Genomic DNA, 57,193 nt, shown 5'->3' with positions numbered 1-57,193 from the left:
GTGGGCGCATTCAGGTTTCACCAACCCCGCAAGTGTTGTGGACGCGTTGGATACTTACCCAAGGCTTTGGGCAGACCTCGCTTATCGATCAGATATGACGACATCGCGGAACGGGGTCGACCCAGCGTGGCTAATGGCTTTTGAAGCACATCCGGATCGCTTCATGGTGGGCTCCGATACATTCGCGCCGGAACGCTGGTATTACATTGGTCCACATGCAGAGTATTCGCGGAACTGGCTAGATCAGCTGCCAGATGGCATTGCGGACAATATTGCTTTCACGAATGCTGAACGGATGCTGACGACCAAATGATGAAGTGGGTAATTCTATTGGGGTCATTTTGGGCCAGTAACGCTTTGGCTTGCGGTGACACAGGATTGCCCATGATGTCTTCGGACAACGACGCACCCCGCGTTGAGTTAATCATTGAAGACATGCCGCTGTCGCAGCCCTTCTCGATGGAGATCAAGTTTTGCGACGATGCTGATATCCAATCAGTCAGTGTCGACGCAATAATGCCTGCGCACCAACATGGGATGAATTATACCCCTGTAATCGTTGATCTAGGAGACGGCTCCTTTCGCGTGGATGGCATGCTTTTCCACATGCTAGGTGTGTGGGAAATCCAAGTCGGACTGGTCCAAGATAAGGGTGTGACACGCTACACCCAAACCACCACATTGAAATGATACGCTGGTTTATTTGCGTAACGTTTCTTTCGACTGGCGCGGCAAATGCAGATTTGATTTTAACACCCGACGAAATCGCCCAGACCTTGTCATTCGGGCCGTGGCCGCCTGAAACAAGGCCGGACATAAGTAACAAGGCGTCGGGTCATGAGGCTGCGATTGCCTTGGGTGCTGCTTTGTTCACAGACACTATTCTTTCGGCAGACGGTCGCTTTACTTGCGCCAGCTGTCACGATCCTGCGCAAGGTTTTACAGTTCGGCTCAGCCGCGCCGCAGGTCGTAAAGTTTTAGACCGCAACAGCCCAAGCCTGTGGAACCTAAGCGGCCTGCGCTGGTTTGGTTGGGGCGGCAAAAGCGACAACCTGTGGGCAGCAAGTTTGCATCCCATTATTGCAGAACTAGAAATGGCCCACACCGCAGACAGCTGGGCGTCGGCACTGTCAACGAGCAGATACACGCCAGAATTCGAGACCATCTTTGGTCCGATCGCTGAACAGCCACCGCAGACAGTTTTGGTCAACACTGCGAAAACCCTTGCCGCCTATCAAGAAACGTTGGTGACAAACGCGACCCCGTTCGACGTCTTCCGAGACGCGTTAGAACGCGACGACCTTGTCGCAGCGGCGAGGTATTCCGAAGGGGCGCAACGCGGATTGCAGTTTTTTCTCGGTCGGGGAAATTGCAACATTTGCCACAGCGGCCCTCGATTTTCCAACAACGAATTTCATGACGCAGGCGTGCCCTATTTTTTGGATACGACGACAGTTGACCCAGGCCGATTTCAAGGACTGAAACTCCTGCAATCCAGTCCGTACACGTTGGCGGGCGAGTGGAATGATGATGATGACAACAGCGGTGCTTGGGCTGTACAGAGCGTACGTCAGACGCATGCGGATTTTGGCACATTCAGAACACCAAGCCTACGCGGCGTCGCCGAAACCGCACCCTACATGCACAACGGAAGCCTGACGGATTTGGCTGCTGTAGTTCGCCACTACAACGAAATCGATCTGGAGAGAATGCATGCGGAAGGTGAAGCCATTCTTTTGCCGTTAAACATGACGGAAATCGAAATGTCAGACCTGGTTGAATTTATCGAATCCCTCAGCGAGCTGCCTAAATGAAGGTCTGACTACAGATTTGGCCTACAGCATCGGTTAAAGGGCTCGCTTATCTAAGAAGGTTCATGAACGAGCTGATATGTTGTGCCAATGTCCGCTTCCAGGACGCTGCAGTGCAAAATCATGACCCTCGGCCAACGGCAACTAAGAGCCGTTACCTGAAAGATATGGAGTTCAGAAATATCGACAATGACATCCACTGTTTAGAAAAATATGGCGTCGGTCAAAAAATAATCTAAGATTATAAAATATATAGACTATTTTAACAATTAAGCCGACATCAACCTCTCTTTGATAAACATTATCTTGGGTGAAAAAACGAGGTGGTGGCATGAGTGCTAAAGGCAACGCACCGATAATTATCAAAAGAAAGAAAGTCGTCGGTGGTGGCGGTCATCACGGCGGTGCGTGGAAAGTGGCCTACGCCGATTTTGTGACCGCAATGATGGCTTTCTTTCTTTTGATGTGGCTTCTAAACGCAACCACAGAGGTGCAGCGCAAAGGTATCGCGGATTATTTCAATCCAACCATTCCCGTGAACCGAATCTCGGGTGGTGGCGATGGAGCCTTTGGTGGCGACTCAGTGTTTACCGAAGAAACCTTGGCCCACAACGGTACAGGGGCTTCGACCTCGCAATCGGTGACATCCGATACCCCTCCAGGCACGAACGCATCTAAAGAGGAAGACGCCGCCAAAGCGGCTCAGGCCAAAGGATTCGCTGAAGTTCAAGAATTGCTCACGGCTTTTAGCGGTGAAAGCATGGCCGCAGACGAAGCCATGCGTCATATCGTGACGCGCGTGACAGACGAAGGGTTGATCATTGAAATTTTCGATCTTCCCTCTGAGCCACTCTTTGCGCCGCGCAAAACGGAGCCTGAGCTCGTGACAACCATGCTACTTAGCATGATGGGCCGCGTCCTATCCGTAGTGAAAAACGATGTGGCCGTAACAGGGTACGTTCGCTCTGAACCTCTTGTAGTTGTTGATAATCCTGTTTGGAATCTTTCGACTCAGCGTGCGGATAAAATACGTAAAATGTTGGAAGAAAGCGGCGTGCCCTCTAATAGCATCCAACGAATTACCGGATATGCAGATCGGAAACCTGCCGTTAGCAATCCAATGGCGGTTCGAAATAACCGCGTAGAAATCGTTTTACTTAGGGATGATTTTTTTAAGAATTAGATCGATTTGTAGATGTTAGTCACCTGTTAAGGGGAAGCATGCATTCTGGACTGGTATTTCGGAACCCAGCACCAGAAAGGCGCTACATATGTCTCTATCCTCCTCTCTTAGTGCAGGCGTGGCCGGCCTGAGCGCCAACGCCACTCGCCTCGCAACCATTTCAGACAACATCGCAAACTCTGGAACCTATGGCTACAAACAAGCCGAAACAGAGTTTTCTGCCCTCGTTTTGACTGGAAATCAGGGCTCAGGCGTCTATTCTGCAGGTGGCGTTTTGGCCTCAACCACACGGTTGATCCAAGAAAGCGGTGCACTTGTATCAACATCCAATGCAACCGATCTCGCCATATCCGGACGAGGCATGCTGCCAGTTACCACCGTAGATTCCATCGATAATAGCGGTGACGAACCTATGATGATGACGACAACGGGGTCTTTCCATACAGATGAAGACGGCGTTCTTAAGACCGATTCGGGCCTTGTTCTTCTCGGCTGGCCTGCTGACGCAGATGGCTCAATCGCAACTTATGCAAGGGATACTGTTTCCGATCTGGAACCGGTGGTCATCAATGCCAACCAAACTGCTGGTGATCCAACCACCGAAATGAATTTGGGTGTAAACTTGCCTGCGGAGGATGCGGACGGCGATTACCCATTGTCCGTAGAGTACTTTGGTAACCTCGGTACATCCGAATCTTTGGATATTGTATTTTCTCCTTCTACGACCACTGACAATACTTGGACAATGACTATGTCCGACTCAGCCTCAAACGATGCCACAATCGGTGAATATACGCTTGTATTTGACGACACGCGCGAGCAGGGCGGAACGTTGTTTTCCGTTACCGCAACCACCAACAACCCTGCGACCTCTTCTTATACGTCATCCTCAGGCGTGCTTTCCCTTGAGGTCGATGGCGGTTCGCTAGACGTCACCATCGGTCAATTGGGCGACACCAATGGCCTTACCCAACTGTCCGACAGCTTTTCGCCAACCTCAATCATTAAGGATGGCTCCCCTGTGGGCAACCTTACATCTGTTGAGGTCGATGAAAACGGCTACATGACCGCGACATATGATACGGGTTTCACGAGAACCATTTATCAAATTCCGATTGTGGATGTGCCAAATTATAACGGCCTGACCTCTCTCAGTGATCAAGCTTACCAAGTCTCGCCAAGTTCAGGATCGTTTTTCCTTTGGGATGCTGGTGATGGCCCAACTGGCGCTGTCATTGGATATTCTCGCGAGAGCTCAACAACTGATGTCGCATCAGAATTGACAGATTTGATCCAAACACAGCGCGCTTATTCATCCAACGCCAAAGTCATTCAGACAGTTGATGAAATGCTGCAAGAAACCACAAATATTAAACGATAACGTCCCGTTTGGCCCGTGAGGGAAGGAGCCCAAGATCATGAGTATCGGAAATGCTTTTTCAAACGCCCTCTCGGGCCTGAACGCCGTATCGCGCGCAGCCGATGTGGTGTCATCAAACGTAGCCAATGCAATGACAGAAGGGTACAGTCGTCGCGAACTTGAGTTGACGTCTCAAACTATCGGTCAGTCAGGTGGAGGCGTCAGTGTCACCGGTGTCACACGCTATACCGATACAGTCATTACGGGCGAGCGCCGGCTGGCGGATGGAGAAGTAGCATTAGCCGAGACGCGCACCGATTTTCTCAATACTTTCTCACGCGCAATAGGCCAAGCTGATGAAGCAAGCTCCATAAGTGGCCTCATAGTCTCGCTTGAAGAAAGCCTTATCGAGGCCGCCAGCCGCCCTGAATCAGAAACGCGCTTGCAGGCAGTCCTGTACTCAGCACAAAATCTCACAGAAAAGATAAACTCTGCCGCGGACACTTTGATGGCGTCAAGAATGGCTGCTGACAAAGAAATCGGCAATTCTGTTGATTTTCTTCAAACGGCTCTACAACAAGTCGTAGACCTAAATGTCGCCATTACACAAAGCGCCTCCTCTGGATATGATACAAACTCGCTAATGGATCAGCGGCAACAGGTGGTTGACCAAATATCTGCGATCATTCCGGTAAAAGAAATCGCTCGTGAAAACAATTCCATTGCACTCTATACAGCTGGCGGTGCCATTCTTGTGGATTCGAAAGCTGCATCAATAGAGTTCACAACGGTTCCAACAATTACGCCCGATATGAGTATTGAAAGTGGCGTGTTGTCAGGCCTCACAATCAACGGCCAATCCGTTTCAACCGATGCAGACAAGGGCGCGATTTCTGGCGGAAGTCTAGCAGGACTGTTTGAGGTAAGGGACGAACTCATTCCCGAAGCCCAAGTGAAACTTGATGCTGTTGCGCGAGACCTCATCGAACGGTTTCAAACGACAGATGTGGATCCAACGTTGGCTGTCGCAGCAGCTGGGTTATTTACCGATGGCGGAGCCGCGCTAGATGTATTGAACGAAGAAGCACTTTCAAACAGGCTCACTGTGAATGCTCTGATCGACCCTGCTCAATCGGGTGACCTCTGGAAGATTCGCGACGGGCTTGGCGCTATTGCAGAGGGAGACCAAGGTGATTCAAGCATTCTCGTAGCAATGACCGACGCCCTTCAAAATTCTCGTGTCGCCGCGTCAGGGGACTTCACAAGCACGCAACGCAGTGCAGTCACTTTGTCGTCGGACTTCTATTCATTAATCGAGGGAGACATTCTGGACCTCGAAACAGGACTGAGCTTCTCCACAGCACGCCAAGAAAGTTTAAAGTCTATTGAGCTTGAAGCAGGCGTCGACACCGACTTCGAGATGCAACAGCTCATCTTGATCGAACAAACCTACGCAGCGAATGCGCAAGTTATTCAAACTCTTGACACGCTGCTTGACCAATTGATCGGAATGCTCTGATGAACAGTATCTCATATGGAGATCTCGCATCTTCGCTCAAAAACATGCGGATAACCACGCAAGTCAAGCAAGACCTAGAGAAATACAATTACGAGGTGGCTAGCGGACTAAAGAGCGATCTTCGCGACGAAGTCGCAGGTGACTTCACGCCCCTGGCCTCTCTTGAGCGGTCCATTCGCTCACTCGATGCTTATGGAACTGCGCTCAATGAGGCAGAGCTTTTCACATCGTCACTGCAGTCCGTTTTGGGAACGGTTTCGGATCAAGTTTCTGGCCTTTCTGTCGATCTTTTGACCACTGCAGATGCTGCACAGCCAACAACGATATCGGTTGTCGCAAAGGACGCGAAGTCGAAATTTGAAACTGTTGTGTCCGTATTGAATACCCGCGTGGGTGGACGTGCCTTGATGTCAGGAGCCGCGACAGGTGCCAGTGCGCTTGCAAGCGCCGACGATATACTGGCCGAAATCAGCACGCTTGTTGCAACAGAAATCGATGCAAACGGTGTGATCGCTGCCGTTGAAAATTGGTTTGATGCGGCGGGTGGGGGATTTGAAACAAGTGGCTACCTCGGCTCTGAAAATGACATTTCTCCGTTTGCTTTGAATGAAAATCAGCGCGCTAGCATAGATATAAAAGCGGATGATCAATCCATTCGCGACACCCTAAAAGGGCTTGTATTAGCATCTTTAGTTGATGAAGGCGTGCTGTCCAGCAGTCAAGCCGACCAAGTGCAAATGCTTCAGTTTGCCGGAGAAACCCTACTATCTGCGGATTCCTCAATCACAACCGCACGGGCGCACGTGGGCACGATCGAACAACAGATCAGTGATGCAAAACTGGCCAACTCTGCTGAAGGCTACGTTCTGGAAATGGCCAAATCAGAGATCGTCTCAGCTGACATTTACGACTCTGCTGCGAAACTCACGCAAGCTGAAGCACAGTTGGAAATGATCTACACAATCACAGCAAGATTATCGCGTTTAAAGTTATCGGATTACCTATAATGTTAAAATTTTTCTTATCTGCGATTATATACTTGCTGATTGCTGGAGCGGTCGTTGCTTCACCAATTCGAATAAAGGACCTCGTCGAATTTGACGGTGTTCGTGGCAATGATTTGGTCGGGTACGGCTTGGTCGTCGGCCTAAATGGCACCGGCGATGGTATTCGCAACGCACCATTTACCGAAGAAATCATGTCGAATATATTGGAACGCCTTGGCGTCAATGTATCCGGTGAACAGTTTCGCCCCAAAAACGTTGCCGCTGTTTTTGTAACCGCGACTTTACCGCCTTTTGCGCGAACTGGATCTCAGATTGATGTGACAATCTCAGCCATTGGAGACGCGAAAAGTCTGCTGGGCGGCACATTGATTATGACGCCGATGAATGCCCCAGATGGGCAAATTTACGCAGTGGCGCAAGGAACGATTATTGCTGGCGGAGCGTCTGCCGAAGGCGACGGCGCAACGGTCACGCAAGGCGTGCCCACAGCCGGCGTGATCCCGTCTGGTGCCAGAATTGAACGCGAGATTGAATTCGATTTCACAAAATTGACTTCAATCCGTCTTGCGTTGAGAAATCCAGATTTCACAACCGCTGGACGCATAGAAGTGGCGATCAATAACAACTTTGGGCGCGTGGTGTCGCGGATGCTCGATGCTGGCACTGTCGTGCTAGACATAAAAGCAACCAAGTCGCTTTCCCCCGCGCACGCGCTTGGCCGTGTTGAAAACATTTCTGTAGAACCCGAACGCAAAGCGCGAGTAATCGTTGATCAAAGATCGGGCACGATTGTGATGGGCGAAGATGTCCGCATTTCAAGAGTTGCGGTCAGTCAAGGCAATTTGACGCTGCGCATAGAAGAGGAACCGCTCGTGGTACAACCAAACCCCTTTTCAGAAGGCGGCACAGTTATTGTTCCCAGAACACGTGCAGCATTAGAAGAAGAGCCGGGCATTGGGCTTGCCGAAATTCCTGGAGGAACGTCGCTGTCGGAAGTCATCGCTGGCCTGAATGCTTTGGGCGTGTCTCCGCGAGACATGATCGACATTCTAAAAAGCATCAAAGCAGCAGGCGCACTTCATGCAGAATTTATTGTCAGATAGTTCGACTGCTGATGGTGATAAACTCGTCAGAACAGACAACTTATATGGGCGGCCAATCATACCGCCCATACTCTTCGCAAAAAATCTATTCTGTAGGGCTTTTATCGTTTTCTTCATCAATGATGGCATCTTCAATGAAATCGGTGTCCTGTTCATGTTGGGCGCCAACCTCTGTATCTGAACCAACAATCATCGGAAGCATTTCAGTTCCCGCAGGCATCGACACTTCAGACTGAGCCGGAGTTCGCCAGCTCAATGTATCGAATGCGGAACAGCTGGCACAAATTGGTTCCCACGACACATGAACCGTTTGGCATTTGTCACACATCCACTGCGGACCGCGTGGGGCCGTCAAAGCGCGGGTGAGCCACCCCCGAACAACGGCGTCAGCAGACCCTTCACCGCGCTCAATCGCGGCCATCAATGTCATCGATCTTGCTGTTGGAGAATTTTCAACCAAGTCACCCAAAGTGCGTCGAGCTGCAGGAAAATCTTCTGCGGCGATTTGCAACTCAGCCATAAGCATTTTTGTTTCAGGATGGCCGGGTTTTGCCCGAACAAGACCTGCAAAGCGCTTAATCCGTGCATTGGGTGTTTCATCAGGTGCAATACGAGCGAAAGCCGCAGCCAAATCTGGATGAGGCTGTACATCCCAAGCCTTTTTCAAAATGCGCGTAGCCTGACGATCTTTTCCTTGGCGCGTATACTCGTCGGCGGCCATGACTGCAGCAGGTATCAAATCAGGTGACTTTTTGTTTGCCTCAATTGCGGCTTCTTGCGCTTCAACAGTGGCACCCGTTTCAAAAACACCTTTGGCTTCTGAAAGCGCCAGAACCGCGTCACGTCGTTTGTGCACATCGCGGGGAATTGCACCGTGCTTAAACTTTGCAGACAACGTGCTGCGTGCGGCAGACCAATCTTTTTTCTCAGCTTGCAACTGCAACAGCGTGTCTTGCATTTCTACGTGCTTAGGTTTGAGCGCAAAAGCTTTTTCCGCAAGCTTCAGAGCAGTGTCTTTGTCGCCTTCTTCAAGCTTGTGTTTCATCATTCCCTGCACGCCAACAAATCGGGTGCGATCATCGGCGACAAGACGTCGGTACACTTCTTGGGCTTTTCGTTTATCGCCCGTCATTTCGGCGGCTTGTGCGGTCAAAAGATTGGTCAACTCAGGCTTGCGCAAGTATTTTTCTGCTTTAGATGCTTTGGCCATTGCGACGCGACCTTCGCCAGACGCCAGAGCCATCATACCCTCTGCCATCGCGTCAAATCCTTTGCGTTCGCGGTTGCGATCAAAATAACGAGACAGTGCGGTTTCATCACCCAAGAGGAACTTCATAAGCGCAACACAGAGCCCCACAAGTTTCAAAAGTAACCAAGCAGCCACTAGCAAAACCACAACCGCGATTACGACTTTGATGGGCGATAAGCTTATTTTGAAGCCCATGAACGCAATGTCCATACTGCCTTCGCTGTCGATCAAGAACATCCCACCGAACGCGAGCGCCGCCACTAGGACAACAAAGAAAACTATTTTAACCAAAGACCAGAGCATGTGAGCGCCTTTCTATTGAGCAAGCATTGCGGAGAGCGCGTTGGTGACATCAAGACGGGTTTGCGCAACCGCAACCCAATCCGCCATCACCGCTTGCCCCACATCGGGAAGTGTCGAAATTTCTGTCAAAGCCAACTGCAAGTCGTTTTCGCGAATGGCCTGTTCAGCGCGCGACAAAATTGCATCGGGGCTTGCGCCATCTTTGGGGGTCAAAGATCTGAGACCCAATTGCGTGCGCAGGAAACGATCTATCCAACCTTGGCTGTCAGCATCTGTCTTGGCCGTCTCAACGATAGCCATATCAGCGGCCGCGCTGAAAGAGGTTGCGATCTCTTGTAGGGTCGCGACCCCTTGTGCGGCAGGCGCACTCAATGCGGCGGGCACATCAATTTGCAAGTTTTTGAGAACCGCATCATAGGGCTGCCCTGTGGTGATCGCTTCTTGCAAGCGAGAGACCGCGGAGGCTTTGGCAGCATTGGCTTCTTCGTTTTCAGCTGCTTCTTTCGCATCCTGCAGGCGCGCAATTTCGCTATTGAGTAGCGTTTGCATGTCGTTCAACTGGCGTTCATAAGCTGCTGTCGCTTCGGGGGAAACGATAGCTTCAGCGACAGGAGCAGCTTCGACCGCAGTTAGGCGTCGATCAATATCTGCGAGTGCAGCCTCGACTGGAGCCAACGCGCCACTTAAATCTATGTCAGCGATTTTTGCATCGACCGATGCCGTCGTATCTGAAACTTCACCGCGCACCGTATCAATCAGCTCAGCCACTTGGGCGACTTGAGATTGAGAGTCTGCTAGCTGTGCCTCAAGCGCTGACATCCTGTTTAGCAAAACATCTGTGCTGGCACCAGGGAAAGGCCACCCATCGGGCTTGATAAAATTGGCGCCCGCATAGCCGAGACCAACGCAGATAACCCCCCCCAAGAGCATGGGGACAAATCCACGTTTTTTTACAACCACCTGTGGCTCAGCCGGATTTGGAACTTCGGCTTGAATTTCTTCCTTTGCGGTCACTTCGTCTGCATCTATGGATGCCTCGGCGACATCTATAACTTCCTCTGCGTCTTCAGCAGGTGTTTGCTCGACATTTTCAGCGTCCAGTTCCGACACATCGCTTGTATCTTCGGTGTCCACTTCCGGCTCGGAAGGTTCGCTTGTGTCTGCGTCAAGCGTCTGAACATCGGCCTCGTTCGCGTCGGCTTGCACTGTGTCAATAACATCATTGACGACCGCGTCAGAAGCGACCTCGGGTTGTGCTGTGTCTTTAGGAGAATTCTTTGACCGTGCCACGATATAACCTTTCGAATCCAAACAAATAATGTGTCGCTACACACTGAACCTAATAGGAGTGAAAGGGACCCTCAAGCCATTCAAGCCAACTGCGACGCAATAGCCGCCAACATCGCCTCGGAATTGGGCGCCTTTGCGTATGCAATGTGATCCGGTTTTGATCCAGACCAACCGTTTGCCGCGACCTGAGAAATCGCGACCAGCGTAATTTTACCCACAAAACCTCTTAAGTTTTCCGACACAATGCGCGCAGAACGCGCAGAATAAACGGGAACCAAAAGGTCCGTCGCTGTCAAAAGGCTTTGCTGAACCTCTAGTGAAAACTGACACGGTTCTTGTCGATAAACAACCAGTGATTTCGAATCGATTCCAGCCATATTTAGTTCAAATTCCATATCTGCCTGCACATGAGCGCCGCGTAAATACAACACGCGCGACACGCCCGAAGCTTGAACCAGTTTGATCAAGTCTTTAGCGTTTCCTGCCGCAGAAACTGCTTTAAGTCCCGTTGCGCGCGCCACCTGGGCTGTCGCATCCCCAACACATAAAACTGGCGTCATGGGAGCCATCGTTGCAGCGGAATATGCCGCGTGTTTTGAGGTCAGAATAATTGCATCAAATACTTCTGTTTGTGGGGCATGTGCCACGGGAACAATCGCAAGTGCAGGTGCCAAAACGCTTTGCGCGGATGGATTGATCGACAAGACAGCCTTTTTGAGCGCTTTAGCGTCGTCCATTGGTCTTGAAATGAGCACTGTCGTTGGCAAAGTGAACCCCAGCATTGTGTGACTGTTGTCTCAGTGTTACCTCCCAATATGAGATGAAACAACGCTTGGCTGTTTTTAAACGACCAAAGTCTGAAAGGCGCAAATTATGACTGGCATTACCGTCCTAGGTGCAGGTGCGTTTGGAACAGCTCTAGCAATTTCCCTGAGCTCAGTGCGCGAAGACGTCATTCTGTGGGGGCGTTCACCCGATCAGATGATGCAGATGTCAAAAGTTCGCACGAATGAAAGGCGCCTACCTGGGCGTAAATTGCCCGACGCATTGAGACTGACGTCTGACTTGAGTGATGCTTGCTGCTCCAACATCATTTTGATGTCGATGCCCATGCAAATGCTGTCACAATTTGCGCAGGATAACGCAGCGCTTTTGGCGGGTAAAACACTGGTTTCTTGCTGTAAGGGAATTGATCTTGCAACGGGACTGGGCCCTGTTGAAGTCCTAAACCAACGTATTCCAAGCGCAAAAGTCGCCATTTTGTCTGGCCCCTCTTTTGCGGCTGATATTGCTGACGGATTACCGACAGCACTGACGATCGCGACTAAAGATGACATACTGGTGTCTGCCTTGCAGGCTGCGCTGACCACGAAAACAGTTCGCCTTTATTCCAGCTTAGACCCCATCGGCGTGGAGTTTGGTGGAGCGTTGAAAAACGTAATGGCCATCGCCTGCGGTATAGCTATAGGCGCAGGGCTAGGCGAAAGCGCCCGAGCGGCATTAATGACGCGCGGCAATATCGAAATGCAGCGCCTTGCAACAGCACTCGGTGCCTCACCGCAGACTTTATCGGGCCTTTCTGGGTTCGGTGATTTGGTTTTGACCTGCACCTCTGCGAAATCACGCAATTTTTCCCATGGCTTAAAACTGGGTCGAGGAGAGACCATCGATCCGACGATCACGGTTGAGGGCGTTGCCACGGCGCGGGCTGTGGCAACTCTTGCGGCCAGCCGCGGGATAGATATGCCCATCACAAATGTTGTCCGTGACATTCTGGATTCTTCAATCATAATATCCGACGCGGTGGAGCTATTGCTCTCCCGTCCACTCAAAAGGGAATAAATCATGAAGTTCGCAGTTATCTGCGCCGACAAAGCTGGCGCACTACAAATCCGTCTCGACAACCGCTCTGAGCATCTCGCCTATATTGAGGCGACAGGGGTGGTCGAACAAGCTGGGCCATTTTTAGATGAGGCTGACGACATGTGCGGATCGTTGGTTATTCTTGAAGTATCCGATATGGCCGCAGCTCAAGCTTGGGCAGACAACGATCCATATGCCAAAGCTGGACTGTTTGAAAACGTCTCTGTTCAACCTTGGAAACGCGTGATTGGCTAATGGCCTATTGGTTGTTCAAATCAGAAGCTGACGTTTGGTCGTGGGACCAGCAGGTTGCCAAGGGTGAGATTGGCGAAGAATGGAATGGGGTGCGCAACTATCAAGCGCGCAATAACATGCGCCAAATGCAACTGGGCGATCTTGGGTTTTTCTATCATTCGCGTGCCGAAAAAGAAATTGTCGGCATCGTCGAAGTCTGCGCGCTTGCGCATCAGGATAGCACGACCGAGGATGCTCGCTGGGACTGTGTCGACATAAAAGCGGTCAGACCCCTTATTGCGCCAGTCACTTTGGGAATGTGCAAAGAGGATCCGCGCTTGGCCGATATGGTTCTTGTGAACAACTCGCGCCTATCTGTGCAGCCCGTGACACCCGAAGAATGGGGTTTTGTGTGTGAGCTAGGTGCTTCACAGCCGTAGTACCCTATCAGAAATTTGCCAGCCAAAATGTCGTAGGCTTAGCATATTGGCAACAAATCGATTTTGGAGAACCTTGTGGGATTGATGTCCGGTCTTGGCATTGGACTGCTTTTTATCGCGCCTTGGATTGCGATGAACGTTGCTTATGCGATGCGACCTCGTGCCTTGGCTATCATTGACGGCGGATACGCTGTTGTAGGTTGCGGCGTTATTGGACTTGATTCTCGGCATTTTTTAAAAAATGGAGGGTTCCGACCCCCCGGAACCCTCCTCACCCCACGCGTTCCTAAGCACCACACGCGTTCTGATATAGTAGGTCCGGGCCGTACTAGCCTTGGATTGAAGCTACGCGGTTTTGCGATTCCAAACAAATTGAAAATCTTGACGTTTTAGTTCAACTGACTATGGAAATTCGCAATCAAGCATTAACTATGCCTCTGTCAGTGAGCGCATCTAACTTACAGAATTTTCGCAAGAAAACGCCGCCTCAGCACAAGGTTGAGACGGCTTATTTTTATTTGTAGACGGCTTCTTTGCCGAAGTGTTTTACCAACAAGTAGTAGAACACGGCACGGAATTTGTTGCGCTCGGATTTGCCATAAGTTTCGATGGCGGCATTGATCGCATCCATCAACTCAGGACTGTCAGCCAACCCAAGCTTTTTAATCAGGAAGTTGTTTTTAACTGTTTCAAGTTCTGACTCTTGGCTGCCAGCGACAGTCGATGCATCGGCATTATAGATAGCCGGGCCACAGCCGATTGTGACTTTCGTCAACAGGTCCATGTCTGGCGTCATGCCACATTTTGTTTTAAGATCATCGGCATATTTTGCGATAAGATCGTCGCGTTTTCCCATTGGAATTCTCCCACCAATTATCGACCATCCGGCCATGTACAACAGCCTCTATTTGGGCTTGGCATTAGACTAGATTTTAATGGGCCAAAAACAAAGGGAAAGTTTGCTCACAAGTCCCCATAGGCAAAAGGGCCACCAAAACGGTGACCCTTTTTATATTATTTACAATAACTTAGTAGCGGTAGTGTTCAGGCTTGAAGGGGCCTTCAACCGTTACTCCGATGTAGTCAGCTTGCTCTTTTGTGAGTTCTGACAACTGCACGCCGATGCGTGCAAGGTGCAGACGCGCCACTTTTTCATCCAGATGTTTTGGCAAAATATAGACGTCGTTTTTGTATGCTTCGCCGTTTGTCCACAGTTCAATCTGAGCCAAAACTTGGTTGGTGAAAGATGCTGACATAACGAAAGACGGGTGACCTGTTGCGTTGCCAAGGTTCAGCAAGCGACCTTCAGACAGCAAAATGATACGTGAGCCAGAAGGCATTTCGATCATATCCACTTGGTCTTTGATGTTGGTCCATTTGTGGTTTTTCAACGCAGCCACTTGGATTTCATTGTCAAAGTGACCGATGTTGCCAACGATCGCCATGTCTTTCATCGCGCGCATATGTTCGATGCGGATGATGTCTTTGTTGCCTGTGGTGGTGATGAACACGTCCGCTGTAGACACAACATCTTCGAGGCGCACAACTTCGAAACCGTCCATAGCTGCTTGCAGCGCACAGATAGGGTCGATTTCGGTGACTTTCACGCGCGCGCCAGCACCGCTGAGAGACGCGGCAGAGCCTTTGCCAACATCGCCGTACCCACAGACCACAGCGACCTTGCCAGCCATCATGGTATCAGTGGCGCGACGAATGCCGTCGACGAGGCTTTCTTTACAACCATATTTGTTGTCGAACTTGGACTTGGTCACAGAGTCGTTCACGTTGATCGCTGGAAACGGTAATTGCCCTTGTTTTACAAGCTCATACAGACGGTGAACGCCTGTCGTTGTTTCCTCAGAGACGCCAACGATTTGGTCACGCATTTTGGTGAACCAACCGGGTGTTTCGGCCATACGCTTTTTGATCTGCGCAAAGACTGAGATTTCTTCTTCGGTGGTGGCCACTTCGATCAAATCGGTTTCGCCATTTTCAACACGCGCACCCAGCAAGATGTAGAGCGTCGCATCGCCGCCATCGTCCAAAATCAGGTTCGGGCCATCTGCGAATTGGAAGGATTTATCGAGGTAATCCCAATGCTCATCAAGGCTTTGGCCTTTGATCGCGAACACAGGAACGCCGCTGGCGGCTATCGCTGCGGCTGCGTGATCTTGGGTTGAGAAAATGTTGCACGACGCCCAGCGCACATCTGCGCCAAGAGCCACAAGAGTCTCAATTAAAACAGCGGTTTGAATGGTCATGTGCAAAGAACCAACAATACGCGAGCCTTTAAGCGGCTTTGCTTCGCCAAATTCGTCGCGCAGCGCCATAAGGCCTGGCATCTCAGTTTCAGCGATGTTCAATTCCTTGCGGCCGTATTCGGCCAGCGAGATGTCTTTGACGATGTAGTCGGCCATATGGGCGGCTCCTTGAGAATGACTTTGTGGCTGGTTACCACTTCGTATACGCGCTTACAACGTAATGGGATTGATTTGAGGTTAAACCCAAGGCGAATTATACAGAGTGTGAACAATTTTGGCGGGGTAAAAACATGGCGCAAGCACGGGCATGGCAACGAATGCTTTCAGGGCGCAGGCTTGATCTGTTGGACCCGACTCCGATGGATATCGAAATCGAAGACATCGCGCATGGGCTTGCTTTCGTGGCGCGTTGGAATGGACAAACTCACGGAGATTGGGCCTATTCTGTCGCGGAACACTCTGTTTTAGTTGAACAAATTTTTAGGCAGCTTTATCCAAATGAGCCGATAAAATGGCAGTTGGCCGCACTTTTGCACGACGCGCCTGAGTATGTGATCGGCGATATGATTTCCCCTGTGAAGGCTGCGATTGGGCCAGATTACGGCGACTTAGATGATCGTTTGACGGCCGCCATTCACATTCGGTTTGGCTTGCCTGCAAAAATTCCTGTGGCGATTAAGCGCAAGATCAAAAAGGCTGATAAAGTGTCGGCTTGGCTTGAGGCGACGCAAATCGCAGGGTTTTCGCAAGTTGAGAGCAATAAGTTGTTCGGCAAACAAGACGAGACGCTTGTGCAAAACCTACGCATTCATCTGCGTCCGCCTGTGCATGCGCGCAACGCTTTTACCGCACGGCACGCAGAATTGATGGCACTGTTATGACGTATCACATCCGCAAAGCAGGGCCTTTGGATGCCCGCGCGCTTTCAGAACTATTGAATGAAATCATAGATGTAGGTGGAACGACGGCCTATATGCATCATTTCACCGCACATGATTTGGCGCAAAAAATGCAGGTGCCCCATTCCACTTGGCTTTTGGCTGAAGATGACACAGGGCGCGTGATGGGATTTCAATGGATTGAGCCGCACCCAGACCTGCCGCATGATGTCGTCGATATTGCAAGCTTTGTGCGCATTGGCGGCACGGGCTTGGGTGTTGGGTCGCAGTTGTTTCAAGCGACCTGCAAGGCGGCCAAGGACATTGGATATCGCGCGATTGACGCAATCATCCGTGCCGACAATGCTGGTGGATTGGCCTATTACCAAAGTCGCGGATTTGAGACTCTCAAAGTGATCAAAGACGCCGAATTGGACGACGGCACACGCGTCGATAAAATCTGGAAGCGCTACGATCTGCGGTGACATTTTGGCGATGCTTTAAAGACAATAAGGCGAGAGTTTGCAACTTTTACAACCTTTCTCGCCCCCTCACTTTACATGTTTTAAAGATCCCAAAATTGCGCTGAATTGCAATTCGACGGACTTTCATTGATATGTGGACCAACGATGGATTTTAGCAAAGGCTGGCCGAATGCTACAAAATGAAATTCTGTTTCAGGCGCTCGAACTCCCTTGCGGCGTGGTCTTGAAAAACCGGATCGCGAAATCGGCAATGTCGGACTCCTTAGGCGATGGAACCGGTCATCCAACACCTGAGCAAAACAGGCTGTATCAGCGTTGGGCGCAAGGCGGATTGGCCGTCTCGATTATTGGTGAGGTACAGCCCACATCCGACTACCCCGAAAAGCCCGGCAATCTGGTCTTGAATCCAGATTCCGATCTTTCAAAGTTTCGCAAACTTGCCCAGTATGGTGGTCAAAACGGGTCCCAGCTTTGGCTGCAACTCGGTCATGCCGGTGCGCTTTCATATGCGCCAATTAGTACCCCCAAGGGGCCGAGCACACTCGACTTGCCGGACCTTCGTTGTAAGGGCATGACATTAGATGAAATACACCAAGTGCCCTTGGACTTCGCGAAAACCGCCAAACTGGCGCAGCAAGCGGGGTTCACAGGTGTTCAAATTCATGCAGCTCATGGGTTTCTACTCAGTCAATTCCTGTCGCCATTATTCAACAAGCGAAATGACGGGTATGGCGGCGCAATCAAGAACCGTATGAAGCTGTTGCTTGAATCTATTGAGGCAACACGAGCAGCCGTTGGTCCCAGTTTTGCGATCGCGGTGAAGCTCAACTCTTCAGACCAGCTTGAAGGCGGGCTTGTCGAGGGTGACGCGCTACAGGTGGTGGCCGCTCTGGACAAGTCAACGGTGGATTTAATCGACATCAGTGGCGGCACGTATTTTCCAGGCGCCAAGTCTGCATCTGACAGCGCGGGGCGCGGACCATATTTCATCGCATTTGCCAAACGCGCTCGCACAGTCACATCCAAGCCCCTGATGCTCACGGGGGGCTTCAAAACGCGCGCGCAGTCAGTAGCGGCTGTGACAAGTGGTGCAGTCGATGTTATCGGCCTTGCGCGAGCGCTTGTTCTTGAGCCAGCACTTCCGAACCTCTGGGCGGATAACAAGATGCCAGAGCCAGTATTTCCGAGGTTTTCGAATGCACCTGAGGGTGGAATAACGGCTTGGTATACGATGCGCCTGACTGAAATCGGCGCTGACGAAGAGACGGATAATGTTGGCGATCTTGGCCAAGCTATACACGCTTATGAAGCGCGTGATAACGTCCGTACGGAAATCTGGTCGTGCCACTTTAACCGTGGCCATACCTTAGATTAAACCTCAAAGCGGACATTAGTAGCCCCAGCAAAAAACGTTGTTAACATCTAACGATCAAAGGCTCTTTTGGCCTCTCTCCACCTATTTCGGAGACCGCTTGGCCAAAATGCGCTGCAAGGTCCGACGGTGCATGTTCAAGCGTCGCGCAGTCTCTGACACGTTGCGGTCGCATAGCTCATACACGCGCTGAATATGTTCCCAACGCACACGGTCCGCAGACATCGGATTTTCGGGTGGCGGCGGCAGATCATCGCCAGTCGCCAGCAAAGCGTTGGTGATGTCATTGGCATCCGCAGGTTTTGATAGATAATCTGTGGCACCGATTTTGACCGCAGCGACCGCCGTGGCAATAGCGCCGTAGCCTGTCAAAACAACGATGCGGCTGTCGGGGCGTTTGGCACGCAGCACTTCGACCACGTCCAAACCATTGCCGTCCTCAAGACGCAGATCAACAACCGCATAGGCCGGTGGGCGCGCTGTTGAAATGGCCTTGCCTGCCGCAACAGACCCCGCCATTTCGACCTCAAAGCCGCGTTTTTCCATGGCCCGCGTTAGGCGACGCAAAAACGGTTCGTCATCATCGACAAGCAACAGTGATTTATCGTCACCGATGTTCAATTTTTCTGTTGTCATCAAATGATCCTCCAACCATTCGCGCCACAAGCGCAGTGTCTAGACAGTAGGCGGACTGTGGCCGTTGTCAAATTTTACGCAACTTTTACACAGCTTTCACTCAATGGCATCGATAAAGCAGGCGACGGTTTCGGCCATTTTTTCAGGGGAATCGTCACGTTTGAAAAAGTCCACGAATCCGCGCTCAGGCATGACGAAATAGGTTTGGGTGGAATGATCCACCAGATAATATTCTGGATCGCCATCAACCTGTTTTTGATAGTATGTTTTATAGGCTTTAGAGGCCACTTTGACTTGCTCAGGCGAGCCCGTCAGGCCGATCATATTGTCATGAAACAGGCTGGTGAATTCTTTCATCACCTCAGGCGTGTCACGCTCTGGATCGATGCTGATAAAGGCCGTCTGCACGTCATAGCCTTGCGCGTCCAAAATACGCTGGGCATCAGCGTTGCGCATATTGTCGAGCGGGCAAACATCGGGGCAAAAAGTGTAGCCGAAATACAGAATGGTCGGCTTGGTGAACACATCCACGTCTGTCACGGTCACGCCATCTTCATTGACCAACTCAAAAGGACCGCCAATCGATCCACCAGCCACGGCCGCTTGCGAACAGCTTGCGAGTTTGGTGTCGCTTGATCCAAAGGCCACATAGGCTGTGCCAGCCAAAAGGGCGGCAATCGCGATGGCGGATGTAATGGCGATGGTGCGTGTCATGGGCTTCTCCAATTTGAAAGCAAGGCGACTTAAACCAGAGTTTGTGGCAAGTCTAAACGCGGCAAGATGTATCAACGGTTTTATCACGGCGATACCCTGCGGCGTTCACAAATGCGATTGAGGCGCTTCAATCTGCGCATTGATCGGATGGACAGGCCGGACTAACAAGGCCAAACTAACAAGAGATGTAGTGACGCATTAGGACCAATACGCAATAGATGGCACATATTTCAGAAGACATCATCAACCAAGAACGCCGCTCCAACTGGGTGCGGTTGCGCACTTTGGTTTGGCTCAGATGGATTGCCATTACAGGGCAAATTGCCACCATTGGCGTCGCCATGTTGTGTTTTGGCTTTCAACTGTCGCTTGGTGGTTTTGCGATTGTCATTGGCGCATCAGTGATAGTCAACATCGTGGCGGCGTTTGTTTACCCTGAAAACATGCGCCTGACGGAACGCGGCGCGACCTGGATGCTGTTGTTCGACATCACCCAACTGTCGGCGATGCTCTATCTGTCTGGGGGGCTGAACAACCCGTTTGCTTTGTTGATTTTGGTGCCTGTGACGATTTCTGCCACAGCGCTGCGCCCAACATCTGTGATCGCAACGGGTGGTGTTGCGATTGTCTTGGTGACCTTGGTCGCTTTGTTCAATATGCCGCTTGTTGATCTTTACGGGATACCCATCGTGTTGCCGCATATTTTTGTCTTTGGCTCTTGGGCTGGCATTGTCGTCGGGATCACCTTTTTGGGCGGATATGCGTGGAAGGTCACGTCAGAAATTCACACCATGTCCGAGGCGCTTTTGGCCACACAAATGGCGCTAGGTCGCGAACAAAAGCTTACCGATTTGGGTGGCGTTGTCGCGGCAGCCGCGCATGAATTGGGCACACCTTTGGCCACGATCAAGCTGGTGAGTGCGGAATTGGTTGATGATCTGGCAAAGTTCGAAGATTTTCGCGCCGACGCGCAGTTGATCCATGAGCAGGCAGACAGATGCAGGGATATTTTGCGCTCGATGGGGCGCAGCGGCAAAAACGATCTGCATCTACAAATGGCCCCCTTGCAAGCTGTTATTGAGGAGGCAGCTGACCCGCATATGCAGCGCGGTAAAACCGTGATCATTGATGCCTCAGCGGGCGAGACTGGCGTGGACCAACCGCATGTGTTCCGTCATCCCGAGATGATCCACGGACTGCGCAACCTTGTGCAAAACGCTGTCGATTTTTCTAAATCCACGGTTTGGGTGGATGTGTCTTGGACGAAAGAGGTCATTCGCGTGCGCATCATAGATGATGGTGCTGGCTTTCCCGCGTCGGTGATCGGCAAAATCGGTGATCCGTTTATGCGCAGGCGCAGGCCCGATGCTGACGCGAAGAAACGCCCCGCATATGAAGGCATGGGTTTGGGGCTTTTCATTGCCAAGACGTTGCTAGAACGCACGGGCGCGGACATCTCATTTGCGAACGGATCGCCGCCACACGATCAACAGTTGCACGCAGGCAGGCGCTCTGGCGCTATCGTCGAACTGGTCTGGCCGATGTCGCGGATTGCGGCCTCAAAGGAAGAACAAACCAAGGCTTTGGGGGAAAATATGCTGTTTGAACGTTGAAAATTCGAGGTTTTAACGACCCATTAACCTAAATTTTGAAGAGTCATCCCTGACGCGATCGCGCGCAAAGGAGATTCTCATGACTGCTGATACAGTGCTTACGCTTTCGATTATGTGCCTTGGAACGCTGTGTGCCGCGTTTGTTGTACTGTACGCATTGGCGTGGCTTGGCGGGCGCAAAACGGCGGCTGACACCATCGCGCTGCACGGCGACGACACTGACATAATATTCCTGTTCGATGATGAAACCCTTATCAACGCCACCAAATCCGCACGCAATGTGATCAGCGCAGCGGCCGATGTTGGGTCCGATTGGTCGCGGCTGCTCAGTGTGCTTTTGCATCGGTTTCCGACATTTCAAGCGGACATCAGTGAACTCGCGGATCTTGGACAAATCGATGTGGAATCGCGCGATGGTAATGCCGTCCTGCGCTGCGAATGGCGCAATGGGCTTGCCCGTGTGTCATTGCTCGATCTGGAAACTGTGCGCGATCATGTGGACATGGACCACCATTCCCTTGCCGCAATGGAGCAAGAGCTTGAAACCCTGCGCGTCACTTCTGAGCATGTCCCGTTTTTGGTCTGGCGCGAGCTGAAGGATGGCACCATAAGCTGGGCGAACTCCGCCTATGTTTCCCTTGCTGACGCGCAACTACCAGCCGGCGAAATTCCCAGTTGGCCACCTCTGTCCTTGTTCGACACCAAGCAGCTTTTATCCACCACATCCGGTGAGTGCAAACGCCTTGCTTTGGAAAACAACACAGCCGAAGATCGCCCCTATGAAGTCTTCCCGACGCCAGTGGGGGATGACACATTGTTTACCGCCATTCCGGCAGATCGCGCCGTTAAGGCGGAGAAAGCTTTGCGAGAGTTTCGCCAAACGCTTACCAAAACATTCGCACATCTCACCATCGGCCTTGCGATTTTTGATCGCAATCGTAACCTTACATTGTTCAACCCTGCCCTGTTGGATCTAACATCTTTGCCAATAGACTTTCTGTCCAATAGGCCAGCGCTTACCGCGTTCTTGGACCGGTTGCGCAACATCAAAATGATGCCCGAACCCAAGGACTATAAATCGTGGCGTCAGGAAATTTCCGAACTTGAAACAGCCGCAAGTGTTGGACAATACGAAGAAATTTGGTCTTTGCATGGCGGGGTCACTTACCGCGTCTCTGGCAGACCTCACCCTGATGGCGCTATTGCATTTTTGTTCGAAGATATCAGTGCCGAAATGTCGCTCACGCGTCGTTTCCGTGCAGAAATTGAAACGGGTCAAGCTGTGTTTGACTCTCTTGATGAAGCCATCGTCGTGTTTTCCAATGACGGCACGCTGCTTATGGCCAACAGCGCCTATACCTCACTATGGGGATCTGACGATTTGGAAAACGCGCTTGATGTTGGCATTATGGAGGCCACGCGTGTTTGGCATTCAAAATGCGCGCCCAGCCCGATTTGGGGCGATGTGCGTGATTTTGTTGGACGGATGGGGGAACGTGCCGAATGGAAAAACTCTACACGCCTTTGGGACGGTCGACGCCTCAACTGCCGTTTTGTGCCACTGGCTGGCGGACAAACCCTTGCCGGATTTTCGCCGGAAGAAACAACCCGCTTCATCCGTCCCAAACCTCAACCACAAGCCGATCCGCGTTTCGTCGAGATGTGATCTCGCTTGCCATGGCTGTTGAGCGGTTTAATGTCTGCGCATGGAAAACCGTGCGCAGCTTTTAGATCATTTTCTATCCACATCAGATTGGCGAGATGCAAAGCGCACCCCCCTTGCGGGCGACGCATCTTTGCGGCGTTATGAACGCTTGTTTAATGCCGCCACAGGCCGTCGTGCCATTGTCATGGATGCCCCGCCTGAAAAAGGCGAAAATGTGCGACCATTTTTAAACGTCGCAGCCTATTTACGCACCAATGGCTTGGCAGCCCCCGAAATATTTGAGGCAGATGAACATAACGGATTCTTGGTCTTAGAAGACTTCGGCCATGATCTGTTTGATGTCGTTTGCGGTGCGACCCCCGAAAGCGAACACACACTATATGCTGCTGCGGTCGATGCGCTGGTCGTTTTGGCGCAAGCCCCCGCATTGGAAAGCCTAGAAGACTTTCATCCCAAAATGCTTGATCTCGCGCTGACAAGTTTCCGGTGGTACGCTGAACCTGCATCAGGCATCGACCTCGGCTATGCACACACCGCCTGTCGTGAAACGCTTGCCCCCTTGATTGCCTCTTTGGGGACGGGATCTGTCACCAGTTTACGCGATTTTCATGCTCAAAACCTGCTGTGGTTGCCCGACCGTCCTGCACCTAAAAACGTTGGTTTATTGGATTTTCAGGACGCGGTTTTGGGCCATCCTGCCTATGATTTGATATCCCTCACCACCGATGCGCGTCGCGATGTATCGCCGGAGGTGCAAAAGATGTGTGTGGATCGTTTTGCCCAACGTATGTCGCTTGATCCTGAACGATTTGCCCGCGAGGCAGCGATTTGTTCTGTGCAGCGCAATTTACGGATTTTGATGATTTTTGCGCGCATGTCGCTGCATTTTGGAAAACCACATTACATCGATTTGATCCCGCGTGTTTGGGGGCATTTGATGAATGATTTGGCCCATCCAGATTTGGCCAAAGTGAGACAAGTGATCATATCTACGATCCCTGCCCCGACCCCTGACATTCTTAGAAAGTTGAAAGCGCAATGCGGCACTGTCTCGACACTGTAATGTTTTTTTGCGCAGGCCGCGGCACGCGCATGCTTGAGCTGACGCAGCATCAACCCAAGCCTATGATCACCGTGGCGGGTCGACCGCTCATCGATCATGCAATTGAAGCCATGGGCGACATGCCGCGACGTTTTGCGAACCTACATTATCACCCTGAGGTCTTGGAAAAACATCTGAATTTGGCTGGAATAGACCCTATTTTTGAAACTGATCTGTTAGAAACCGGTGGTGGGTTGAAACATGCCCTGCCCCAATTGGATCGTGATGCCGTCTTTACCATGAACACCGATGCTGTCTGGGCTGGCCCCAAACCAGCAAAGTTTTTGCGCGCGCATTGGAACCCGGACATTATGGACGCGCTGATGCTGCTTATACCCAAGGACAATGCCGTCGGACACAAAAGAGCAGGCGATTTTTTGCGTGCGCCCGATGGCACTCTGACGCGCGGGACCGGTGATGTGTATACTGGGCTTCAGATCATCAAGACCAAATATGTCAGCGAGATTGAACAGTCGCATTTTTCACTAAATCTGGCTTGGGAAACGCTTTTGGCGCGCGGCACGTTGTATGGCGCGGTTTATTCGGGTCACTGGTGTGATCTTGGCCACCCTGAAGCCATTCCGCTTGCTGAATCTATGTTGGAGCACCATTTATAATGTTCACTGAAACAGACCGCCCCCGCGTTTACGGCCTGCCCTGCGGCGTGCGTTTTCCTTTCGCGCTCAAAGACGGGTTAATGGAGCGGCTAAAGGTGCAATCGCCCGACGCCTTGGCGCGGGTGGAGATTTTCGTGAATTCCTCACGGATGCGCAAAGATTTGAAACTGGCGTTTGACGATGGCGACACGCATTTTTTGCCCAAAATCCGGCTGATCACTGATCTTGGCACTGATATTGCCGCGCGCGATGTGGCCACCGGCGTGTCGGGTCTGCGGCGTCGCCTTGAATTGTCACAGCTTGTGGCGCGATTTTTGGACCAAGAACCTGATTTTGCGGCACGGTCTACGATCTATGATCTAGCGGACAGTCTTGCGGGCTTGTTGTCTGAAATGCACGACGAGGGTGTGTCGCCTGCGGATTTGGACGCGATCAACATTGAAGATACCTCTGGTCACTGGACGCGCGCACGGCGATTTATGTCGATCATTTCCGCTTTTTTCGACCCAACGCAAAACCAGCCCCCGATGCCCGAAGCGCGACTAAAAATGGTTGTAGATTTGCTCAGCGACAGTTGGAACACATCGCCTCCAACCCACCCGATTATCGTCGCAGGCTCGACTGGGTCACGCGGCACCACATCGAATTTTATGAAACTGGTCGCAAACCTGCCACAAGGGGCTGTGGTTTTGCCCGGTGTTGATTTCGATATATCGGCTGAAACTTGGGCCAAGATTCATGAGACAGACGCCTATGAGCATCCGCAGGCGCGCTTTTCTGCCTTTGCGAAAAAGCTGACCATATCGCCGCGTAGCATTGAAAACTGGGTCAGCACATCTGATGAAAATGCGACCCGAAACCAGCTTATATCGCTTGCCTTGCGCCCTGCCCCCGTCACCGATCAATGGATGACAGAGGGCCCTAATTTCAAAAATGTGTCTCAGGCCTGCGACGATCTGACATTGATCGAAGCCCCAGATTCGCGATCAGAGGCTGTGAGCATTGCTTTGGCGTTGCGCAAAGCCGCCGAGGATGGAAAAAAAGCCGCGTTGATCACGCCTGATCGCGCGCTTGCCCGCCATGTCACCGCCGTTTTGGATCGATGGGACATTGCCCCCGACGACAGTGCGGGCATTCCGCTGAACCAGACCCCGCCGGGCCGATTGTTGCGCCATGTTTCCACAGCGCTTGGGCGCGCTGTGTCGTCCGAAGACCTTTTGGTTTTGCTCAAACATCCGCTGGTCGCGCGCGGCATGTCGGACGATGAGGGCATTCGCGGGTATCATTTGCTGTGGACGCGCAACCTTGAACGCCAGCTGCGCCGCTATGGTCCTGCCTTCCCCAAGCGTGACGACCTGTTGGCCTTTGCTGAAAAACAATCTGACGATGGCACCATCGATACCACACTTGTCGCTTGGGCGATGTGGGCCTCTGATATCTTAGAGCGTCTCGATTCCAGCGAAACAGCGCATTTATCGGACCATTTGGATCATGTAATTGAGCTGTCCGAAGCCTTAGTTTGCGGACCAAAATCAAATGATGCGACGGAACTTTGGACGCAATCTGCGGGGCGCGAGGCCCTGCGCGTGGTGACAGACCTTAAACTTGAGGCCCAGCATGGCGGTCACATGACCACCTATGAATTTGCCTCGCTTTTCAACGCCATCGTGGGGCGCGGTCTAGCCCGAGATCCATCGCCTAAACATCCCGACATTATGATTTGGGGCACGCTTGAAGCGCGCGCTCAAGGCGCCGATGTCGTCATTTTGGGCGGATTGAACGAAACTATTTGGCCTGCCGCCCCTGCCCCCGATCCGTGGTTCAGTCGCGATATGCGCAAACAGGTTGGGCTTTTGCCGCCCGAGCAACAAATCGGCCTCGCCGCGCATGATTTTCAACAATCCATCGGGGCCAAAACTGTGATTTTGGCTCGCGCCAAACGTAACGCCGAGGCGGAAACTGTGGCGTCTCGTTGGGTGATCCGGCTGACCAATCTGCTTGCGGGGATGTCGGATGAAGGTGCAAATGCGCTGACACAAATGCGAGCGCGCGGCGATGTATTTGTCGATATGGCCCGCGCGCTGGAACGCCCAGATGTGACGGTTCCGTCCGCGCAAAGACCCAGCCCGCGCCCACCGTATGAGGCGCGTCCACGACAGTTATCGGTGACACGGATCGAGACCTTGGTGCGCGACCCTTATCAGATTTACGCCAGTCGCGTGTTGCGATTGAGCAAGCTGAACCCATTGACACAAGCCGCTGATCCGCGTGATCGCGGCACGGCCTTTCACAAAGTTATGGAAGAATTTGTCGCGAACACACGCGAAGAAACCCCATCCGAGGCGGCCGCTCGACTGATCGCAACCGCAGAGCGCGTTTTGGAAGAGACTGTGCTGTGGCCCGCCGCGCGCCGCGTTTGGTTGGGGCGATTGAAAAAAATCGCTTTGCCTTTGGTCCTACGCGAGGCGGAAAATCGCGAAAAAGGCACGCCCATCGCCACCGAAGCCAAAGGTGGTTATCACTTTAAAGACATCGATTTTTCCCTCACCTGTGAGGCGGATCGCATCGATGAAACCAAAGGTGGTGACTATATCATCTATGATTACAAAACCGGCGCGCCACCAACGGAAAAGCAAACCAAAACGTTGAAGATGCAGTTACATCTTGAAGCCGTCATGCTTGAAAATGGCGGCTTTGTCGGGCTCAATACAGGGCGTGTGTTTGAACTGGCCTATCTAGGTCTAGACGGAAACACGAAACAAACTCGCCTGACTTTACTGCCCGGCGATACGCAAAAAATCGAAGAGCGCTTTATTGACCTAATCAAAAACTATGATGATCCTGCGCAGGGCTATACCTCGCGGCGGATCGTGCAAAGTGTATCTTTTGCGGGTGATTTTGATCATCTGGCACGGGTGGGCGAATGGTCCGACAGTGACGCGCCCTGTCCGGAGGATGTGCGATGATCATGCTTGATGACGCGACTTTGCGCCAAATCGCAGCCGCAAAGCCCGACAGTTCGACTTGGGTGTCTGCCAATGCGGGGTCTGGCAAAACCAAGGTTTTGACGGACCGCGTGGCGCGCTTGCTGTTGGCGGGCACGCCGCCGCAACACATTTTGTGTCTGACATATACCAAAGCCGCCGCCTCAGAGATGCAAAACAGGCTGTTCAAGCGGCTTGGCGCTTGGGCGATGATGCCTGATGAGGCCCTATCGATTGAGCTGAAAACCCTTGCCCCCGATGCCGCGTTGACCGACGCGGAAATGCGGCACGCGCGCACTTTATTTGCCCGCGCCGTTGAGACCCCGGGCGGGTTGAAAATTCAAACCATTCATTCGTTTTGCGGTGCACTTTTGAGACGATTCCCGCTGGAAGCGGGTGTTTCACCGCAATTCAAAGAATTGGATGATCGCGAAACCAATACCATTTTGTCCGAGGTGTTGGATGCTTTGGCCGAAGGTCAAGGTCGCGATGCCATCGATGCAGTTGCCACGCATATTTCAGGGCAAGACGATATTGACCCGCTGCATTTGGCGCAGCAAATTGTGCGCAAACGCGAGGCGTTTCATCCGTCAGCCAATCCCGAGGACATCTGGGAATGGTTTGATCTGCCTGCAGAATATAATGAACAAGATTTGCTTGGGTCTGTATTTTTAGGCGACGAAGATCATGCGCTGACCCAAGCGGCGACAACAATGGAAACTTCGCCAAACAAAACCGATGTGACGGCTGCGGCGATGTTGCGCGCTTGGGTTGGTGCCGCGCCTTCTGTCAGCTTATTGCAAGACATGATTGGCGCGTTTTTGGTCAAGTCCGGTGAAAACCAAGGACTGACCCGTTTTGGTCGCACGCATTCTGGCCTGCCGACCAAGAAATGCGTGACGCTTGAGCCTGAAGCCTTGCGGCAACTGTCGGAATTGATGGAGCGCGTGGCGGGGGCGACAGACACTCTGCGCGCGCTGCAATCTGCGAAGAAAACCGCCGCGCTGCATCAATTCGCAACCGCGCTGCTGCAGCCCTATTTCGACACGAAAGCGCGACTAGGGTTGTTGGATTTTGACGATTTGGTGCAAAAGGCGCGGGATCTATTATCGATTTCCAGCGTTGCGCAATGGGTGCTGTTTCGATTGGACGGGGGCATCGACCATATTTTGGTGGATGAGGCACAAGACACCAGTCCCGATCAATGGACAGTGATCAGGCTGCTGGCCGAAGAGTTTACGGTGGGCGAGGGCGCGCGGCCAAATGTGACGCGCACGATTTTTGTTGTGGGCGATAAAAAGCAGTCGATTTATTCGTTTCAAGGGGCCGCACCCGAAGCCTTTGATCAAATGAAGCATCATTTTGAGTTGCGCCTTGGCGATGCGGGGCATGCCTTGCAAGATATTGCTTTGCAGCACTCATTTCGGTCTTCGCCTGCGATTTTGACCATGACGGATCAAACCTTTGCCCAATCAAGTGGGCAGGGCGTTGGGGGCGACACACATCACATCGCGTTTTTTGAAGACACACCTGGACGTGTGGATCAATGGCCATTGGTGGAACCTGAACCTGTGGAAACCGATCCTGACGATTGGGAAAATCCGACCGATTTAATAGCACCTGAGCACCACAGTATTCGACTGGCGGGCATGGTGGCGCGCAATGTTAAAGATATGATTGAGCACGGCTCGATTCCACGCAAAGGCGATGAAAACACGCAAATTGAACCGGGCGATATTTTGATTTTGGTGCGCAACAGATCGGGGCTGTTTTATCCAATGATCCGCGCGTTGAAAAAACTGAATCTGCCCGTCGCAGGTGCGGATCAGCTGATTTTGAACGACGAGTTGGCTGTCAAAGATATGACGTCGCTTTTGGCGTTTTTGTCGCTTCAAGATGATGATTTGGCCTTGGCTGAAGCTTTGAAATCACCGCTATTTGGCTGGTCTGAACAGAACCTGTATTCACTCGCGCATAAACGCACTGAAGCCACCTTGTGGCGTGAACTGCGGGCGCGGCGTGATGAATGGCCTGCGACTGCGGATATTTTGGATGATCTGCGCAAGACCTCGGACTTTTTGCGACCCTATGATTTGATCCAACGCGTTTTGGTGCGTCATGGCGGGCGTAAAAAGTTTTTGGCGCGCCTTGGCAATGAGGCTGAAGACGGACTTGATGCCTTGCTGCACCAAGCGCTGCATTATGAAACCACGCAAACGCCCAGCCTGACGGGGTTTATCGGCTGGCTGGGGGCTGAAAAAATCAAACTCAAACGCGTTTTGGATGAGTCCTCGAACCTGATCCGCGTGATGACGGTGCATGGGTCCAAAGGGCTGGAAGCGCCGATTGTGATTTTACCTGATACCTTGCGTGAAACCAGTGAGCCGAAAGACGAACTTGTCGCGTTAGAGCACGGCGGCATCGCGTGGAAATCGAGCAAAGAAAACAATTCTGAGGCACTGAAACAGTCTCTAACGCAGCTCAAAACCAAAAATGACGACGAAGAACGGCGTCTTTTGTATGTGGCGATGACGCGGGCTGAGAACTGGCTGATCGTGGCGGGCGCAGGCAAGATGAAAAAGGATAGCAGCTGTTGGTATCAACTGGTTGAAAACGGCATGCTGTCTGCAGGCGCTGTTGAGCAAGCGTTTCCAAGCGGCATCGGCAAGCGCTATGCGCATGGGGAATGGCCTGCGCGCACGGGTGAGGCTGCTGTTAAAGCACCAAAAAAAACCGAACTGCCAGATTGGGTGCAAAGGGCGGCTGTGATTTCGGATGATCCGAAAGTGTTTTTATCGCCCTCGGAGTTGGGCGGCCCAAAAGCGCTGGCGGGATCATCGTCAAATCGCAGCGAAGAGGTTGCAATGCGCCACGGCAGTCAGTTGCATTTACTGCTGGAACATCTGCCAAATCACCCGCCCCTTGACTGGCCAGAAATTGCGCGGTCCTTGTTGGGATCAGGTGAATTATTCGCAACTTTGGCTGAGTTAGAGCCACTTTTGACCGAGGCCTCTCGCACAATTGAGCAGTCTTATCAGTGGGATGTCTTTGGTGATACATCGCTGGCCGAGGTGCCGTTTTCAGGCGTTTTGCCATCGATGAACAATCACCCAGTGCATGGGATTATTGACAGATTGATCGTTGAAGATGACGTGGTGCGCGTGGTTGATTTCAAATCAAACGACGTCGTACCTATGGCGCCACAAGAGGTGCCAATGGGATTGCTGCGTCAAATGGGCGCCTATTTGGAGATTTGTTCTGCAATTTATCCAGACAAGAAAATTGAAGTGGCGATCTTGTGGACGGGCACCGCGACGCTTATGCCCCTGCCACACGATATGGTGATGTCTGCTCTGCAAGACACCGCTACATCTTGACCCTTTAAGGCAGGACACATAGGTTCTGCTCAACATAGAAATCAGGAGAGATCAAATGGCCACTGTTGCTGTCACAGATGCAAGCTTTGAAGCCGACGTTCTTAAATCCGACATCCCAGTGATCGTGGATTTTTGGGCTGAATGGTGTGGACCTTGTAAACAAATCGGCCCAGCGCTCGAAGAGTTGTCTGCCGAATTTGAAGGCAAAGTCAAAATCGTCAAAGTCAACATTGACGAAAACCCAAATTCACCAGCGCAATTTGGTGTGCGTTCTATCCCAGCGCTTTTCATGGTGAAAAACGGTGAGGTCGTGTCCAACAAGGTTGGCGCAGCGCCAAAAACTGCAATTGCCAACTGGATCACCGAAAGCGTTTAAGGCTTTTGTTGCTGAATTTGAAAAGGGGTGCCAATGGTGCCCCTTTTTGTTTGTGTGGTGGTCAATGGATTGCAACCAGCGCTTGAACACCCATAAATGAACCCACATATAAAGACTTCATTGAGAGGACAAATCATGGCTGATGATCAATTCCCAGGCTGGCATGGCACCACCATTATCGGTGTGCGCCGCGGCAATGAGGTCGTTATCGCGGGCGACGGGCAGGTGAGCCTTGGACAGACTGTGATTAAGGGCACTGCGCGCAAAGTGCGCCGCCTGAAACCCGGTGGGCATGAAGTGATCGCAGGCTTCGCGGGGTCGACGGCCGATGCCTTTACTCTGCTTGAACGCTTAGAGGCAAAACTTGAGGCCACCCCCGGGCAATTGGCGCGGGCAAGCGTGGAATTGGCCAAGGATTGGCGCACGGATAAATACCTGCAAAAGCTGGAAGCGATGCTGATCGTCACGGATGGCACTGAGCTTTTGGTCATCACGGGGGCAGGTGACGTTTTGGAGCCTGAGCATGATATCGCAGCGATTGGGTCGGGCGGAAACTTTGCCTTGGCCGCCGCACGCGGATTGATGGCCACCGATAAAACAGCCGAAGAAATTGCACGCGAAGCCATGGCGATTGCCGCGGATATTTGCGTGTACACCAACGGGAAATTGACCGTGGAGACGATTAAATCATGACTGACCTGACCCCACGCGAAATCGTATCTGAACTGGATCGCTTTATCATCGGGCAAAACGACGCCAAACGCGCCGTGGCTGTGGCCCTGCGCAATCGGTGGCGGCGCAAACAATTGGCGGATGATCTGCGCGATGAGGTTTATCCGAAAAATATCCTTATGATCGGGCCAACCGGTGTTGGCAAAACCGAAATTTCGCGCCGTTTGGCCAAGCTGGCGCGTGCGCCGTTTATCAAGGTTGAGGCCACGAAATTTACCGAAGTGGGTTACGTGGGGCGCGACGTAGAACAGATCGTGCGCGATCTGGTGGATTCGGCGATTGCGCAGACGCGTGAGTACATGCGCGAAGACGTAAAAGCCAAAGCGCACCAATCCGCAGAAGACCGCGTGATTGAAGCGATTGCAGGCACGGATGCCCGCGCGCAAACCCGCGAGATGTTCCGCAAAAAGCTGAAATCCGGCGAGCTGGACAACACCGAAATTGAACTTGAGATGCAAGATACATCCTCACCCATGGGGGGCTTTGAAGTGCCAGGCCAGCCGCAAATGGGCGGGATGATGAACCTTGGCGATATTTTCGGAAAAGCCTTTGCGGGGCGCACTGTGAAAAAGAAGGTCAAGGTGGCGGAGAGCTACGATCTTTTGATCTCGGAAGAGGCCGATAAGTTGCTGGACGACGAGGCTGTGACCCGCGCGGCGCTGGAATCTGTTGAACAAAACGGCATCGTTTTTTTGGACGAAATCGACAAGGTCTGTGCGCGGGCGGATGCGCGTGGCGCGGATGTGTCTCGTGAAGGCGTGCAGCGCGACTTACTGCCTTTGATCGAGGGCACAACGGTATCGACCAAACATGGCCCGGTGAAAACCGACCATATTTTGTTCATCGCCTCTGGCGCATTTCATGTGGCAAAACCATCGGATTTACTGCCAGAATTGCAAGGACGCCTGCCCATTCGCGTTGAATTGCAGGCCTTGAACGAGGGCGATTTTGTGCGCATTTTGACGGAAACCGACAATGCGCTCACATTACAATACACTGCGTTGATGGCGACCGAAGAGGTGACTGTGTCGTTCACACCTGATGGCATCAAAGCCATCGCATCTGTGGCCGCAGAAGTGAACACCAGCGTTGAAAACATCGGCGCGCGGCGTTTGTACACGATTTTGGAACGGGTGTTCGAAGAGCTGTCCTTTGCCGCCCCTGATCGTGGTGGCGACACTGTTGTGGTGGACGAGGCTTATGTGCGCGCCAGCGTGGGCGACATGGCGCAGACTGCTGATGTGAGCCGCTTTATGCTTTAGACTAAAACTGCACAGGGCTTTTCCTGTGACGTTTTGCTCTTTCCTTTTGATGGGCAAGGCGTACATGGAGTTATGAGTTATGTACATTTTATAATCCAAAACGCCCGCTGGTTGCTGGCCGGCTTTTTGCTGTGCCTGACGTCGTCCTATGGTCAGACGTTTTTTATATCCATCTTTGCAGGTGAAATCCGCGCCGAATTTGGGCTAAATCACACGGCTTGGGGGTGGATTTACGCCATCGGCACCATGGCATCCGCCGCGACGATGGTTTGTGCAGGGACGCTGACCGATCGGTTTCGCGTGCGTCAATTGGCGCCAGTGGTGTTGATCGGGCTGACGCTGGCCTGTTTGTCGATGTCATTCGTGCCAAGCGCTATGGTTTTGGTCGGGGTGATTTTTTTGCTGCGTCTGTTTGGCCAAGGCATGTCAGGACACATCGCGATGGTCGCGATGGCGCGCTGGTTTCATGCCACACGAGGACGCGCTTTGTCGGTGGCCTCATTGGGGTTTGTGGTTGGCAACGCCATTTATCCGGTCATTTTTGTGGCCTTGATGGCCTATTTTGGCTGGCGCGAGCTTTGGATTTTAGCCGCAGGACTGGCGATTTTTCTGATCCCTGTGATCATGTGGCTGTTGCGCACAGAACGCACACCGCAATCGATTTCGAAATCTTATGCGTCACTTGGGATGGGCGGCCTGCATTGGACACGCACCCAAATGCTTAAACATTGGTTGTTTTGGATGGCTATTCCGCTGATTGTTGGTCCGGCCGCATGGATCACGGCGTTCTTTTTTCAACAGGTGCCACTGGTTGAGGCCAAAGGCTGGGATCTGTTAGATTTCGTTGCTTTGTTCCCGATTTTGACGCTGGGTTCTGTGACATTCAATGTCGCCGCAGGGGCAGCTGTCGACAAATGGGGCGCGGGGCGGCTGTTGCCCTTTATGATTGTGCCTTTCGCGATCAGTTTTGTGATTGTTGCAGCAAGCAACACCTTGCTGATGGCGGGTGTAGCTATGGCCATTTTAGGCATGGGCATGGGATCACAGGGAACGATTGTGGGCGCCTTTTGGGCTGAACATTATGGCACGCAATTCATCGGTTCGATCAAAGCGGCGGTCATGGCCATAACCGTCCTTGGCTCGGCTATTGGGCCAGCCGTATCGGGGTCTATGCTGGATGCGGGTATCACCTTTGATACCCAGCTGATTGCCTATGCGGTGTATTTTTTAGCGACTGGCGTTTTGGCGTATTTTGGCACGAAACGTGCACGCGCGCTCTTACCGACTGCGGCGAAGATAGACGTAATAAGCACCTGAACCGCCATGAGACAAATGCGCCTCGTTCACTTGCATCACCAGCAGGCGCAAAGGCCCTGAGCGCAGCCAGTGTGGCACTTGGTTTTTCAGCACGCCGATGCGCGTCGGAATTGGCCCGCCCTCATCGCGATCTTTGCCCTTGCCTGTGATCACCAAAACAAGCCGCAATCCGCGTGCATGGGATGATATAATGAAATTGGTCAAGGCAGGGTGCGCTTGGGCCATGGTCATGCCGTGCAAATCGATCCGTGCCTCGGGCGCCAGTTTGCCACGACGCATTTTACCGAATTTTTTATGATCCATTTGCAGAGGCGCTCGCATGATGTCATCGGAAATAGACGGCATCAAATTGTGGCGGGCTTTGGGCGTTTTGGCTTTGCTGCCCAGCTCGAATTCTTTGATATGTTGGTGCAGCGATTTGGTCGCCTCTGTGCGCTCGATAGCCTTGGGGGCTAGGTGCACAGGTTGATCATGCCTGACAGGTTTCGCACTGGCGCGCAAAGGGATGGCGGTTTTTTTAACCTCATCCCACAGCGAGCGATCTTCGTCGCTCAATGTCTTTGTGCGCCGGCGCGTCATGTGTTGTTGTGTTCCTCAAGTCCGTAGGCCAGTTGGATGGGCATCAAGACCACCATGCGACCAGTATCGCGAATTCTGCCCGCGACGTCACCTGCGCTATCGCCTGTGCCGTAAAATATATCTGCGCGCTGCGCACCTTTGATCGCGGACCCTGTGTCTTGGGCAATCATCAAGCGGCGTAGCGAGGCATCACCGTCTTTTTCCAGCCAAACGGGCGCGCCCAAAGTGACAAAGGCGGGATCAACAGCAACACTGCGCATCGGCGTGATCGAGCGACTCATCGCCCCAATGGGGCCTGCGGAGGCTTGAAGCGTTTTGAGTTCTTTGAAAAACACATAGGACGGATTCGTGTAGAGCAACTCTTGCCCATCCACAGGATTGCGACGGACCCAGTTTTTGATCACCTGTGCTGAAACTTGGTGTTCGGTATAGATGCCCATGCGGACCAATTCTTGGCCGATCGAGCTGTATTTATACCCGTTGTGGCCTGCATAACCGACGCGAATGGTGCTGCCATTGGTCAAATTGATGCGGCCCGATCCTTGGATTTGCAAAAAGAACAACTCGACAGGATCATCCACCCAAGCGATTTCAAGCCCGCGGCCCGCAAGTGCGCCTTCGCCAATATCGCGTCGGGTGTGATAGGGCGTGGATTGCGCACGATCGCGCGGCATCGCGTAAACAGGATAACGATATTTTGGGGTACGAACGCGCGAACCTGACAGTTCGGGTTCAAAGTATCCAGTGAACAGCGGCTTGGCGTCATCCATGATCAAAACGGGTTTGAAAAACAACTCAAAAAACGTTTTGGCGTTGGTCTGGGTTTGCGCCAAGGCGCAGACTTGCGGCCATTCACGTCCCCGGATGCGATCACAGGTGTTTAAAAAAACATCCAGCGCGTCTTGGTGATTATCGTCTTCCCAACCTTGCAGATCGGAAAAAGAAAGAATTTTTGCCACAGGCTCGTCCTCGCACTGGGCGGGCGCCGACAGGGACAGCATGGCTGCAAATGCAGCGCTTGCTAGCCCCTTGACCGTCATGCGCCAGTTGCGACCAATTGCCAGTTGGGGTCATTGCTGCCCATCTCGCGTGCAAAGGTCCAAATGTCTTTTTGACGTTTCACTTTGTTGGGGTCGCCCTCAACAATCTCGCCCGCAGCGTCACGTGCGACAGATGTGACTTCAGACACAAAGCGCAGTTTGATTTCTTCTTCACGAGCGGCCTCATCCAAATCGACATCAATGATTTGCGACTCGTGCAGCCCTATGAATTGGGCTTCGACTGTCAGGCCAGCCTCTTTGCGATTGTCGATAACAGACTGAAAAGCCTCTTCAACATCGTCAGAGATAAAATCAGACACAGCAGACAGATCACCATTTTCAAACGCCATGAGGATCATTTCATAGGCTGCACTTGCCCCGGTCAAAAACTCAGTGACGGTGAAATCAGGTTCGTTGCGTTTGAGCACCAAAAGATTGTTGGCTGCACGTGAACCTTCGGGGACGTTGTCGATGATGTCATGATCCACGCCACCTTCGATCACTTCAAACTGACGCTTGGGCGTCTGTGTTTCAGCGATGGGATCAACACGTGGCTGTTCAAAACCGTCACGCGTGCCAAGGATATTGCGCAAGCGCAGTACCAAAAAAATTGCTATTCCGGCCAGAACCAGTAGCGAGACTAGTGAACTTCCCATCAATACCTCTTTTGCTTCTGAGCATAGTAAAGTGCGCTCTTTGATCTTATGTAGGGTGTCGATGGTGCCAAGTCCACCAGTGCCGAGAAATTTGAGAGGATGTCCCATGTGGTTATTTGCGCTTTTTGTTGCCGTTCCAGTCATTGAAATTGCCCTGTTTATTCAGGTGGGAGGATTCATAGGACTGTTTCCGACTCTGGCCATTGTTGTGCTGACGGCCTTTTTGGGCACCTATTTGGTCAAACAACAAGGCGCGATTGCGATGTCGCAGCTGCGCTCATCCTTTGGCGAGTTGCGTGATCCAAGTGAACCTTTGGCACACGGGGCAATGATTTTATTTTCTGGCGCGCTGCTTTTGACCCCTGGGTTTTTCACCGACGCCGTTGGATTTTTGCTTTTGGTGCCCGCCTTTCGCACACGTTTGTTTGCGGAACTGCAAAAGCGCATCAAAGTGCAAAGTTTCACCATGGGGGGTAATGTGGGCGGCGGGAACGCAGGCTTTAGCGGCCAGAAGCCCCGCAATCCCCAAGACCCAAACATCATTGATGGCGAATGGGAGCCCGTTTCGCCCAAGGATATCGAGAATAATGACCCATCAGGTTGGACGCGGCATTGAGCCGACTTTTCCAACCTGATACAAGGCCGCAACTTTAGCTTTTTTGAGGAATATACAGATGGCCGAAACCGGTGAAACCGCTGCTCCAGCAGCAGAAGTCAAAATGCAAGTTCTAGGACAATTCGTGCGGGACATGTCTTTTGAAAACATTCTTGCGCAAAAGGGCATCAAATCCGAAAGCCGTCCGAACATTTCTGTTCAGGTTGCTTTAGATGCGAAAAAACGTGACGGCGCTGAAAACCAGTTCGAAGTTGCGATCAAATTGAACGTGAAATCCGAAACTGAAACCGGTGAGACGCTGTTCATCCTTGAACTGGATTACGCCGGTATTTTCCTGATCGAAAACGTGCCAGACGCGCAAATGCACCCGTTCTTGATGATCGAATGCCCACGCATGCTGTTCCCGTTCACACGTCGCATCGTGCACGATTTGACACGTGATGGTGGTTTCCCGCCGCTGAACCTCGACACCATCGATTTCGTGGCGCTTTACCGCCAAGACATGCAGCGTCGCGCCGAAGCCGCACAAGCTGCAGCCCCTGCGGCGGCAACTGTTAACTAAAGCTAACGCTATTTAGCCCACAACGCGCCGTCGCCCATCGCCTCAACAAAGGCTGCATGGGCGGCGGCTTCTTCGTCAGTCAGGCGCGAGGGCAGGGCGATATCGCGACGCTTCGCGCGCCACTGCTGTGACGCTTGCAAATCTTGCGAGGCTTTGTCGCCTTTGGGCTCAGGTGCCAAAACCAAATCAGGTTGGCGACCACCGATCAACTCAAGATAAACCTCAGCCAAAATTTCGGAATCAAGCAACGCGCCGTGCAATGTACGGTTCGAGTTGTCGATTTGAAACCGACGACAGAGCGCATCAAGCGTGGCAGGTGAGCCGGGGAATTTTTTGCGGGCAATTGCGAGCGTATCAAGCGCTTGTTCCCAAGGAATCTGGCGCAAGCCCGCTGTTTTGAGCTCTGCATTCAAGAACTTAATATCAAAGGCGGCATTGTGGATCACCAGCGTGCTGTCACCGATGAAATCCAAGAAATTTTGCGCGATGTCTTTGAACACGGGCTTGTCCAGCAAGGTCACCTCATCTGCACGAGCAGCGCGGGGCGGCTCTAAAATATCAGGACCAATTCCGTGCACACCAAAGGCCCCTGCGGGCATGGTGCGTCTTGGATTGATATATTGGTGATAGGTGCGCCCTGTCGCGAGATGATTGTCGAGTTCAATCGCACCGATTTCAACCAAACGGTCCCCCGTCAGCGGATCAAACCCTGTGGTTTCCGTATCAAGAACGATTTCACGCATCTGGTGTCTCCTGTGACTGGTCGGACCTGACTGTGTCCAGTATCTTTTGCACGGCCGCTTTGGCCAGTTCAATCGACGATGTGTCGATGACAAAATCCGCCTGCGCGCGCTTGTCGGCATCAGGTGTTTGTTTTGCCAAAATAGCGTCGAACTGCGCCTCTGTCATATTTGGTCGGGCAAGCACGCGGGCGCGTTGAACACCCACGGGCACGGACACCACAACGACAAAATCAACAGATGTGTTTAACCCCGTTTCAAACAACAAAGGCACGTCCAAAACAACGATTTTGGCTGGATTTGTCTCTAAAAAAGTCTGTCTGTCTTTGGCGACCAAAGGGTGTACGATCTGTTCAAGTTGGCGCAAACCCGTTGGTGTGGCCTTGATCCAGTCTTTGAGTACTTGCCGATTAACGGTGCCCGTTGTGGTGGCCTCGGGGCAAATTTTGGAAATGGCCTCAATGGTATGCGCGTCACTGGAATACAGTCTATGCACGGTGCTATCCGCATCCCAAACAGGCACGCCGGCGGCTTTGAACATCTCAGCCGTTGTGGATTTTCCCATCCCGATGGACCCTGTCAGCCCAATCACAATTGGCCCTAGATGTTTCATGGGTGTTTCATTCGGACAGCAGGACTTGGCGGGTCTCGTCGTCTACCTCTGGACGCACACCAAACCAACGCTCAAACCCCGGAGCAGCTTGGTGCAACAACATGCCCAAACCATCAACAGTCTGACAGCCATTTTTAGCGGCATTTTCCAAGAACGCGGTGCGCAGCGGTGTGTACACAAGGTCGGTCACGACAGCTTTGGGCGACAAAGCGTCAAGCGGTACTTTGAATTCTGGTTTCCCCACCATGCCAAGCGACGTGGTGTTGACCACAGTCATCGCGCCCTCAAGCATACTCCCCGCGTGCACCCATTCGAAAACAGTCACTTTGCTGCCGAATTCTGCTTTAAGCGCATTTGAACGCAGTCGCGTACGATTAGACAGGCGAATTTCTGTCACACCGACGTCAACCAATGAAGCAATCACCGCACGCGCAGCGCCACCAGCACCAAAAATGGCTGCTGGGCCTGCTTTTGGATCCCAATCAGCGTTTGCACGCAGGTTTTCCACAAAACCATATCCATCTGTATTATCGGCGTGGATCTTGCCATCGGCCCTAAAAATCAACGTATTGGCGGCCCCGATAAGTGCTGCGCGGTCTGTGACACTATCGGCAAGGGCCAGCACGGATTCTTTATGGGGGATGGTCACATTTGCGCCAACAAATCCCATTTTGGGCATGGTGCGCAGCACCTCTACCAGATCACTTTGGGCGACATCAAGATGCACATAATGTCCCTTGATGCCGTAACGTTTCAGCCAAAACCCGTGCAAGTCAGGCGATCTGCTATGTGCGATAGGGGAACCGATAACACCGGCCAATGGGATTTTGTTGCTCATGATGAAATGACTCCTGTTTGGCCAAGATATCCTAGAATTTCCAATAGGGGCAGACCTAGAACATTGAAATGATCGCCGTCTATACGCGAAAACAACCGCACACCTTCTTCTTCAAGCTTATACCCGCCAACAGAATGGCGAATGCTGTCCCAATTGCGGGTGACATAATCGTCGAGATAGGCGTCTGAATTTTTTTTCATTGTCAATTTTACTTCGCCAATGTGCCGCCATTTGGGCTCACCGCCTTCATATATAACCGCAGCGGATAGTAAATTATGCCGCTCATCGTTGAGCGCGCGCAATTGCGTGCGGGCCTCATCCGGTGTTGTGGGCTTGGAAAACAATCGGCCTTTAAAAGACAAAACTTGATCGCAACCCAAGACCACGGCCTCGGGCATTTTCATTGATATTTTACGGGCTTTGCCCTCGGCCAGCGCATCTGCGATGTCACGTGGGGGCGATCCTTCGGCCAAAAGCGCGTCTTTTATGCTTTCTTCATCTATCCGCGGCACATTTACGTCAAATGATACCTTAGCATTGGCAAGCAGGGTCTGACGAATGGACGAGCCCGACGCCAGAATGAGAGTTTTGGTCATGTTGATGATCCTGTGGAAAAGACACACTGAACTGTGTTGGCTGCTGATGGGATAACCATGTCATGAATGATTGGGCGGGAAAAGTCGGCAGTTTGGCATTTTTCGTGCGCCCGTTTTCCAAAGTGGAGAAGTGTTTTTTGAAACTGTGAATTAGCGTCTTCAAAAAGAGTTGCCATCTAAATATACACAACTTCATCCTTAGTTAATACTTCATAAGTAATTGTTAATTTAACACTTTGAAATTTTATCCCCAGATCAAGAAATTTTTAAAAGAACACGTTTTCCTTGTGTAGAACTCAAAGGGATAAGTCATTAATCCACATCATCCACAGGCCCTACTAACAACATCAACTCTTTTTACTTTCTTATATTATTATATAGATAGGCACGGAAAAGCCGGAGTGCATGAGATGAGTGATTTTTTATCAAGCCTATACCCATGGACCAAATCCCTTCACGTCATTTCCGTGATCGCTTGGATGGCTGGTATTTTTTATCTGCCACGCCTGTTTGTACGTCACACAGAAAGCGTCGAAATTGGCAGTGAAACGGATCTTTTGTTCCAAGACATGGAAAAAAAGCTGTTCAAGGTCATCATGAACCCAGCGTTTGTTTCCACGTGGATCTTTGGGTTGTGTTTGGTGTTCACTCCAGGTGTCGTCGATTGGACATCGGGCTGGTCATGGATCAAAGCAGCTTGCGTGATTGCAATGACATGGTTTCATCACTGGTGTGGCCACAGACGCAAAGACTTTGTCGCGGGCAACAATCGTCTGACAGGCAAGCAATACAGGCTGATGAACGAAGTCCCGACTTTGCTGATGATCGTGATCGTCATCATGATAATCGCGCGTCCATTCTGAGAAACATTGACTCAAGCTCTCTTGCTGTCTATTGAACCTTAAATCCCTGCCGTCCGGCATCACGGGATATTTCACACCACTCAAAAAAAACGGATCGCTTGGCGGTCATAGTTTGGATGTCTCGATGACTGTAAATTCCCTGAATCTCTCTGATCTTAAAGCAAAAACACCAAAAGACTTGCTGTCTATGGCTGAAGAGCTTGAGATCGAAAACGCGTCTACGATGCGCAAGGGCGAGATGATGTTCTCGATCCTCAAAGAACGTGCTGAGGAAGATTGGGAAATCACCGGCAACGGCGTTTTGGAAGTTCTGCAAGACGGTTTTGGTTTTTTGCGCTCTCCTGAGGCCAACTACCTGCCTGGGCCAGACGATATTTACGTGACGCCTGAGATCATCCGCCAATTTGGTATGCGCACCGGCGACACCGTCGAAGGTTTGATGCAATCGCCAAATGACAACGAGCGTTACTTCACAATGATCAGCATCACGCAGATCAACTTTGAAGACCCCGAAAAAACACGCCACAAAATCAACTTTGACAACCTGACACCGCTCTACCCTGATGAGCGTTTGAACATGGAAATCCAAGATCCGACTTTGAAAGATCGCTCAGCTCGGATCATCGATCTGGTCGCGCCGATTGGTAAAGGTCAGCGGTCTTTGATCGTGGCGCCGCCGCGTACTGGTAAAACAGTTCTGTTGCAAAACATCGCATCGTCTATCGGCATCAACCATCCTGAGTGTTACTTGATCGTTCTGTTGATCGACGAGCGCCCAGAAGAGGTGACCGACATGCAGCGGTCTGTGAACGGTGAAGTTATTTCCTCGACCTTTGATGAACCAGCATCGCGTCACGTAGCGGTTTGTGAAATGGTGATCGAGAAAGCCAAACGTCTTGTGGAACACAAACGCGATGTTGTGATCTTGCTCGATTCCATCACACGCCTTGGCCGCGCTTTTAACACTGTTGTGCCGTCTTCAGGTAAGGTCCTGACCGGTGGTGTTGATGCAAACGCCCTACAGCGCCCAAAACGCTTCTTTGGTGCTGCGCGTAACATCGAAGAGGGCGGGTCTTTGACCATCATCGCGACTGCTTTGATCGACACAGGCTCGCGCATGGATGAGGTTATCTTTGAGGAATTCAAAGGGACGGGTAACTCCGAGATTGTTCTGGATCGCAAAGTGGCCGACAAACGCGTGTTCCCTGCGATGGACATTCTCAAATCTGGCACGCGTAAAGAAGAGCTTTTGGTGGATTCCAAAGACCTTCAAAAAACGTACTTGCTGCGCCGTATTTTGAACCCGATGGGCACAACAGATGCGATTGAGTTCTTGATCTCCAAACTCAAGCAAACCAAATCGAATGCCGAGTTCTTCGATTCGATGAACGCGTAACATTTAATTATCAATGGGTTAGCCTATGGATACGATTTATGCTCTCGCATCCGCCCGCGGTAAAGCAGGCGTCGCAGTGGTCCGGATTTCCGGACCTCTTGCGTTTTGGACTGTCGAAAAACTCACAGGCTCAGTACCGAAAGTACGCCATGCGTCGCTTCGTACTCTAAGGGATGACCAAGGCAATATTCTTGATAAAGCCTTGGTGATCTGCTTTGAAATCGATGCGTCCTTTACCGGTGAACAAAGCGCTGAATTACAATTGCATGGCTCCATCGCCATCGTTAAATCCGTTCTGGAAACCCTGTCAAAACTCGACGGGTTGCGCATGGCCGAGGCCGGTGAATTCACCCGTCGGGCGCTTGAAAACGAACGTCTTGATTTGGCGCAGGTCGAAGGCCTCGCTGATCTGATTGAATCCGAAACAGAGGCGCAGCGCAAACAAGCGATGCGGGTTCTGTCTGGTGCTTTAGGCGACAAGGCTTCTGGTTGGCGCACATCCTTGATCCGTGCTGCCGCTTTGATCGAAGCTACGATTGATTTCGCCGACGAAGAGGTTCCCGTCGATGTCTCGCCTGAGGTTTTAGAGCTTATGGCAGGTGTCATGCTTGAGCTTGAAGCCGAAGTCTCCGGCGTGCGTATTTCTGAACGCATCCGCGAAGGATTCGAAGTCGCCATCGTCGGTCCGCCCAATGTCGGAAAATCCACTTTGCTGAATGCTCTTGCCGGTCGCGAGGCGGCGATTACATCCGAAGTCGCAGGCACCACGCGCGACGTCATCGAAGTGCGAATGGATTTGGTTGGGTTACCAGTGACCTTGCTTGATACGGCAGGTTTGCGCGACACCACGGACATTGTGGAAACCGTCGGCATTGCGCGCGCCAAAGAACGTGCAGAGGTCGCAGACTTACGCGTGATTTTGATTCCATTCGCAGGTGCCGCGCCAGAGATTGCGCCTAAAGACGGTGATCTTGTTGTCATTGGCAAAGATGATACGGGCATCGAATCTGATTTGTCGGTCTCAGGTCAGTCGGGGCAGGGGGTCGATACCTTGGTTGCGCTGATATCGGAACGTCTGTCATCCATGGCCTCTGGTGCGTCCACTGCGACACGGGAACGCCATAGAATTTCGATGTTGACCGCTTTGTCCACTTTGGATTCGGCAAAAAATGAAGTACTGATGGGCGCAGACCGCGCTGAGCTTGCAGCCGAGGATATGCGTGCAGCGATTCGTGCGCTTGATGCTCTGGTAGGCCGCGTTGACGTTGAAAATCTTTTAGATGAGATTTTCTCAAGTTTTTGCATCGGTAAGTAACCGTAGATCTAAGGAATGTTTCACGTGAAACAACGAGATTTTGATGTCATCGTCGTTGGCGGCGGTCATGCAGGGGCTGATGCCGCGGCTGCAGCGGCACGAACCGGCGCAAAAACCGCGCTTGTGACGCTGAAACTTAGCAATATCGGTGTTATGTCCTGTAATCCAGCCATTGGTGGACTTGGAAAAGGTCATTTGGTGCGCGAAGTGGATGCGCTTGACGGTGTCATGGCGCGTATTTCTGATAAAGCTGGCATCCAATATCGCTTGCTCAATCGTCGCAAAGGTCCAGCCGTGCAGGGGCCCCGCGCCCAAGCTGATCGCAAAATCTATCGCACCGAAATGTTGGCTGAGTTGTCAAATACGCCCAACCTGTCAATTGTTGAGGGCGAAGTGACCGATCTTATGATGGATGGTGCGCGCGCTTGCGGCGTTATTCTTGGCGATGGCAGCACATTGGCTTCTGGCGCTGTTGTTTTGACCACAGGAACGTTCTTGAACGGAATTATTCATATTGGTGACGTTCATCACTCCGGTGGCCGTATGGGCGATAAGCCGTCCATCGCACTTGCAGATCGTCTTTACGGTTTTGGTTTGCCTATGGGGCGCCTCAAAACAGGTACGCCCCCACGCTTGAGCAGCAAGACCATCAACTGGGATATTTTGGAAGAGCAACCCGGCGATGACGAGCCGGTGATGTTTTCATTCTTAAACACCAAACCATCTGCGCGTCAGGTGTCTTGTGGCATCACCCACACGAATGAAGTCACCCACGATATTATCCGCACAAATCTAGAGCGATCCGCGATGTATGGTGGTCATATAGATGGCGTCGGGCCGCGCTATTGTCCATCGATCGAAGACAAGGTCGTGCGCTTCGCCGACAAGTCATCGCACCAAATTTTTCTTGAACCAGAAGGGCTTGACGACGATACCGTCTATCCAAATGGGATTTCAACGTCTTTGCCCGTGGATGTTCAAGAGGCCTATGTGCGGTCTATCGTTGGTCTCGAGGATGTTAAAATTCTCCAACCTGGCTACGCGATCGAATACGATTATGTTGATCCCAGAGCCCTGCGTCCAACGCTTGAGCTGCGCGATGTTCCGGGCCTTTTCTTGGCTGGCCAGATCAATGGCACAACGGGATATGAAGAAGCGGCTGCGCAAGGTCTTGTTGCGGGTTTGAACGCCGCGAAGCTATCCTGTGATGCCGAGCAGGCTTTGTTCAGTCGATCACAGTCCTACATTGGCGTGATGATCGATGATTTGATCACACGCGGCGTGTCTGAGCCTTACCGCATGTTTACGTCTCGCGCTGAATTTCGTTTGACCCTGCGCGCCGATAATGCGGATCAACGTCTAACGCCTTTGGGAGATGATCTTGGCTTGATCGGCGAAAACCGAAAGCGTGCCTTTGATAGCAAAATGACTTTGTTGTCGTCGGCCAAAGCGTCTCTTGAGGCTGCAAAATTTGCTCCCAAGGAGATGCAAAAGGCCGGTGTAAAGGTCAGTGCAGATGGTAATCGTCGCAGTGCGTTTGAAATTTTGTCATTCCCAGATGTCACGTTTTCAAACTTGATCGTGTTAGATTCCACTCTTGCAAGTATTCGCCCCGACATTCAAACACAGCTGTCCTGCGATGCGTTATATGCCAACTATATTGAGCGTCAAAATCGCGATGTCGAAAAAATGAAGCGCGACGAAGCTCATAAAATCCCTGATGATTTTGACTATACAGACCTAAAAGGTCTTTCAAATGAACTGCGCTCAAAACTTGTTGTGGTGCGGCCTCAAACGATTGGCCAAGCTTCACGCGTTGAGGGCATGACACCTGCAGCCTGCACACTTATTCTTGCACGGCTGCGTCAGGCACATCGCAAAGAGGTTTTAAACGGATGAGTACGATTGAAGAATTCGGATTGAATGTTTCACGTGAAACATTTGAGCGCCTCACAATCTATGAGGGCCTCCTTAAAAAATGGAATCCGGTGATCAATCTGGTTTCAAAATCCTCAATTGCAGACCTTCGGATCAGGCACTTTATTGATTCGACGCAAGTGTTTTCGCTCATGCCAGAGGGCGCAATGACATGGGTCGATATCGGTTCTGGAGGCGGTTTCCCTGGAATGGTTTGCGCGATCATATGCGCAGAGAAGTCACCAAATACTGCATTTCATCTGGTTGAATCCGATATGCGTAAAGCAACTTTTTTACGAAGTGTTGCGCGCGAGGCGGGCGTAACGGTACAGGTGCATTCTGAACGCATTGAAAAAATGGATTCTTTTAACGCGGATGTCTTGTCTGCGCGTGCTCTTGCCTCATTGGATAAACTTCTTGAATTCTCTACTCCCCACTTACAGAAAAATGGTGTAGCTCTGTTTCCAAAGGGTGAAAGCTACAAGTCTGAGCTTAAGCAGGCTCGAGAAAATTGGCTGTTTGACTGCGAAGAGCACCAAAGCACGACAGGTTCGAATTCAGTCATCTTGAGAATAGGAAATATACATCGTGTCTGATCCTACGCGACCAAAATCACCAAAAATCATTGCTATTGCGAATCAAAAGGGCGGTGTCGGGAAAACCACCACGACGATAAACCTTGCTGCTGCGCTTGTTGAATTGGAAATGCGTGTTTTGGTGGTGGATCTTGACCCCCAAGGCAATGCGTCTACTGGGCTTGGAATTGATGCGGATCAGCGAGACAGGACAACCTATGATTTGATTATGGGTGACGTCGATCTGGACGAGATCATTCAGGCAAGTGACACTCAAGGTCTATATGTATCGCCTGCAACTATTGATCTTTCGTCTGCCGACATTGAAATGGTTGCCAGTGAAAAACGCAGTTTTTTACTACACGATGCGTTGCGCCAACATGCGATCGATGGGTATTTACTTGATTATATTTTGATTGATTGTCCACCATCTTTGAGTTTATTGACGGTAAACGCTATGGTCGCAGCAGATTCCGTTCTTGTACCGCTTCAAAGTGAATTTTTTGCCTTAGAAGGCCTGTCGCAATTGATGCTGACTGTGCGAGAAGTGCGTCAAACTGCCAATCCAAAGCTAAGGATTGAAGGCGTGGTTTTGACAATGTCCGACCAAAGAAATAACCTGTCGCGTCAAGTCGAGCAAGATGCACGCGAAAACTTACAAAATTTGGTATTTGAAACAGTGATTCCGCGCAATGTCCGGATTAGTGAAGCGCCTTCATATGCCTTGTCCGTTCTGGACTATGATACAAATTCAAAAGGCAGCCAAGCCTATCGCGCTTTGGCCGTCGAATTACTGAGTAAACGGAGTTAAACACATGTCCCAGTCACCCAAAAAAATTAGTAAACCACGCGGTTTGGGTAGGGGGCTTTCAGCCTTGATGGCTGATATTCCGAACGATCCCGTCGTTGTCGATAGCGAAAGTGGGGCGCGCCGCGCCGACATGGTTGTACCAATCGAGCGGGTTGAGCCAAATCCTGACCAGCCGCGTCGTCAGTTTGTACAAGCTGATTTAGATGATCTTGCGAATTCCATTCGCGAAAAGGGCGTTATCCAGCCTTTGATTGTTCGCCCGAGCCCACGTGTCGACGGAAATTTCGAAATTGTAGCAGGTGAGCGTCGTTGGCGCGCCTCTCAGCTTGCTAAGCGCCATGATATTCCCATTATCGTGCGCGAGTACAACGATATCGAAGTGCTTGAAGTCGCTATTATCGAGAATATTCAGCGTGCGGACCTCAATTCAATTGAGGAAGCGGCTGGCTATAAGCAGTTGATGGAAAAATTCGGACATACACAAGAAAAGCTGGCTGAAGCTTTGGGTAAAAGCCGCAGTCACATCGCCAATCTGATGCGTCTTTTGCAATTGCCTGATGATGTTCAGAGTTTTGTTGTATCTGGAGATCTGTCCGCGGGGCACGCACGTGCTTTGATCACGTCTGAGAATCCAACAGATTTGGCGCGTATTGTCGTCAAAAAGGGTCTGTCTGTTCGGGACACCGAGAAGCTCGCGAAGCAGGAGAAGTCTCCAACAACGACTAAGGCGCGCGTCGCAAAACCTGTTGGTGAAAAAGATGCGGACACGCGGGCGCTGGAAGGCGATTTGTCCGCAGCCATTGGGATGAACATCAATATCGCGCACAAACCTGGGACTGAAAGCGGCGTGTTGTCTATATCTTACAAAGATTTAGATGATTTGGATGCCTTGTGCCAGATGCTGTCGCGAGGCGTTTGAGACCTAAGGGATAAGTTCACGTAAGATTGCGTTTAACAGCGGGCGACCTTTTGGAGTAACCGAAAGGCGTCCGTTTTCCGTTGTGATCAGGCCATCTTCACTCAAGTACTTGTTTTGAATGACAAAGGGGCTTCCCTGTAGAGCTGAGGCGCGACCAATATCAACACCCTCAGACAGGCGTAGGCCCATCAAAAGAAACTCCGTCAGTTGCTCGTCGGCCGGCAGGCTTGTGCAGGCCCCTTCGCCGGAGCCGGTTTTGCGGACTTTTTCAAGCCAAAGAGTAGGGGATAACGGCGTGTCGGTCGCATATTTTTGACCGTTGATGGTGAGGCGGCCGTGCGCCCCGGGGCCGATGCCAGCGTAGTCGCCGTAGCGCCAATAAATTTCATTGTGACGGCTTTCTGAGCCCTTTTGGGCGTGATTAGAGACTTCATAGGCGCTCATGCCTGCAGCGTCACAAATTTCTTGCGTGGCGAAATACATGTCTGTCGCGGTGTCCTCAGTCGGCAAACCGCTGAGTTTACCGCGACTGTAGCGATCACCAAAAGCCGTGCCCTCTTCGATTGTGAGCTGGTAAAGTGATAGGTGATCGACAGCCATATCAAGCGCTTCTTTCAGCTCGATTTTCCAATCGTCCAAAGTTTGCTGCTGGCGTGCGTAAATCAGATCAAAGCTGATGCGATCAAATGAATCCTTTGCTATATCAAAGGCTTTGCGCGCATCTTCGACAGAATGAAGGCGCCCCAAAGCTTTAAGATCGTTCTCGCGTAGGGATTGAATGCCCATAGACAGGCGATTGACGCCGGCGTCGCGATAGCCACGAAAACGACCCGCCTCGACCGAGGTGGGGTTTGCTTCCATAGTGATTTCGCAGTCATTGGCCAGTGTCCAACGGCTTTGCACACGTTCCAAAATGGCGGCAATCAACTCCGGCGACATGAGCGACGGCGTGCCGCCACCAAAAAACACAGAATTGAGCAATCTGCCGTGGGTTAGGGTCGAAATACGATCAATCTCTGACAGATAGGCTGCTTGCCAATCGGCCTCGTTTATTGTGTTTGAAACATGAGAGTTGAAATCACAGTACGGGCACTTTGCTTTGCAAAACGGCCAGTGAATATAGAGACCAAAGCCGCCGTTTTGCCAATCTTCCATGATTATCCCTTGAACGCCGTCACTTCGATTTCGATCAGCATCTCTGGCTTGATCAAATCGGCGACGACCATTGTGGCGGCTGGACGAATATCGCTCAAGGCCTCGCCAAGAGCGGGGACGACTTTGCTGACCAAGGCGGCATCGGTGATGGTGTATTGCACGCGGATGATGTCGGCCATTTGGAAATCAGCTTCAGCCAAGGCTTTGGCAATCGTTGCAAAGCAATTGCGCGCTTGGTCAGCTATGGACGCGGGCATTTCCATCGTGGCGTAATCGTAGCCTGTGGTGCCAGAGATAAAACACCAATCGCCCTGGGCAACAGCACGAGAATATCCCATGGTTTTCTCGAACTCGGAACCGGACGAGATTAGGGTACGTTTGCTCATTTTTTTAAATCCTTGAAGGGGCCATTTACGAATTTAGCGAAAGCATCAGCACGGTGGCTCATGGCTTGTTTTTTCGCGACATCCATTTCGGCAAACGTGATGTCATATCCGAGAGGGACAAAAATGGGATCAAACCCGAACCCAAGGTCACCGCGCATCGGCCAGACAAGACGGCCCCCAACCTTGCCCTCAAAGACTTCATCATGTCCATCGGGCCAAGCCAAGCACAGCGTACAGCAAAACTGTGCAAGCCGTGGTTCAGCCGCGTTTTTGGCTTCAAGCAGATCCCAGACTTTTTTCATCGCCATCGGGTAATCGCGCCCATTTGGCGTTTCGGCCCAATCGGCGGTGTAAACACCAGGATCGCCATCAAGCGCGTCGACCATGATGCCGCTGTCATCGGACAGCGCGGGCAGGCCGCTTTTTTGCGCCGCATAGTGCGCTTTGATGCGGGCGTTGCCAGCGAAAGTGCTTTCGGTTTCCTCGGGTTCATCAAACCCAAGATCACCAGCAGACACCACTTCGATACCAAAGGGCGCCAGCAGGGCGGAGATTTCGATCAACTTGCCTTTGTTGTGCGAGGCGAGGACGATTTTTTTGCCATCAAATGCGCGCATTATGCCACCGCTGCGTTTTGTGCGGCGACCAATTCGGCGACGCCTTTTTCAGCCAAATCAAGCAGTTGGTTCATTTGCGCACGTGAATAGGTGGACCCTTCGGCGCTGAGTTGTGTTTCAACCATTTGACCATTGGCGAGCATGATGAAATTGCCATCAACGCCAGCTTCAGAATCCTCGGGGTAGTCGAGATCAAGAATGGGCTGACCCGCGTAGATGCCACAAGATACAGCCGCGACATTGGACACCAAAGGATCTGAAATGATATCGCCTGCTTTGATCAATTTGTTGACCGCAAGGCGCAAAGCAACCCAACCACCGGTGATCGAGGCACAGCGCGTGCCGCCGTCCGCTTGGATCACATCACAGTCGATGGTGATCTGACGCTCGCCCAAGGCCACACGATCAACGCCAGCACGCAGGGAGCGCCCAATCAGGCGTTGAATTTCAACAGTGCGACCGCCTTGCTTGCCTGTTGCGGCTTCGCGGCGCATGCGGGATGTGGTTGAGCGGGGCAACATGCCGTATTCGGCGGTGACCCAGCCTTGGCCTGAATTGCGCATAAATGGCGGGACGCGGGGTTCCAATGTGGCAGTACACAAGACATGCGTGTCGCCACAGCGGATCATGCAGGACCCTTCGGCATGTTTGGTCACGCCTGTTTCGATGGAAATTTCGCGCATTTGGTCTAGTGATCTACCGGAAGGTCGCATAATTTGTCCTTTGACTGATGTTTGAACTGACATAGCCAAGTGTAGGCAATTGGTGCAAGTGTCATTGACCCTTACGCTGCATGTCTTTTAACTGCAAATAGACCTTAATTTTGGCGGACCCATGTCAGATCGCACCAGCTTGATTACCGAAATGAACGACAGATCGCGTGAAGTCTTTCGCAAGGTGGTCGAGGGCTATCTTGAAAGTGGTGATCCTGTGGGCTCTCGCAGCCTGACGCGGACGCTGGATGAAAAGGTGTCTGCCGCAACAATCCGCAATGTGATGTCTGATCTTGAATACCTTGGCCTTCTGGACAGTCCGCATACATCAGCGGGGCGTATTCCGACGCAGCTTGGGTTGCGGATGTTTGTCGATGGTCTGTTAGAGGTCGGAAAAGTCGATCAATCGGATCGCGATAAAATCGAAGAGACCGTCAACCCAAATCAAAATGATGTCGGCGCGACGCTGGATCGTGTTGGATCGGTTCTATCGGGTATCACTCATGGGGCCAGTTTGGTTTTGACGCCAAAACATGAGGCCCCAGTCAAGCATATCGACTTTGTCAGCCTTGATCCGTCACGTGCACTGGTCGTGCTGGTCTTTGCGGACGGGCATGTGGAAAATCGCGTGTTCACGCCACCTGTTGGGCAAACATCGTCCTCGATGCGCGAGGCCGCTAATTTCCTGAACGCGCTGGCGCAGGGCAAAACCCTGTCAGAGCTGCGCCGCAGTGTTGAGATCGAGATTAAGTCACGCCGCCAAGAACTTGATACGCTGGCGGCTGAACTGATTGAAAACGGCGATGCGTTTTGGGAAGGCGAAGGCCCGCAAAATGAACGTTTGATTGTGCGTGGGCGGTCAAATTTGTTGGGGGCTGGCGCTGATGATGGTGACCTGTCGCGCATTCGCAGCCTGTTTGATGATCTAGAACAAAAGCGCGATATTGCCGAATTCTTAGAACTTACCGAAGATGGTGACGGTGTGCGCATTTTTATTGGCTCTGAGAACAAACTTTTCTCTCTTTCGGGTTCCTCTTTGGTGGTTTCTCCTTATATGAACGCAGAACGAAAAATTATTGGTGCCGTTGGCGTCATTGGGCCGACCCGTTTGAATTATGGGCGGATCGTTCCAATTGTCGATTATACGGCGCAGCTTGTTGGCAAAATTCTGTCCAGTAAGTCTTAAAAGGTGAAACATGACGGATTCGAACAAAGACCTGAACGCTGAATTCGATATGGAAGTTGATGATCCCATCGATTTCCTTGGCGAAGACACAAGCGAAGAAGAAATCGAAAAGTTGCGCGCTGAGCGTGATGACATGCGTGACCGCTTTATGCGGGCCATGGCGGATGCGGAAAATTCCCGCAAACGCTCTGAGCGTGATCGCAAAGAGGCCGAAAACTACGGTGGCTCAAAGCTTGCGCGCGATATGTTGCCTGTGTTCGACAATCTCAAACGTGCGGTTGATACGATCACTGACGAGCAGCGCGAAGCACAAGCCGCGGTGATTGAAGGTATCGAGCTGACCATGCGCGAGCTTTTGAATGTATTCAAAAAGCACGGCATCGACGCCCTTGCGCCAGAAGTTGGCGATAAGTTCGATCCAAATGTTCACGAAGCGATGTTCGAAGCAGCACTTCCTGGCACAAAAGCGGGCGACATCATTCAGGTGATGAACGTTGGTTTTATGATCCACGATCGCTTGTTGCGCCCTGCGCAAGTTGGCGTAAGCTCTACACCAGCTTAAACGGTCGCAAGCGATTTGAGCTCGTACAGCAATTGAAGCGCCTCTCGGGGTGTCAGCTCGTCGGGACGTATCTCGGCGAGCTTTTCTTCAACCTCACTTGGACCTGCCTGTGCCGGAGCGGCGGCAGGGGCTGGATTGACCGAGAACAGCGGCAAATCATCGATGATCGCTTTCGGTGATGTTTTGGCCTCTGAAACACCTTTTTCCAAAGCCTGCAAAACAATACGCGCGCGCTCAACCACGGCGCTTGGCAGTCCTGCAAGTTTGGCGACTTGCACACCATAAGATCGATCTGCTTTGCCCTTGATCACCTCGTGCAAGAAAATCACATCGCCGTCCCATTCTTTGACGGCAACGGTGGCATTGTCTGCGCCGCTCAACTTGTCGGACAGCGCAGTCATCTCGTGATAATGGGTCGCAAACAACGCGCGCGATTTATTGACGTCGTGCAAGTGTTCCAAAGTGGCCCAAGCGATGGACAGCCCGTCATAGGTTGCGGTGCCGCGACCGATTTCATCCAAAATCACCAAAGCACGATCATCGGCCTGATTGAGGATCGCTGCCGTTTCCACCATTTCCACCATAAAGGTCGACCGCCCACGGGCCAAATCGTCCGAGGCACCCACACGTGAAAAAAGCTGCGACACGATACCGATATGGGCAAAGGCTGCAGGCACAAATGACCCCATCTGCGCAATCAGCGCGATCAATGCGTTTTGACGTAAAAACGTCGATTTACCGGCCATGTTTGGACCAGTCAAAAGCCAGATTGCGGCTCCATCATGTCCATCGGTCAGACGGCAATCATTGGCGACAAATTGTGACTGGCCCTGTTTGCGCAACGCGCGTTCAACAACAGGGTGACGCCCGCCTTGAATATCGAAAGATCGACCCGAATCCACCTCAGGGCGCGTCCAATTTTCGCCAACAGCCAAGTCAGCAAGCGCTGTGACAAGGTCAAATTCCGCCAAAGCACGTGATGCATCTGCAATGCGGGGCGCTACGGATAAGATCGCTTCGCGCAGCGTGGCAAACAGACGTTTTTCGATCTCAAGCGCACGGCCGCCGGCATTGTGAATCTTGGTTTCCAATTCGCTGAGCTCCAGCGTGGTAAAACGCACTTGGTTTGCAGTGGTTTGGCGGTGGATAAAGGTCTCATTCAGAGGTTCAGACAACATCTTTTCGGCATGTGTCGCTGTGCATTCGATGAAGTAGCCCAGCACATTGTTGTGCTTTACCTTGAGCGACTGAATACCTGCCGTTTCCGCGTATTGCATTTGCAACGACGCGACCACGCTGCGGCCCTGATCGCGCAACGTGCGGCATTCATCAAGTTCTGCATCATAACCTTCGGCGATAAAGCTACCATCACGTGCAAGCAAGGGTGGCTCGGCCACAAGCGCGTCTTCCAATATGTCGATTGTCTCGTCGTGCCCCTGTAAAATATCCATATTCTGCTGGAATAGGGTCGGTATTTGACTTGCGTCCATCGACTGTGAAATCGTAAACGCCTGGGTTAAGCCGCTGCGAATGGCAGTTAAATCACGCGGGCCCGCGCGGTCCAGACCAAGGCGCGACAGACTGCGTTCCATGTCAGGGACTTTGCGCAACACGTCACGTAATGCGTCAGCTTGCTGACGGTTTGTGACGGAAAACTCGATCGCATCTAGGCGCGCTTGGATCACGGACACGTCACGCGATGGGCTGGACAATCGCCGTTCCAGTAATCTGCCGCCTGCCGCCGTGACCGTGCGATCCATGGCGGCGATCAATGAGCCTTCGCGTCCGCCGGACAATGCATGAGTGATCTCAAGGTTGCGCCGCGTGGCCGCATCGATTTGCATCGCGCCACCAGCATTTTCCCGCAAGGGTGGGCGCACCAGTGGCAGTTTGCCTTTTTGCGTTATTTCCAAGTAATCGATGATCGCGCCCATGGCAGAGACTTCAGCCAAGCCAAAGGGGGCAAAAGCATCCAGACTTGAGACACCAAACAGTTCTTGCAGGCGCTTGGCGGCTGAGGTGCTGTCAAATGAACTGCGTGACAAGGGCGTGGTTGCCGCATCAAAATCAGGCACTAACTCGGCCCAATTCGATTGATTTGCCTCTGATACAATCATCTCGGATGGGTTCAGTCGTGCCAGTTCTGGCGCAAGGCGGATCAGCGGGCAGGGCATCACGTGAAACGCGCCGGTTGAAATATCTACCCAAGCCAATGCGCCCTCATCACGGACTTCGGCAAAGGCGGCGAGGAAATTGTGACGGCGTGCTTCCAAAAGGCTGTCTTCTGTCAATGTGCCGGGGGTTACAAGTCGCACCACATCACGTTTCACAACAGATTTCGCGCCACGTTTTTTGGCCTCTGCGGGGCTTTCCAGTTGTTCGCAAACCGCGACACGGAATCCCTTGCGGATCAATGTATGAAAGTAGTTTTCCGCCGCATGTACGGGCACGCCGCACATGGGGATGTCATCGCCATCGTGTTTGCCGCGTTTGGTCAGCGCAATATCAAGTGCTTGTGAGGCGGCAATCGCGTCATCAAAGAACATCTCGTAAAAATCGCCCATGCGGTAAAACAGCAAGGCATCGCGGTGGCGCGATTTGATTTCGAGGAACTGCGCCATCATTGGTGTCACGGTAGGTTTTTCTGCGGCCACGTGGGAATTCCTCGGTTTAAGTTGCGATCCCAATTTAGCGGCAGCACTGCCAGCGTAAAGGGCGCATGCGTTCTTTTGTTGAGTGAGGACGCTTGGATCGTTAATAAGGTCGAACTGGCAAAAAGGAGGCCCCCGAAATGCCTAAACCCAAACAAACCCGCGAGGAAGCGCTTGCGTTCCATATGGACCCGCGTCCCGGAAAATTCGACATAACGCCGAGTGTTCCGATGACCACGCAACGTGACCTGTCTTTGGCCTATTCGCCAGGGGTTGCTGTGCCTTGCGAAGAGATCGCATTGAACCCTGAGACGGCGTATGATTATACCAATAAGGGCAATCTTGTTGCGGTGATTTCCAACGGGACGGCGGTTTTGGGTTTAGGGAATCTTGGCGCACTTGCATCCAAGCCAGTGATGGAAGGCAAATCTGTTTTATTCAAACGATTTGCCGATGTGAATTCGATCGATATCGAGTTGGACACAGAGGACCCCGAGCAGATCATCCAAGCTGTGAAATTGATGGGGCCAACATTTGGCGGGATCAATCTAGAAGATATCAAAGCCCCTGAGTGTTTCATCATTGAGCAGCGCCTCAAGGAAGAAATGGACATTCCGGTGTTTCATGACGACCAGCACGGCACGGCTGTGATCTGTGCGGCGGGTTTGATCAACGCTTTGCATATTTCTGGCAAAAAGATCGAAGACTGCCGCATCGTTTTGAACGGTGCAGGTGCGGCTGGGATTGCGTGTCTTGAGCTGATCAAATCCATGGGAGCGCAGCATGACAATTGCATTATGTGCGACACAAAAGGCGCTATTTATCAAGGTCGTACCGAAGGTATGAACCAGTGGAAGTCTGCGCATGCGGCTAAGACTGAAGCGCGCACTTTGGAAGACGCAATGCAGAACGCCGATGTGTTTTTGGGTGTCTCTGCCAAGGGTGCCGTCACCAGTGAAATGGTGGCGTCTATGGCGCCAAATCCTGTGATATTTGCTATGGCAAACCCTGATCCGGAGATAACACCAGAAGAGGCCCACGCTGTGCGCAAAGACGGGTGGCCTCAACTGGTCGGCGCAACACTTTAATCTTTAGGAAGAGATGGAGTGTTTTAAATGAAGTACCGTACCAGG

General features: G+C 51.9%; 55 protein-coding genes and 1 pseudogene (1 of these 56 cut by a window edge). 37 read left to right on the top strand and 19 right to left on the bottom strand.

What is annotated here, in order from left to right:
• From WNY38_RS16725 to WNY38_RS16690, 8 genes are all read left to right on the top strand, one after another.
• A protein-coding gene (locus tag WNY38_RS16725; protein WP_342858500.1) for an amidohydrolase crosses the window boundary here: on the top strand, positions 1-313 show its final stretch. Its footprint begins 503 nt before the window's first position; 313 of the gene's 816 nt are visible here — the last part of the coding sequence; its start codon lies off the left edge, out of view; the stop codon is at positions 311-313.
• Positions 310-690, top strand: a complete 381-nt coding sequence (locus tag WNY38_RS16720; RefSeq protein ID WP_342858499.1) for a hypothetical protein — start codon at positions 310-312, stop codon at positions 688-690. The genes WNY38_RS16725 and WNY38_RS16720 overlap by 4 nt, the downstream gene beginning before the upstream one ends.
• A 53-nt stretch (positions 691-743) precedes the next feature.
• Complete coding sequence (locus WNY38_RS16715; RefSeq protein WP_342858498.1) at positions 744-1,814, top strand: cytochrome c peroxidase; 1,071 nt, start codon at positions 744-746, stop codon at positions 1,812-1,814.
• A 328-nt stretch (positions 1,815-2,142) separates the two neighbouring features.
• Positions 2,143-2,994, top strand: a complete 852-nt coding sequence (locus WNY38_RS16710; RefSeq protein WP_342858497.1) for a flagellar motor protein MotB — start codon at positions 2,143-2,145, stop codon at positions 2,992-2,994.
• 88 nt (positions 2,995-3,082) lie between these two features.
• Positions 3,083-4,375 (top strand): flagellar hook-basal body complex protein, encoded by a 1,293-nt coding sequence (locus tag WNY38_RS16705; RefSeq protein ID WP_342858496.1) that lies wholly within the window; start codon positions 3,083-3,085, stop codon positions 4,373-4,375.
• Positions 4,376-4,412: 37 nt separating this feature from the next.
• Positions 4,413-5,873, top strand: a complete 1,461-nt coding sequence (flgK, locus tag WNY38_RS16700; protein WP_342858495.1) for a flagellar hook-associated protein FlgK — start codon at positions 4,413-4,415, stop codon at positions 5,871-5,873.
• On the top strand, positions 5,873-6,880 hold the full coding sequence (locus WNY38_RS16695) for a flagellin (protein WP_342858494.1): 1,008 nt from the start codon (positions 5,873-5,875) through the stop codon (positions 6,878-6,880). The genes flgK and WNY38_RS16695 overlap by 1 nt, the downstream gene beginning before the upstream one ends.
• Positions 6,880-7,983 carry a flagellar basal body P-ring protein FlgI gene (locus WNY38_RS16690; RefSeq protein WP_342858493.1) on the top strand — a complete coding sequence of 368 codons (1,104 nt, stop codon included), beginning with the start codon at positions 6,880-6,882 and terminating at the stop codon, positions 7,981-7,983. Before WNY38_RS16695 ends, WNY38_RS16690 begins: the two co-directional genes overlap by 1 nt.
• A gap of 85 nt (positions 7,984-8,068) precedes the next feature.
• Here WNY38_RS16690 and WNY38_RS16685 read toward each other — a convergent pair whose 3' ends face one another.
• From WNY38_RS16685 to WNY38_RS16675, 3 genes are all read right to left on the bottom strand, one after another.
• A complete protein-coding gene (locus tag WNY38_RS16685) occupies positions 8,069-9,535 on the bottom strand; it encodes a heme biosynthesis HemY N-terminal domain-containing protein (RefSeq protein WP_342858492.1) in 1,467 nt (488 codons plus the stop codon).
• Between the two features lie 12 nt (positions 9,536-9,547).
• Complete coding sequence (locus WNY38_RS16680; RefSeq protein WP_342858491.1) at positions 9,548-10,825, bottom strand: hypothetical protein; 1,278 nt, start codon at positions 10,823-10,825, stop codon at positions 9,548-9,550.
• 80 nt (positions 10,826-10,905) lie between these two features.
• Positions 10,906-11,562 carry a uroporphyrinogen-III synthase gene (locus WNY38_RS16675; RefSeq protein WP_342858490.1) on the bottom strand — a complete coding sequence of 219 codons (657 nt, stop codon included), beginning with the start codon at positions 11,560-11,562 and terminating at the stop codon, positions 10,906-10,908.
• A gap of 136 nt (positions 11,563-11,698) precedes the next feature.
• Between WNY38_RS16675 and WNY38_RS16670 the strand changes: the two genes are divergently transcribed.
• The 4 genes from WNY38_RS16670 to WNY38_RS16655 all read left to right on the top strand — a co-directional run bounded on the left by WNY38_RS16670 (position 11,699) and on the right by WNY38_RS16655 (position 13,755).
• Positions 11,699-12,667 (top strand): NAD(P)H-dependent glycerol-3-phosphate dehydrogenase, encoded by a 969-nt coding sequence (locus WNY38_RS16670; protein WP_342858489.1) that lies wholly within the window; start codon positions 11,699-11,701, stop codon positions 12,665-12,667.
• Positions 12,668-12,670: 3 nt separating this feature from the next.
• A complete protein-coding gene (locus WNY38_RS16665; RefSeq protein ID WP_342858488.1) occupies positions 12,671-12,943 on the top strand; it encodes a YciI family protein in 273 nt (90 codons plus the stop codon).
• Complete coding sequence (locus WNY38_RS16660) at positions 12,943-13,362, top strand: EVE domain-containing protein (protein ID WP_342858487.1); 420 nt, start codon at positions 12,943-12,945, stop codon at positions 13,360-13,362. The genes WNY38_RS16665 and WNY38_RS16660 overlap by 1 nt, the downstream gene beginning before the upstream one ends.
• Before the next feature lie 84 nt (positions 13,363-13,446).
• Positions 13,447-13,755 (top strand): DUF1761 domain-containing protein, encoded by a 309-nt coding sequence (locus WNY38_RS16655; protein ID WP_342858507.1) that lies wholly within the window; start codon positions 13,447-13,449, stop codon positions 13,753-13,755.
• Positions 13,756-13,876: 121 nt separating this feature from the next.
• Here WNY38_RS16655 and WNY38_RS16650 read toward each other — a convergent pair whose 3' ends face one another.
• Together WNY38_RS16650 and ahcY are read right to left on the bottom strand one after the other, a co-directional pair.
• Entirely contained in the window at positions 13,877-14,218 is a 342-nt protein-coding gene (locus WNY38_RS16650; RefSeq protein ID WP_342858486.1) for a DUF2853 family protein, read from the bottom strand.
• Positions 14,219-14,390: 172 nt separating this feature from the next.
• Complete coding sequence (ahcY, locus tag WNY38_RS16645; protein WP_342858485.1) at positions 14,391-15,779, bottom strand: adenosylhomocysteinase; 1,389 nt, start codon at positions 15,777-15,779, stop codon at positions 14,391-14,393.
• Positions 15,780-15,913: 134 nt separating this feature from the next.
• On the opposite strand from ahcY, the gene WNY38_RS16640 reads away from it, so the two are divergent.
• The 3 genes from WNY38_RS16640 to WNY38_RS16630 all read left to right on the top strand — a co-directional run bounded on the left by WNY38_RS16640 (position 15,914) and on the right by WNY38_RS16630 (position 18,361).
• Positions 15,914-16,504, top strand: coding sequence for an HD family hydrolase (locus tag WNY38_RS16640; RefSeq protein ID WP_342858484.1), 591 nt, complete (start codon positions 15,914-15,916; stop codon positions 16,502-16,504).
• Positions 16,501-16,986: a GNAT family N-acetyltransferase gene (locus tag WNY38_RS16635; protein WP_342858483.1), complete on the top strand. Its 486-nt coding sequence runs from the start codon at positions 16,501-16,503 to the stop codon at positions 16,984-16,986. Before WNY38_RS16640 ends, WNY38_RS16635 begins: the two co-directional genes overlap by 4 nt.
• Positions 16,987-17,155: 169 nt before the next feature.
• A complete protein-coding gene (locus tag WNY38_RS16630) occupies positions 17,156-18,361 on the top strand; it encodes an NADH:flavin oxidoreductase/NADH oxidase family protein (protein WP_342858482.1) in 1,206 nt (401 codons plus the stop codon).
• An 81-nt stretch (positions 18,362-18,442) separates the two neighbouring features.
• Here the strand turns inward: WNY38_RS16630 and WNY38_RS16625 are convergent, their stop codons facing one another.
• Together WNY38_RS16625 and WNY38_RS16620 are read right to left on the bottom strand one after the other, a co-directional pair.
• Positions 18,443-18,994: an ActR/PrrA/RegA family redox response regulator transcription factor gene (locus WNY38_RS16625; RefSeq protein ID WP_215943270.1), complete on the bottom strand. Its 552-nt coding sequence runs from the start codon at positions 18,992-18,994 to the stop codon at positions 18,443-18,445.
• Between the two features lie 96 nt (positions 18,995-19,090).
• Positions 19,091-19,708: an SCO family protein gene (locus tag WNY38_RS16620; protein WP_342858481.1), complete on the bottom strand. Its 618-nt coding sequence runs from the start codon at positions 19,706-19,708 to the stop codon at positions 19,091-19,093.
• A 218-nt stretch (positions 19,709-19,926) separates the two neighbouring features.
• On the opposite strand from WNY38_RS16620, the gene WNY38_RS16615 reads away from it, so the two are divergent.
• The 10 genes from WNY38_RS16615 to WNY38_RS16570 all read left to right on the top strand — a co-directional run bounded on the left by WNY38_RS16615 (position 19,927) and on the right by WNY38_RS16570 (position 34,754).
• Positions 19,927-21,321, top strand: coding sequence for an ActS/PrrB/RegB family redox-sensitive histidine kinase (locus WNY38_RS16615; RefSeq protein WP_342858480.1), 1,395 nt, complete (start codon positions 19,927-19,929; stop codon positions 21,319-21,321).
• A 79-nt stretch (positions 21,322-21,400) separates the two neighbouring features.
• Positions 21,401-22,987: a PAS-domain containing protein gene (locus WNY38_RS16610; protein ID WP_342858479.1), complete on the top strand. Its 1,587-nt coding sequence runs from the start codon at positions 21,401-21,403 to the stop codon at positions 22,985-22,987.
• 40 nt (positions 22,988-23,027) lie between these two features.
• Positions 23,028-24,050 carry a phosphotransferase gene (locus WNY38_RS16605; RefSeq protein WP_342858478.1) on the top strand — a complete coding sequence of 341 codons (1,023 nt, stop codon included), beginning with the start codon at positions 23,028-23,030 and terminating at the stop codon, positions 24,048-24,050.
• Complete coding sequence (locus WNY38_RS16600; RefSeq protein ID WP_342858477.1) at positions 24,050-24,706, top strand: nucleotidyltransferase family protein; 657 nt, start codon at positions 24,050-24,052, stop codon at positions 24,704-24,706. Before WNY38_RS16605 ends, WNY38_RS16600 begins: the two co-directional genes overlap by 1 nt.
• Positions 24,706-27,672, top strand: a complete 2,967-nt coding sequence (gene addB, locus WNY38_RS16595; RefSeq protein WP_342858476.1) for a double-strand break repair protein AddB — start codon at positions 24,706-24,708, stop codon at positions 27,670-27,672. The genes WNY38_RS16600 and addB overlap by 1 nt, the downstream gene beginning before the upstream one ends.
• On the top strand, positions 27,669-31,067 hold the full coding sequence (gene addA, locus WNY38_RS16590) for a double-strand break repair helicase AddA (protein ID WP_342858475.1): 3,399 nt from the start codon (positions 27,669-27,671) through the stop codon (positions 31,065-31,067). The genes addB and addA overlap by 4 nt, the downstream gene beginning before the upstream one ends.
• Before the next feature lie 55 nt (positions 31,068-31,122).
• The gene (gene trxA / locus WNY38_RS16585) at positions 31,123-31,443 is read left to right on the top strand and encodes a thioredoxin (protein ID WP_342858474.1); all 321 of its coding nucleotides are present in this window, start codon (positions 31,123-31,125) and stop codon (positions 31,441-31,443) included.
• A gap of 135 nt (positions 31,444-31,578) precedes the next feature.
• Positions 31,579-32,136, top strand: a complete 558-nt coding sequence (gene hslV, locus WNY38_RS16580; protein ID WP_252729552.1) for an ATP-dependent protease subunit HslV — start codon at positions 31,579-31,581, stop codon at positions 32,134-32,136.
• Positions 32,133-33,437 (top strand): ATP-dependent protease ATPase subunit HslU, encoded by a 1,305-nt coding sequence (hslU, locus tag WNY38_RS16575; protein WP_342858473.1) that lies wholly within the window; start codon positions 32,133-32,135, stop codon positions 33,435-33,437. The genes hslV and hslU overlap by 4 nt, the downstream gene beginning before the upstream one ends.
• A gap of 72 nt (positions 33,438-33,509) precedes the next feature.
• A complete protein-coding gene (locus tag WNY38_RS16570) occupies positions 33,510-34,754 on the top strand; it encodes an MFS transporter (RefSeq protein ID WP_342858472.1) in 1,245 nt (414 codons plus the stop codon).
• On the opposite strand, the gene WNY38_RS16565 is transcribed toward WNY38_RS16570, so the two are convergent.
• From WNY38_RS16565 to WNY38_RS16555, 3 genes are read right to left on the bottom strand one after another with little or no spacing between them, the layout of a single operon-like run.
• A complete protein-coding gene (locus WNY38_RS16565; protein ID WP_342858471.1) occupies positions 34,716-35,333 on the bottom strand; it encodes a Smr/MutS family protein in 618 nt (205 codons plus the stop codon). The genes WNY38_RS16570 and WNY38_RS16565 overlap by 39 nt on opposite strands.
• Positions 35,330-36,334 (bottom strand): MltA domain-containing protein, encoded by a 1,005-nt coding sequence (locus WNY38_RS16560; protein ID WP_342858506.1) that lies wholly within the window; start codon positions 36,332-36,334, stop codon positions 35,330-35,332. The genes WNY38_RS16565 and WNY38_RS16560 overlap by 4 nt, the downstream gene beginning before the upstream one ends.
• A 35-nt stretch (positions 36,335-36,369) precedes the next feature.
• On the bottom strand, positions 36,370-37,029 hold the full coding sequence (locus WNY38_RS16555) for a Tim44/TimA family putative adaptor protein (RefSeq protein WP_342858505.1): 660 nt from the start codon (positions 37,027-37,029) through the stop codon (positions 36,370-36,372).
• A 106-nt stretch (positions 37,030-37,135) separates the two neighbouring features.
• Here WNY38_RS16555 and WNY38_RS16550 point away from each other — a divergent pair, with 106 nt between their 5' ends.
• Together WNY38_RS16550 and secB are read left to right on the top strand one after the other, a co-directional pair.
• Entirely contained in the window at positions 37,136-37,645 is a 510-nt protein-coding gene (locus WNY38_RS16550; protein ID WP_342858470.1) for an FxsA family protein, read from the top strand.
• 58 nt (positions 37,646-37,703) lie between these two features.
• Entirely contained in the window at positions 37,704-38,207 is a 504-nt protein-coding gene (gene secB, locus WNY38_RS16545) for a protein-export chaperone SecB (RefSeq protein WP_342858469.1), read from the top strand.
• 8 nt (positions 38,208-38,215) lie between these two features.
• Here the strand turns inward: secB and dnaQ are convergent, their stop codons facing one another.
• Genes dnaQ through WNY38_RS16525 form a run of 4 tightly spaced genes read right to left on the bottom strand, consistent with a single transcriptional unit; the run spans position 38,216 to position 40,994 of the window.
• Positions 38,216-38,950 (bottom strand): DNA polymerase III subunit epsilon, encoded by a 735-nt coding sequence (dnaQ, locus tag WNY38_RS16540; protein WP_342858468.1) that lies wholly within the window; start codon positions 38,948-38,950, stop codon positions 38,216-38,218.
• Positions 38,943-39,560, bottom strand: a complete 618-nt coding sequence (coaE, locus tag WNY38_RS16535) for a dephospho-CoA kinase (RefSeq protein WP_342858467.1) — start codon at positions 39,558-39,560, stop codon at positions 38,943-38,945. Before coaE ends, dnaQ begins: the two co-directional genes overlap by 8 nt.
• Positions 39,561-39,567: 7 nt before the next feature.
• Positions 39,568-40,398 carry a shikimate dehydrogenase gene (locus WNY38_RS16530; RefSeq protein ID WP_342858466.1) on the bottom strand — a complete coding sequence of 277 codons (831 nt, stop codon included), beginning with the start codon at positions 40,396-40,398 and terminating at the stop codon, positions 39,568-39,570.
• On the bottom strand, positions 40,395-40,994 hold the full coding sequence (locus WNY38_RS16525; RefSeq protein ID WP_342858465.1) for a Maf family nucleotide pyrophosphatase: 600 nt from the start codon (positions 40,992-40,994) through the stop codon (positions 40,395-40,397). The genes WNY38_RS16530 and WNY38_RS16525 overlap by 4 nt, the downstream gene beginning before the upstream one ends.
• A 410-nt stretch (positions 40,995-41,404) precedes the next feature.
• Between WNY38_RS16525 and hemJ the strand changes: the two genes are divergently transcribed.
• From hemJ to WNY38_RS16490, 7 genes are all read left to right on the top strand, one after another.
• Positions 41,405-41,857 carry a protoporphyrinogen oxidase HemJ gene (hemJ, locus tag WNY38_RS16520; protein WP_342858464.1) on the top strand — a complete coding sequence of 151 codons (453 nt, stop codon included), beginning with the start codon at positions 41,405-41,407 and terminating at the stop codon, positions 41,855-41,857.
• Positions 41,858-41,981: 124 nt separating this feature from the next.
• Positions 41,982-43,253 (top strand): transcription termination factor Rho, encoded by a 1,272-nt coding sequence (rho, locus tag WNY38_RS16515; RefSeq protein ID WP_342858463.1) that lies wholly within the window; start codon positions 41,982-41,984, stop codon positions 43,251-43,253.
• Positions 43,254-43,278: 25 nt separating this feature from the next.
• Positions 43,279-44,568, top strand: coding sequence for a tRNA uridine-5-carboxymethylaminomethyl(34) synthesis GTPase MnmE (gene mnmE / locus WNY38_RS16510; protein ID WP_342858462.1), 1,290 nt, complete (start codon positions 43,279-43,281; stop codon positions 44,566-44,568).
• Positions 44,569-44,583: 15 nt separating this feature from the next.
• Entirely contained in the window at positions 44,584-46,467 is a 1,884-nt protein-coding gene (mnmG, locus tag WNY38_RS16505; RefSeq protein ID WP_342858461.1) for a tRNA uridine-5-carboxymethylaminomethyl(34) synthesis enzyme MnmG, read from the top strand.
• Positions 46,464-47,081, top strand: a complete 618-nt coding sequence (gene rsmG, locus WNY38_RS16500; RefSeq protein WP_342858460.1) for a 16S rRNA (guanine(527)-N(7))-methyltransferase RsmG — start codon at positions 46,464-46,466, stop codon at positions 47,079-47,081. Before mnmG ends, rsmG begins: the two co-directional genes overlap by 4 nt.
• Entirely contained in the window at positions 47,074-47,871 is a 798-nt protein-coding gene (locus WNY38_RS16495) for an AAA family ATPase (RefSeq protein ID WP_342858459.1), read from the top strand. Before rsmG ends, WNY38_RS16495 begins: the two co-directional genes overlap by 8 nt.
• A 4-nt stretch (positions 47,872-47,875) precedes the next feature.
• Positions 47,876-48,790 (top strand): ParB/RepB/Spo0J family partition protein, encoded by a 915-nt coding sequence (locus tag WNY38_RS16490; RefSeq protein WP_342858458.1) that lies wholly within the window; start codon positions 47,876-47,878, stop codon positions 48,788-48,790.
• A 3-nt stretch (positions 48,791-48,793) separates the two neighbouring features.
• Here the strand turns inward: WNY38_RS16490 and hemW are convergent, their stop codons facing one another.
• Genes hemW through rph form a run of 4 tightly spaced genes read right to left on the bottom strand, consistent with a single transcriptional unit; the run spans position 48,794 to position 51,661 of the window.
• On the bottom strand, positions 48,794-49,945 hold the full coding sequence (gene hemW / locus WNY38_RS16485) for a radical SAM family heme chaperone HemW (RefSeq protein WP_342858457.1): 1,152 nt from the start codon (positions 49,943-49,945) through the stop codon (positions 48,794-48,796).
• 2 nt (positions 49,946-49,947) lie between these two features.
• Positions 49,948-50,331 (bottom strand): RidA family protein, encoded by a 384-nt coding sequence (locus tag WNY38_RS16480; protein ID WP_342858456.1) that lies wholly within the window; start codon positions 50,329-50,331, stop codon positions 49,948-49,950.
• Positions 50,328-50,948, bottom strand: coding sequence for an RdgB/HAM1 family non-canonical purine NTP pyrophosphatase (gene rdgB / locus WNY38_RS16475; RefSeq protein WP_342858455.1), 621 nt, complete (start codon positions 50,946-50,948; stop codon positions 50,328-50,330). The genes WNY38_RS16480 and rdgB overlap by 4 nt, the downstream gene beginning before the upstream one ends.
• Positions 50,948-51,661, bottom strand: coding sequence for a ribonuclease PH (gene rph / locus WNY38_RS16470; protein ID WP_342858454.1), 714 nt, complete (start codon positions 51,659-51,661; stop codon positions 50,948-50,950). The genes rdgB and rph overlap by 1 nt, the downstream gene beginning before the upstream one ends.
• A 121-nt stretch (positions 51,662-51,782) precedes the next feature.
• Between rph and hrcA the strand changes: the two genes are divergently transcribed.
• Positions 51,783-52,847, top strand: a complete 1,065-nt coding sequence (hrcA, locus tag WNY38_RS16465) for a heat-inducible transcriptional repressor HrcA (protein ID WP_342858453.1) — start codon at positions 51,783-51,785, stop codon at positions 52,845-52,847.
• Between the two features lie 49 nt (positions 52,848-52,896).
• Positions 52,897-53,409: a nucleotide exchange factor GrpE gene (locus WNY38_RS16460; RefSeq protein ID WP_342858504.1), complete on the top strand. Its 513-nt coding sequence runs from the start codon at positions 52,897-52,899 to the stop codon at positions 53,407-53,409.
• On the opposite strand, the gene mutS is transcribed toward WNY38_RS16460, so the two are convergent.
• Positions 53,406-56,033, bottom strand: coding sequence for a DNA mismatch repair protein MutS (gene mutS / locus WNY38_RS16455; RefSeq protein WP_342858503.1), 2,628 nt, complete (start codon positions 56,031-56,033; stop codon positions 53,406-53,408). The genes WNY38_RS16460 and mutS overlap by 4 nt on opposite strands.
• 167 nt (positions 56,034-56,200) lie before the next feature.
• Between mutS and WNY38_RS16450 the strand changes: the two are divergent.
• Positions 56,201-57,115 (top strand): annotated as a pseudogene (locus WNY38_RS16450) (malic enzyme-like NAD(P)-binding protein); the annotation flags it as partial.
• Between the last annotated feature and the right edge of the window lie 78 nt (positions 57,116-57,193).

Origin of the sequence: Pacificibacter sp. AS14 (assembly GCF_038899935.1) — a bacterium.
Taxonomy (GTDB): domain Bacteria; phylum Pseudomonadota; class Alphaproteobacteria; order Rhodobacterales; family Rhodobacteraceae; genus Celeribacter.
This window is presented reverse-complemented; position numbering and strand designations above follow the sequence as displayed.

What these genes read in the sequence shown, in the direction of transcription:
- WNY38_RS16720 (WP_342858499.1), top strand. Translation starts at nt 310, where the DNA reads ATGATGAAGTGGGTAATTCTATTGGGGTCATTTTGGGCCAGTAACGCT.
- WNY38_RS16710 (WP_342858497.1), top strand. Translation starts at nt 2,143, where the DNA reads ATGAGTGCTAAAGGCAACGCACCGATAATTATCAAAAGAAAGAAAGTC.
- WNY38_RS16705 (WP_342858496.1), top strand. Translation starts at nt 3,083, where the DNA reads ATGTCTCTATCCTCCTCTCTTAGTGCAGGCGTGGCCGGCCTGAGCGCC.
- flgK (WP_342858495.1), top strand. Translation starts at nt 4,413, where the DNA reads ATGAGTATCGGAAATGCTTTTTCAAACGCCCTCTCGGGCCTGAACGCC.
- WNY38_RS16695 (WP_342858494.1), top strand. Translation starts at nt 5,873, where the DNA reads ATGAACAGTATCTCATATGGAGATCTCGCATCTTCGCTCAAAAACATG.
- WNY38_RS16690 (WP_342858493.1), top strand. Translation starts at nt 6,880, where the DNA reads ATGTTAAAATTTTTCTTATCTGCGATTATATACTTGCTGATTGCTGGA.
- WNY38_RS16685 (WP_342858492.1), bottom strand. Translation starts at nt 9,535, where the DNA reads ATGCTCTGGTCTTTGGTTAAAATAGTTTTCTTTGTTGTCCTAGTGGCG.
- WNY38_RS16675 (WP_342858490.1), bottom strand. Translation starts at nt 11,562, where the DNA reads ATGGACGACGCTAAAGCGCTCAAAAAGGCTGTCTTGTCGATCAATCCA.
- WNY38_RS16670 (WP_342858489.1), top strand. Translation starts at nt 11,699, where the DNA reads ATGACTGGCATTACCGTCCTAGGTGCAGGTGCGTTTGGAACAGCTCTA.
- WNY38_RS16665 (WP_342858488.1), top strand. Translation starts at nt 12,671, where the DNA reads ATGAAGTTCGCAGTTATCTGCGCCGACAAAGCTGGCGCACTACAAATC.
- WNY38_RS16660 (WP_342858487.1), top strand. Translation starts at nt 12,943, where the DNA reads ATGGCCTATTGGTTGTTCAAATCAGAAGCTGACGTTTGGTCGTGGGAC.
- WNY38_RS16655 (WP_342858507.1), top strand. Translation starts at nt 13,447, where the DNA reads ATGTCCGGTCTTGGCATTGGACTGCTTTTTATCGCGCCTTGGATTGCG.
- WNY38_RS16650 (WP_342858486.1), bottom strand. Translation starts at nt 14,218, where the DNA reads ATGGGAAAACGCGACGATCTTATCGCAAAATATGCCGATGATCTTAAA.
- ahcY (WP_342858485.1), bottom strand. Translation starts at nt 15,779, where the DNA reads ATGGCCGACTACATCGTCAAAGACATCTCGCTGGCCGAATACGGCCGC.
- WNY38_RS16640 (WP_342858484.1), top strand. Translation starts at nt 15,914, where the DNA reads ATGGCGCAAGCACGGGCATGGCAACGAATGCTTTCAGGGCGCAGGCTT.
- WNY38_RS16635 (WP_342858483.1), top strand. Translation starts at nt 16,501, where the DNA reads ATGACGTATCACATCCGCAAAGCAGGGCCTTTGGATGCCCGCGCGCTT.
- WNY38_RS16630 (WP_342858482.1), top strand. Translation starts at nt 17,156, where the DNA reads ATGCTACAAAATGAAATTCTGTTTCAGGCGCTCGAACTCCCTTGCGGC.
- WNY38_RS16625 (WP_215943270.1), bottom strand. Translation starts at nt 18,994, where the DNA reads ATGACAACAGAAAAATTGAACATCGGTGACGATAAATCACTGTTGCTT.
- WNY38_RS16620 (WP_342858481.1), bottom strand. Translation starts at nt 19,708, where the DNA reads ATGACACGCACCATCGCCATTACATCCGCCATCGCGATTGCCGCCCTT.
- WNY38_RS16615 (WP_342858480.1), top strand. Translation starts at nt 19,927, where the DNA reads ATGGCACATATTTCAGAAGACATCATCAACCAAGAACGCCGCTCCAAC.
- WNY38_RS16610 (WP_342858479.1), top strand. Translation starts at nt 21,401, where the DNA reads ATGACTGCTGATACAGTGCTTACGCTTTCGATTATGTGCCTTGGAACG.
- WNY38_RS16605 (WP_342858478.1), top strand. Translation starts at nt 23,028, where the DNA reads ATGGAAAACCGTGCGCAGCTTTTAGATCATTTTCTATCCACATCAGAT.
- WNY38_RS16600 (WP_342858477.1), top strand. Translation starts at nt 24,050, where the DNA reads ATGTTTTTTTGCGCAGGCCGCGGCACGCGCATGCTTGAGCTGACGCAG.
- addB (WP_342858476.1), top strand. Translation starts at nt 24,706, where the DNA reads ATGTTCACTGAAACAGACCGCCCCCGCGTTTACGGCCTGCCCTGCGGC.
- addA (WP_342858475.1), top strand. Translation starts at nt 27,669, where the DNA reads ATGATCATGCTTGATGACGCGACTTTGCGCCAAATCGCAGCCGCAAAG.
- trxA (WP_342858474.1), top strand. Translation starts at nt 31,123, where the DNA reads ATGGCCACTGTTGCTGTCACAGATGCAAGCTTTGAAGCCGACGTTCTT.
- hslV (WP_252729552.1), top strand. Translation starts at nt 31,579, where the DNA reads ATGGCTGATGATCAATTCCCAGGCTGGCATGGCACCACCATTATCGGT.
- hslU (WP_342858473.1), top strand. Translation starts at nt 32,133, where the DNA reads ATGACTGACCTGACCCCACGCGAAATCGTATCTGAACTGGATCGCTTT.
- WNY38_RS16570 (WP_342858472.1), top strand. Translation starts at nt 33,510, where the DNA reads ATGAGTTATGTACATTTTATAATCCAAAACGCCCGCTGGTTGCTGGCC.
- WNY38_RS16565 (WP_342858471.1), bottom strand. Translation starts at nt 35,333, where the DNA reads ATGACGCGCCGGCGCACAAAGACATTGAGCGACGAAGATCGCTCGCTG.
- WNY38_RS16560 (WP_342858506.1), bottom strand. Translation starts at nt 36,334, where the DNA reads ATGCTGTCCCTGTCGGCGCCCGCCCAGTGCGAGGACGAGCCTGTGGCA.
- WNY38_RS16555 (WP_342858505.1), bottom strand. Translation starts at nt 37,029, where the DNA reads ATGGGAAGTTCACTAGTCTCGCTACTGGTTCTGGCCGGAATAGCAATT.
- WNY38_RS16550 (WP_342858470.1), top strand. Translation starts at nt 37,136, where the DNA reads ATGTGGTTATTTGCGCTTTTTGTTGCCGTTCCAGTCATTGAAATTGCC.
- secB (WP_342858469.1), top strand. Translation starts at nt 37,704, where the DNA reads ATGGCCGAAACCGGTGAAACCGCTGCTCCAGCAGCAGAAGTCAAAATG.
- dnaQ (WP_342858468.1), bottom strand. Translation starts at nt 38,950, where the DNA reads ATGCGTGAAATCGTTCTTGATACGGAAACCACAGGGTTTGATCCGCTG.
- coaE (WP_342858467.1), bottom strand. Translation starts at nt 39,560, where the DNA reads ATGAAACATCTAGGGCCAATTGTGATTGGGCTGACAGGGTCCATCGGG.
- WNY38_RS16530 (WP_342858466.1), bottom strand. Translation starts at nt 40,398, where the DNA reads ATGAGCAACAAAATCCCATTGGCCGGTGTTATCGGTTCCCCTATCGCA.
- WNY38_RS16525 (WP_342858465.1), bottom strand. Translation starts at nt 40,994, where the DNA reads ATGACCAAAACTCTCATTCTGGCGTCGGGCTCGTCCATTCGTCAGACC.
- hemJ (WP_342858464.1), top strand. Translation starts at nt 41,405, where the DNA reads ATGAGTGATTTTTTATCAAGCCTATACCCATGGACCAAATCCCTTCAC.
- rho (WP_342858463.1), top strand. Translation starts at nt 41,982, where the DNA reads ATGACTGTAAATTCCCTGAATCTCTCTGATCTTAAAGCAAAAACACCA.
- mnmE (WP_342858462.1), top strand. Translation starts at nt 43,279, where the DNA reads ATGGATACGATTTATGCTCTCGCATCCGCCCGCGGTAAAGCAGGCGTC.
- mnmG (WP_342858461.1), top strand. Translation starts at nt 44,584, where the DNA reads ATGTTTCACGTGAAACAACGAGATTTTGATGTCATCGTCGTTGGCGGC.
- rsmG (WP_342858460.1), top strand. Translation starts at nt 46,464, where the DNA reads ATGAGTACGATTGAAGAATTCGGATTGAATGTTTCACGTGAAACATTT.
- WNY38_RS16490 (WP_342858458.1), top strand. Translation starts at nt 47,876, where the DNA reads ATGTCCCAGTCACCCAAAAAAATTAGTAAACCACGCGGTTTGGGTAGG.
- hemW (WP_342858457.1), bottom strand. Translation starts at nt 49,945, where the DNA reads ATGGAAGATTGGCAAAACGGCGGCTTTGGTCTCTATATTCACTGGCCG.
- WNY38_RS16480 (WP_342858456.1), bottom strand. Translation starts at nt 50,331, where the DNA reads ATGAGCAAACGTACCCTAATCTCGTCCGGTTCCGAGTTCGAGAAAACC.
- rdgB (WP_342858455.1), bottom strand. Translation starts at nt 50,948, where the DNA reads ATGCGCGCATTTGATGGCAAAAAAATCGTCCTCGCCTCGCACAACAAA.
- rph (WP_342858454.1), bottom strand. Translation starts at nt 51,661, where the DNA reads ATGCGACCTTCCGGTAGATCACTAGACCAAATGCGCGAAATTTCCATC.
- hrcA (WP_342858453.1), top strand. Translation starts at nt 51,783, where the DNA reads ATGTCAGATCGCACCAGCTTGATTACCGAAATGAACGACAGATCGCGT.
- WNY38_RS16460 (WP_342858504.1), top strand. Translation starts at nt 52,897, where the DNA reads ATGGAAGTTGATGATCCCATCGATTTCCTTGGCGAAGACACAAGCGAA.
- mutS (WP_342858503.1), bottom strand. Translation starts at nt 56,033, where the DNA reads ATGATGGCGCAGTTCCTCGAAATCAAATCGCGCCACCGCGATGCCTTG.